The 54,545-nt window shown below is 67.6% G+C and carries 57 protein-coding genes (1 of these 57 cut by a window edge); 30 read left to right on the top strand and 27 right to left on the bottom strand.

Annotated elements, in window-relative coordinates; all coding sequences use genetic code 11:
- Positions 1-26 precede the first annotated feature (26 nt).
- Positions 27-506, top strand: coding sequence for a hypothetical protein (locus EAF64_RS12125; protein ID WP_129069260.1), 480 nt, complete (start codon positions 27-29; stop codon positions 504-506).
- Here EAF64_RS12125 and EAF64_RS12120 read toward each other — a convergent pair.
- Together EAF64_RS12120 and EAF64_RS12115 are read right to left on the bottom strand one after the other, a co-directional pair.
- Positions 499-1,554, bottom strand: coding sequence for an NAD(P)-dependent glycerol-1-phosphate dehydrogenase (locus EAF64_RS12120; RefSeq protein ID WP_129069259.1), 1,056 nt, complete (start codon positions 1,552-1,554; stop codon positions 499-501). The genes EAF64_RS12125 and EAF64_RS12120 overlap by 8 nt on opposite strands.
- A 79-nt stretch (positions 1,555-1,633) precedes the next feature.
- Positions 1,634-2,623 carry an NAD-dependent epimerase/dehydratase family protein gene (locus tag EAF64_RS12115; RefSeq protein ID WP_129069258.1) on the bottom strand — a complete coding sequence of 330 codons (990 nt, stop codon included), beginning with the start codon at positions 2,621-2,623 and terminating at the stop codon, positions 1,634-1,636.
- A 171-nt stretch (positions 2,624-2,794) separates the two neighbouring features.
- Between EAF64_RS12115 and EAF64_RS12110 the strand changes: the two genes are divergently transcribed.
- The 3 genes from EAF64_RS12110 to EAF64_RS12100 are packed head-to-tail and all read left to right on the top strand — an operon-like array spanning position 2,795 to position 5,052.
- The gene (locus EAF64_RS12110) at positions 2,795-4,558 is read left to right on the top strand and encodes a histidine kinase N-terminal 7TM domain-containing protein (protein ID WP_129069257.1); all 1,764 of its coding nucleotides are present in this window, start codon (positions 2,795-2,797) and stop codon (positions 4,556-4,558) included.
- 57 nt (positions 4,559-4,615) lie between these two features.
- Positions 4,616-4,831 carry a zinc ribbon domain-containing protein gene (locus tag EAF64_RS12105; RefSeq protein WP_129069256.1) on the top strand — a complete coding sequence of 72 codons (216 nt, stop codon included), beginning with the start codon at positions 4,616-4,618 and terminating at the stop codon, positions 4,829-4,831.
- Positions 4,831-5,052, top strand: coding sequence for a hypothetical protein (locus EAF64_RS12100; protein ID WP_193767666.1), 222 nt, complete (start codon positions 4,831-4,833; stop codon positions 5,050-5,052). Before EAF64_RS12105 ends, EAF64_RS12100 begins: the two co-directional genes overlap by 1 nt.
- A gap of 308 nt (positions 5,053-5,360) precedes the next feature.
- Here EAF64_RS12100 and gltB read toward each other — a convergent pair whose 3' ends face one another.
- Positions 5,361-9,920 carry a glutamate synthase large subunit gene (gltB, locus tag EAF64_RS12095; RefSeq protein ID WP_129069254.1) on the bottom strand — a complete coding sequence of 1,520 codons (4,560 nt, stop codon included), beginning with the start codon at positions 9,918-9,920 and terminating at the stop codon, positions 5,361-5,363.
- A gap of 265 nt (positions 9,921-10,185) precedes the next feature.
- Positions 10,186-11,637, bottom strand: a complete 1,452-nt coding sequence (gene proS / locus EAF64_RS12090) for a proline--tRNA ligase (protein ID WP_129069253.1) — start codon at positions 11,635-11,637, stop codon at positions 10,186-10,188.
- 131 nt (positions 11,638-11,768) lie between these two features.
- Here proS and EAF64_RS12085 point away from each other — a divergent pair, with 131 nt between their 5' ends.
- Complete coding sequence (locus tag EAF64_RS12085; protein ID WP_129069252.1) at positions 11,769-12,149, top strand: DUF7344 domain-containing protein; 381 nt, start codon at positions 11,769-11,771, stop codon at positions 12,147-12,149.
- On the top strand, positions 12,146-12,868 hold the full coding sequence (locus EAF64_RS12080) for a DICT sensory domain-containing protein (protein WP_129069251.1): 723 nt from the start codon (positions 12,146-12,148) through the stop codon (positions 12,866-12,868). The genes EAF64_RS12085 and EAF64_RS12080 overlap by 4 nt, the downstream gene beginning before the upstream one ends.
- Before the next feature lie 267 nt (positions 12,869-13,135).
- Here the strand turns inward: EAF64_RS12080 and EAF64_RS12075 are convergent, their stop codons facing one another.
- Complete coding sequence (locus EAF64_RS12075) at positions 13,136-13,615, bottom strand: hypothetical protein (RefSeq protein ID WP_129069250.1); 480 nt, start codon at positions 13,613-13,615, stop codon at positions 13,136-13,138.
- Between the two features lie 261 nt (positions 13,616-13,876).
- Between EAF64_RS12075 and EAF64_RS12070 the strand changes: the two genes are divergently transcribed.
- The gene (locus tag EAF64_RS12070; RefSeq protein ID WP_129069249.1) at positions 13,877-15,802 is read left to right on the top strand and encodes a beta-CASP ribonuclease aCPSF1; all 1,926 of its coding nucleotides are present in this window, start codon (positions 13,877-13,879) and stop codon (positions 15,800-15,802) included.
- Here the strand turns inward: EAF64_RS12070 and EAF64_RS12065 are convergent.
- From EAF64_RS12065 to EAF64_RS21015, 5 genes are all read right to left on the bottom strand, one after another.
- Positions 15,799-16,146 (bottom strand): cupin domain-containing protein, encoded by a 348-nt coding sequence (locus EAF64_RS12065; RefSeq protein WP_129069248.1) that lies wholly within the window; start codon positions 16,144-16,146, stop codon positions 15,799-15,801. The two genes, EAF64_RS12070 and EAF64_RS12065, sit on opposite strands and share 4 nt — an antisense overlap.
- 243 nt (positions 16,147-16,389) lie before the next feature.
- Complete coding sequence (locus EAF64_RS12060; RefSeq protein ID WP_129069247.1) at positions 16,390-17,451, bottom strand: phosphotransferase family protein; 1,062 nt, start codon at positions 17,449-17,451, stop codon at positions 16,390-16,392.
- Positions 17,444-18,262 carry an endonuclease III domain-containing protein gene (locus EAF64_RS12055; RefSeq protein WP_129069246.1) on the bottom strand — a complete coding sequence of 273 codons (819 nt, stop codon included), beginning with the start codon at positions 18,260-18,262 and terminating at the stop codon, positions 17,444-17,446. The genes EAF64_RS12060 and EAF64_RS12055 overlap by 8 nt, the downstream gene beginning before the upstream one ends.
- Before the next feature lie 127 nt (positions 18,263-18,389).
- Positions 18,390-18,803, bottom strand: a complete 414-nt coding sequence (locus EAF64_RS12050) for a DUF371 domain-containing protein (protein WP_129069245.1) — start codon at positions 18,801-18,803, stop codon at positions 18,390-18,392.
- A gap of 39 nt (positions 18,804-18,842) precedes the next feature.
- Complete coding sequence (locus EAF64_RS21015; protein WP_193767665.1) at positions 18,843-18,989, bottom strand: hypothetical protein; 147 nt, start codon at positions 18,987-18,989, stop codon at positions 18,843-18,845.
- A 135-nt stretch (positions 18,990-19,124) separates the two neighbouring features.
- On the opposite strand from EAF64_RS21015, the gene EAF64_RS12045 reads away from it, so the two are divergent.
- The 5 genes from EAF64_RS12045 (at position 19,125) to EAF64_RS12025 (ending at position 25,214) form a co-directional block, all read left to right on the top strand.
- Positions 19,125-20,975, top strand: coding sequence for a hydrolase (locus EAF64_RS12045; RefSeq protein WP_129069244.1), 1,851 nt, complete (start codon positions 19,125-19,127; stop codon positions 20,973-20,975).
- 249 nt (positions 20,976-21,224) lie between these two features.
- Positions 21,225-22,115: a coiled-coil protein gene (locus EAF64_RS12040; protein ID WP_129069243.1), complete on the top strand. Its 891-nt coding sequence runs from the start codon at positions 21,225-21,227 to the stop codon at positions 22,113-22,115.
- Between the two features lie 153 nt (positions 22,116-22,268).
- The gene (gene sppA, locus EAF64_RS12035) at positions 22,269-23,270 is read left to right on the top strand and encodes a signal peptide peptidase SppA (protein ID WP_129069242.1); all 1,002 of its coding nucleotides are present in this window, start codon (positions 22,269-22,271) and stop codon (positions 23,268-23,270) included.
- Between the two features lie 45 nt (positions 23,271-23,315).
- Positions 23,316-24,446: a DUF373 family protein gene (locus EAF64_RS12030; protein ID WP_129069241.1), complete on the top strand. Its 1,131-nt coding sequence runs from the start codon at positions 23,316-23,318 to the stop codon at positions 24,444-24,446.
- Between the two features lie 45 nt (positions 24,447-24,491).
- Entirely contained in the window at positions 24,492-25,214 is a 723-nt protein-coding gene (locus EAF64_RS12025; RefSeq protein ID WP_129069240.1) for a diphthine--ammonia ligase, read from the top strand.
- Positions 25,215-25,237: 23 nt separating this feature from the next.
- Here EAF64_RS12025 and EAF64_RS12020 read toward each other — a convergent pair whose 3' ends face one another.
- Positions 25,238-26,203 (bottom strand): sugar phosphate nucleotidyltransferase, encoded by a 966-nt coding sequence (locus EAF64_RS12020; protein ID WP_129069239.1) that lies wholly within the window; start codon positions 26,201-26,203, stop codon positions 25,238-25,240.
- A 121-nt stretch (positions 26,204-26,324) separates the two neighbouring features.
- Here EAF64_RS12020 and EAF64_RS12015 point away from each other — a divergent pair, with 121 nt between their 5' ends.
- Together EAF64_RS12015 and EAF64_RS12010 are read left to right on the top strand one after the other, a co-directional pair.
- Positions 26,325-26,621 (top strand): transcriptional regulator, encoded by a 297-nt coding sequence (locus EAF64_RS12015; protein ID WP_129069238.1) that lies wholly within the window; start codon positions 26,325-26,327, stop codon positions 26,619-26,621.
- 111 nt (positions 26,622-26,732) lie between these two features.
- Positions 26,733-27,230, top strand: coding sequence for a hypothetical protein (locus tag EAF64_RS12010; RefSeq protein WP_129069237.1), 498 nt, complete (start codon positions 26,733-26,735; stop codon positions 27,228-27,230).
- Here the strand turns inward: EAF64_RS12010 and EAF64_RS12005 are convergent.
- On the bottom strand, positions 27,218-27,664 hold the full coding sequence (locus tag EAF64_RS12005; protein ID WP_129069236.1) for a Rieske (2Fe-2S) protein: 447 nt from the start codon (positions 27,662-27,664) through the stop codon (positions 27,218-27,220). The genes EAF64_RS12010 and EAF64_RS12005 overlap by 13 nt on opposite strands.
- Before the next feature lie 92 nt (positions 27,665-27,756).
- Here EAF64_RS12005 and EAF64_RS12000 point away from each other — a divergent pair, with 92 nt between their 5' ends.
- From EAF64_RS12000 to EAF64_RS11990, 3 genes are all read left to right on the top strand, one after another.
- Entirely contained in the window at positions 27,757-28,809 is a 1,053-nt protein-coding gene (locus EAF64_RS12000; protein ID WP_129069235.1) for a saccharopine dehydrogenase family protein, read from the top strand.
- A gap of 1 nt (position 28,810) precedes the next feature.
- On the top strand, positions 28,811-29,008 hold the full coding sequence (locus EAF64_RS11995; RefSeq protein ID WP_129069234.1) for a hypothetical protein: 198 nt from the start codon (positions 28,811-28,813) through the stop codon (positions 29,006-29,008).
- A gap of 107 nt (positions 29,009-29,115) precedes the next feature.
- Positions 29,116-30,492 (top strand): outer membrane protein assembly factor BamB family protein, encoded by a 1,377-nt coding sequence (locus tag EAF64_RS11990; protein WP_129069233.1) that lies wholly within the window; start codon positions 29,116-29,118, stop codon positions 30,490-30,492.
- Between the two features lie 5 nt (positions 30,493-30,497).
- Here the strand turns inward: EAF64_RS11990 and EAF64_RS11985 are convergent, their stop codons facing one another.
- Genes EAF64_RS11985 through EAF64_RS11965 form a run of 5 tightly spaced genes read right to left on the bottom strand, consistent with a single transcriptional unit; the run spans position 30,498 to position 35,050 of the window.
- The gene (locus tag EAF64_RS11985; RefSeq protein WP_129069232.1) at positions 30,498-31,385 is read right to left on the bottom strand and encodes an aminotransferase class IV; all 888 of its coding nucleotides are present in this window, start codon (positions 31,383-31,385) and stop codon (positions 30,498-30,500) included.
- Positions 31,361-32,029, bottom strand: a complete 669-nt coding sequence (locus EAF64_RS11980) for an anthranilate synthase component II (RefSeq protein ID WP_193767664.1) — start codon at positions 32,027-32,029, stop codon at positions 31,361-31,363. The genes EAF64_RS11985 and EAF64_RS11980 overlap by 25 nt, the downstream gene beginning before the upstream one ends.
- Positions 32,026-33,606, bottom strand: a complete 1,581-nt coding sequence (gene pabB / locus EAF64_RS11975; protein ID WP_129069231.1) for an aminodeoxychorismate synthase, component I — start codon at positions 33,604-33,606, stop codon at positions 32,026-32,028. The genes EAF64_RS11980 and pabB overlap by 4 nt, the downstream gene beginning before the upstream one ends.
- Positions 33,607-33,648: 42 nt before the next feature.
- Positions 33,649-34,227 (bottom strand): helix-hairpin-helix domain-containing protein, encoded by a 579-nt coding sequence (locus tag EAF64_RS11970; RefSeq protein ID WP_129069230.1) that lies wholly within the window; start codon positions 34,225-34,227, stop codon positions 33,649-33,651.
- A gap of 25 nt (positions 34,228-34,252) precedes the next feature.
- Positions 34,253-35,050, bottom strand: a complete 798-nt coding sequence (locus tag EAF64_RS11965; RefSeq protein ID WP_129069229.1) for a shikimate dehydrogenase — start codon at positions 35,048-35,050, stop codon at positions 34,253-34,255.
- Between the two features lie 116 nt (positions 35,051-35,166).
- On the opposite strand from EAF64_RS11965, the gene EAF64_RS11960 reads away from it, so the two are divergent.
- From EAF64_RS11960 to EAF64_RS11930, 7 genes are all read left to right on the top strand, one after another.
- A complete protein-coding gene (locus tag EAF64_RS11960; protein ID WP_129069228.1) occupies positions 35,167-35,547 on the top strand; it encodes a hypothetical protein in 381 nt (126 codons plus the stop codon).
- Positions 35,548-35,622: 75 nt separating this feature from the next.
- The gene (locus EAF64_RS11955) at positions 35,623-37,008 is read left to right on the top strand and encodes a sodium:calcium antiporter (RefSeq protein ID WP_129069227.1); all 1,386 of its coding nucleotides are present in this window, start codon (positions 35,623-35,625) and stop codon (positions 37,006-37,008) included.
- Positions 37,008-38,384: a D-aminoacyl-tRNA deacylase gene (locus EAF64_RS11950; protein ID WP_129069226.1), complete on the top strand. Its 1,377-nt coding sequence runs from the start codon at positions 37,008-37,010 to the stop codon at positions 38,382-38,384. Before EAF64_RS11955 ends, EAF64_RS11950 begins: the two co-directional genes overlap by 1 nt.
- 96 nt (positions 38,385-38,480) lie before the next feature.
- Positions 38,481-39,638: a cell division protein FtsZ gene (gene ftsZ, locus EAF64_RS11945; RefSeq protein ID WP_129069225.1), complete on the top strand. Its 1,158-nt coding sequence runs from the start codon at positions 38,481-38,483 to the stop codon at positions 39,636-39,638.
- Between the two features lie 92 nt (positions 39,639-39,730).
- Positions 39,731-39,907: a protein translocase SEC61 complex subunit gamma gene (locus EAF64_RS11940; protein WP_092689343.1), complete on the top strand. Its 177-nt coding sequence runs from the start codon at positions 39,731-39,733 to the stop codon at positions 39,905-39,907.
- Between the two features lies 1 nt (position 39,908).
- The gene (locus EAF64_RS11935) at positions 39,909-40,346 is read left to right on the top strand and encodes a transcription elongation factor Spt5 (RefSeq protein ID WP_092689341.1); all 438 of its coding nucleotides are present in this window, start codon (positions 39,909-39,911) and stop codon (positions 40,344-40,346) included.
- Between the two features lie 145 nt (positions 40,347-40,491).
- The gene (locus EAF64_RS11930; RefSeq protein WP_129069224.1) at positions 40,492-41,253 is read left to right on the top strand and encodes a potassium channel family protein; all 762 of its coding nucleotides are present in this window, start codon (positions 40,492-40,494) and stop codon (positions 41,251-41,253) included.
- Between the two features lie 2 nt (positions 41,254-41,255).
- Here EAF64_RS11930 and EAF64_RS11925 read toward each other — a convergent pair whose 3' ends face one another.
- Together EAF64_RS11925 and EAF64_RS11920 are read right to left on the bottom strand one after the other, a co-directional pair.
- Positions 41,256-41,657: a hypothetical protein gene (locus EAF64_RS11925; protein ID WP_129069223.1), complete on the bottom strand. Its 402-nt coding sequence runs from the start codon at positions 41,655-41,657 to the stop codon at positions 41,256-41,258.
- A gap of 82 nt (positions 41,658-41,739) precedes the next feature.
- The gene (locus EAF64_RS11920) at positions 41,740-42,045 is read right to left on the bottom strand and encodes a DUF7565 family protein (protein ID WP_129069222.1); all 306 of its coding nucleotides are present in this window, start codon (positions 42,043-42,045) and stop codon (positions 41,740-41,742) included.
- A gap of 138 nt (positions 42,046-42,183) precedes the next feature.
- Between EAF64_RS11920 and EAF64_RS11915 the strand changes: the two genes are divergently transcribed.
- Positions 42,184-42,918, top strand: coding sequence for a PHP-associated domain-containing protein (locus EAF64_RS11915; protein ID WP_129069549.1), 735 nt, complete (start codon positions 42,184-42,186; stop codon positions 42,916-42,918).
- Positions 42,919-42,922: 4 nt separating this feature from the next.
- Here EAF64_RS11915 and EAF64_RS11910 read toward each other — a convergent pair whose 3' ends face one another.
- Genes EAF64_RS11910 through EAF64_RS11900 form a run of 3 tightly spaced genes read right to left on the bottom strand, consistent with a single transcriptional unit; the run spans position 42,923 to position 44,460 of the window.
- Positions 42,923-43,417 carry a metal-dependent hydrolase gene (locus EAF64_RS11910; protein WP_129069221.1) on the bottom strand — a complete coding sequence of 165 codons (495 nt, stop codon included), beginning with the start codon at positions 43,415-43,417 and terminating at the stop codon, positions 42,923-42,925.
- Positions 43,418-43,462: 45 nt separating this feature from the next.
- On the bottom strand, positions 43,463-43,981 hold the full coding sequence (locus EAF64_RS11905) for a CinA family protein (RefSeq protein ID WP_129069220.1): 519 nt from the start codon (positions 43,979-43,981) through the stop codon (positions 43,463-43,465).
- Between the two features lie 38 nt (positions 43,982-44,019).
- A complete protein-coding gene (locus EAF64_RS11900) occupies positions 44,020-44,460 on the bottom strand; it encodes a hypothetical protein (protein WP_129069219.1) in 441 nt (146 codons plus the stop codon).
- A gap of 118 nt (positions 44,461-44,578) precedes the next feature.
- Here EAF64_RS11900 and EAF64_RS11895 point away from each other — a divergent pair, with 118 nt between their 5' ends.
- Positions 44,579-45,685 carry a pyridoxal phosphate-dependent aminotransferase gene (locus EAF64_RS11895; RefSeq protein ID WP_129069218.1) on the top strand — a complete coding sequence of 369 codons (1,107 nt, stop codon included), beginning with the start codon at positions 44,579-44,581 and terminating at the stop codon, positions 45,683-45,685.
- A 13-nt stretch (positions 45,686-45,698) separates the two neighbouring features.
- Here the strand turns inward: EAF64_RS11895 and EAF64_RS11890 are convergent, their stop codons facing one another.
- Entirely contained in the window at positions 45,699-46,772 is a 1,074-nt protein-coding gene (locus tag EAF64_RS11890; protein WP_129069217.1) for a hypothetical protein, read from the bottom strand.
- 148 nt (positions 46,773-46,920) lie between these two features.
- On the opposite strand from EAF64_RS11890, the gene EAF64_RS11885 reads away from it, so the two are divergent.
- The 3 genes from EAF64_RS11885 to EAF64_RS11880 all read left to right on the top strand — a co-directional run bounded on the left by EAF64_RS11885 (position 46,921) and on the right by EAF64_RS11880 (position 50,851).
- Entirely contained in the window at positions 46,921-49,434 is a 2,514-nt protein-coding gene (locus tag EAF64_RS11885) for an ATP-dependent DNA helicase (protein WP_129069216.1), read from the top strand.
- 67 nt (positions 49,435-49,501) lie between these two features.
- Positions 49,502-49,657: a DUF7563 family protein gene (locus EAF64_RS21420; protein ID WP_170845305.1), complete on the top strand. Its 156-nt coding sequence runs from the start codon at positions 49,502-49,504 to the stop codon at positions 49,655-49,657.
- Between the two features lie 90 nt (positions 49,658-49,747).
- Entirely contained in the window at positions 49,748-50,851 is a 1,104-nt protein-coding gene (locus EAF64_RS11880; RefSeq protein ID WP_129069215.1) for an ArsA family ATPase, read from the top strand.
- Here EAF64_RS11880 and EAF64_RS21010 read toward each other — a convergent pair.
- From EAF64_RS21010 to EAF64_RS11870, 3 genes are read right to left on the bottom strand one after another with little or no spacing between them, the layout of a single operon-like run.
- Positions 50,848-51,024 carry a hypothetical protein gene (locus EAF64_RS21010; protein ID WP_193767663.1) on the bottom strand — a complete coding sequence of 59 codons (177 nt, stop codon included), beginning with the start codon at positions 51,022-51,024 and terminating at the stop codon, positions 50,848-50,850. The two genes, EAF64_RS11880 and EAF64_RS21010, sit on opposite strands and share 4 nt — an antisense overlap.
- 56 nt (positions 51,025-51,080) lie before the next feature.
- A complete protein-coding gene (locus EAF64_RS11875; protein ID WP_129069214.1) occupies positions 51,081-52,409 on the bottom strand; it encodes a glycerate kinase type-2 family protein in 1,329 nt (442 codons plus the stop codon).
- Positions 52,406-53,233: an SDR family oxidoreductase gene (locus EAF64_RS11870; RefSeq protein WP_129069213.1), complete on the bottom strand. Its 828-nt coding sequence runs from the start codon at positions 53,231-53,233 to the stop codon at positions 52,406-52,408. Before EAF64_RS11870 ends, EAF64_RS11875 begins: the two co-directional genes overlap by 4 nt.
- Before the next feature lie 118 nt (positions 53,234-53,351).
- Between EAF64_RS11870 and EAF64_RS11865 the strand changes: the two genes are divergently transcribed.
- Positions 53,352-54,131 (top strand): creatininase family protein, encoded by a 780-nt coding sequence (locus EAF64_RS11865; protein ID WP_129069212.1) that lies wholly within the window; start codon positions 53,352-53,354, stop codon positions 54,129-54,131.
- An 11-nt stretch (positions 54,132-54,142) separates the two neighbouring features.
- On the opposite strand, the gene EAF64_RS11860 is transcribed toward EAF64_RS11865, so the two are convergent.
- Positions 54,143-54,545: the final stretch of an endonuclease V gene (locus tag EAF64_RS11860; RefSeq protein WP_129069211.1), read on the bottom strand. 407 nt of this gene lie beyond the right edge of the window; the window shows 403 of its 810 coding nt (coding positions 408-810); its start codon lies beyond the right edge, outside the window — the gene reads right to left on this strand; its stop codon occupies positions 54,143-54,145.

The raw sequence follows: 54,545 nt of genomic DNA, 5'->3' as shown, positions 1-54,545 counted from the left end.
ACGTTCGCTGGTCCGTGTCTGGTTGCATGAGTCTTGCCGGTCGGTCCCGGGACCGCGTCGAAGACATGTTGGCCGAACTCGAACAGGGGTACGAGTCGTTCCCGGTGTCCCAGACGACAGTGTCGATTCCGTCGGGCTGTTACGAGGAGACCGTCCAGGAGTGGCGGCAGTCGGTCGCCCGAGCGGACGTGCACGTCCGAAACGAGGCGGGCGAGGTACTCGTCATGTCCGACGGCGACGAGGCGCGACCGCCCGGGTCGGCCGTCGGTCCAGCGGAATCCATCGAGGACCGCGCCCGCCGCGCCGTCACCAACTCGGTCGGTGTCGAGTGCCGGATCGACGGCCTCCAGGCTGTCACCATCGCCGGCGTCCGGAACGAACACGACGCGGACGACGATCCGGTGTACCGCCTGGTCGCGCTGTTCGACGGGACACACGTCGACGGCACCCTGCCGGCGGACTGTCGGTGGCGCGCCGACCCGCCGGAGAGTCAACTCCTCATATGACGCCGGTCGCGCGGGCCGCCTCGCGGGCCGCCGGCTCGCTCACGCCGTCGCCGAGGATCGTGTAGCGGTCCCGGATACGGTGGGCCGTCGTCAGCGCCTCGATCACCGTCTCGTCGTCGATCCCGAGTTCATCGGCCGTCGTCGGCGCGCCGATCCGGGCCAGCGCGTCCCTGATTTTGCGCCACTCGGTCTCGCCGCTGTGGAGGTACTCCGTAATAATGGACCCGACGCCGACCTGATGACCGTGGAGCGCTGCCCCGGGCACGAGCCGGTCGAGTTGGTGGGAGAAGAGGTGTTCGGCGCCGCTGGCCGGCCGGGACGACCCGGCGATGGACATCGCCACGCCCGAGGAGACGAGCGCCTTGACGACGACCCACGCCGACTCTTCGAGCCCTTTCTTGACCGAGTCGGCGTTCTCGACCAACATCTCCGCGGTCATCTGACTGAGTGCGCCCGCGTACTCCGAGTACTCGACGTTTTTCAACCGGTGGGCGAGTTGCCAGTCCTTGACGGCGGTGTAGTTGCTGATGATGTCCGCACACCCGGCAGTCGTGAGCCGCCAGGGGGCCTCTGCGAGGATTTCGGTGTCGGCGACGACCGCCAGCGGCGGTTCCGCGGCCACGCTGTGGCGCGTGTCCTCCTCGGGCACCGAGCCGCGGCCGCTGACGATGCCGTCGTGACTGGCCGCCGTCGGCACCGAGACGAACCCCTTCCCGAGTTCGTCGGCCGCCATCTTCGTGATATCGATGACTTTCCCGCCACCGACGCCGATCAGGAAGCCGACCTCCTCGGCCTGTGCCGTCTCGATGACGCGTTCGACTTCCCCGAAGCTGGCCTCCTGGACCGTCGTCAGCGCCGGATCGGCTCCCTCCTTCCCGAACCCTTCGACGACGCGGTCCCCCGCCACTTCCCGGGGCGTCGGACTCGTCACCACGAGCGGCCGGCCCGTCAGGTGGAGTTCCGCGACGGCGTCGACCGTCTCGTCGAGGACGCCGTGCCCGACCACCACGTTCCGGGGCAGGCGTATCCACGTCGACTTGTCGAACATGTGTTCCCGTCTCGGCCGACGCGTGAAACCCTTTTCTCTCGATAGAGGATGGCCTCCCGGCGGAACGACGGACGGAGACTCACGCCAGCGTGTCCAGCACGCCCAGCACGCGGGCTTCGTCCTCGCGGTCGGGGCCGTACTCGCTCCCGTCGCGGTCGCTCTCGACGTACTGCTCGACCGTCGTCGCCAGTGCGTCCGCGACCGGCGTCGAGTCCCACCCCAATCCCGACAGTTTCGCGGTCGACAGCAGGTGGGGGTAGTCCCGATAGAGCGGAAAGTCGCCGGCATCGATGTCGCCGGCCGCGAGTTCCCGCGGTCCGGCGTGGACGATCTCGACCGACTCGTCGAGTACCCTGGCGATTCCATCGACGAGTTCGTCGAGCGTCGTCGCCCGACGGTCGCCGACGTTGTAGGCCTCGCCCGGCGTCCCCTCCTCGGCGACGATCCGGAGCGCCGCGGCCACGTCCTCGACGTAGGCCCGATGCCAGACGTTCGTGCCGTCACCTGGGACGAGCACACGGTCGTGATTCGCGACCCGGTCGATCCAGTAGTCCACCCGGCCGGTGTAGTCGTATGGGCCGTAGACGTTGCAGGGCCGGACGCTCATCGCGCGCACACCCTTCTCGGCCGCGGTGAACACCGCCCGGTCCCCTTCGGCCTTCCGTGGCCCGTAACTCGCCTTCGAGTCGTCGGTCGCCTGCTCGTCGGAACACGCACAGAGGCCGGTTTCGCCCTCGCGTTTCGGGATGGCCTCCTCGCCGTAGGCCGCGCCGCTGGAGACGACGACGTAGGCGTCGACGTCGTCGAAGACGCGCGTCGCCGTCCGGACCTCGCGGGGGCGGTAGGCGACGCAGTCGATCACCACGTCCGGGGAGACGGCGTGGGCGGCGTCGGCAAGGTCGGCGTCGTCGGTACGGTCGCCCTGGACGTGTTCGACGGCCGTGTCGGCGAACGGGTCGTCGTGTTCGCCGCGGTTGAAGATCGCCACGTCGTAGCCGTGGTCCCGCAACTCAGTGACAGTGTGACGACCGATGAACCGGGTTCCACCGATGACGAGCGCCTGGGTCATGCCTTAGTTCACGACGCCCTGTGTGAAAAGGTTCGGTCCGAACCCGGTGCCGTCCGCAGGTCACGCGGCTTCCCGGACGGTATCGGCTGTCAATACACGGCCAACCTTTTACCTGTGACCTGACGTTCATTTCGGCGGCTACATCTCCAGGATTCCGGTCCCACATCTGTGATGAGGGTTCAGCACACGCCGTACACGGTCCCACTAATCGCGAGTGCGCTACTCGCCGCCCTCAGTGCGTATTACGTCCAGCGACAGAGCGACCGGCTCTCGGCGAGCATGTACGCGTGGGCGATGGTCTCGATGTTCCTGTGGGCCGCCAGTTCGGCGGCCGCGCTGACCGCCGTCGACCCCCTCCTGACACGGGTGCTGTTGGGGTCGGTCCTGGGCTTTGCCGCCCTGACGACGGCGACCTGGTGTCTGTTCTGTCTCAGTTACAGCGGCTACGAGCGGTGGCTGTCCTGGCCGGTGCTCACCGTCTTCGGCGTCGCCGTCGCGTCGATCACCGTGCTCAGCGTCTCGAATCCGCTCCACGACCTCGTGTTCGTCGAGCGGACCGTCGACACGACCGGCGACTGGGCCAGCATCGGACACGAGTGGAGTCCCGGTCTCTGGGTCGCCATCCTCGTCGTCTACATCATCCACGCGATCACCCACGTCGTCCTGTTCAAGAAGTTCCGGCGCTCGCGCAACCTCTACCGGACCTTCTCTTTTCTCCTCTTGTTGGCCAGTCTCACCATCTGGCTGGCCAACATCCTCTCGGTGGCCGGCTACAGCCCGCTGCCCCACATGATGTTCGTCCCGATCGTCTTCCTGTTCTGGGGCGTCTTCGGACTGATCGTGCTGGCCAGCAGGCGATTCGTGCGGTCGCTACCCGTCGACCGGTTCCTCGGACTGCTCAGCCCCCGCTCGGACAACGTCGTCCCGCTGGCCCGGGACTTCGTCGTCGAGGAGATGGACAGCGGCGTCGTCATCCTCGACGCCACCGACTACGTCGTCGACGTGAACAAGAAGGCCAAGGCGATGCTGGACACCCAGGAGCGACTCATCGGCAAGCCGATCCAGGAAGTCGTCGACCTCGAGGAGTACTTCGAGGACGGACTGGTCGGCGCGGAGAGCCGCCAGCAGATCTGGGTGCAGTCCGGAAACGGCGACCGGAACTGCTACGACGTTAGCGTCTCCGCGATCACCGGCGACGAGGGCACTGCCGTCGGCCGCGCCATCGTGATGAACGACATCACGAACCAGAAGGAACGCGAACAGCGCCTGCGCAACCGCGAACAGGAACTCCAGACCCTCAAGCAGGTCCTCTCGCGAATCATCCGGCACAACATCCGCAACGACATCAACGTCGTCCAGGGCAACGCCGAGTGGATCGCCGCCAACGCCACCGGCGACGACGTGACGGCCAAGGCAGAACAGATCGTCGCCACCGCCGAAGACCTCGCGACCACGAGCCGCAAGACCCGCATCGTCGACCGCGTCGTCGGCACCGAGTACGACCTCATCGACATCGACCTCGGGGCCCTGCTCACCGACACGCTGGCCGACATCAGGGTCGACCATCCCGAGGCGACCATCCACACCGACGTACCTTCGGACGTCGCCGTCCGCGGGAACGCGTACCTCTCTGCGGCCATCGAGAACGCCATCGAGAACGCCATCGTCCACGACCACAGCCCGGACCCGACGGTCGAGATCGACGTCCGGGTCGACGACGACACCGTCACTCTCACGATCCGCGACGAGGGCCCCGGCATCCCCGAACAGGAGATGGTGGCCCTCGAGAGCGGCGAGGAGACCGAGTTGATCCACGCCAGCGGGATCGGCCTGTGGCTGATCGACTGGATCGTCCGCAACTCCGGCGGGTCGGTCACCTGGTCGAACACCGACTCCGGGGCGGTGACGCGGCTGGAACTGCTACGGGCCACGTGAGCCGCCGGGCCGCCCCGGCAAAATACTGATACGGATACACGTTCGATGTCTACACGTATGCCCCCTGAAGATCCCTCCGACCGCGGTTGTCCGAAGTGCGGTCACACCGACGCGGAAGTCGACACGATCACGACCACCGGCGGCGGTCTCTCGAAGATGTTCGACATCCAGAACCGTGGCTTCCAGACCGTCTCGTGTACCAACTGCGGCTACACCGAACTGTACAAGTCCGACGCCGGCTCGAGCAACATCGTCGACGTGTTCCTGGGCTGATGGTCGTCAGCGGGTTCTTCGTCGTGTTCCTGCTGCTAGCCATCGGCGCGCCCGTCCTGCTGTGGCTCCTGATCGAGTCCGAGACCGACGACCCGGACGTGATGGACCGTCAGCGCGCCGAGGCGTCGGCTCGTGCGGATTCGCGGACAGCGGCCGAGAATCGGGCGGAGGACCGAAGGGAGTCCGTCGGACGAGTGAACGGCGGACGGCGTGAGCCGTGAACAACGCGCACGGCAGGATACCGACGACGGCCGCCGCGACCGGTTCTAACCCGTCCGGCGTAGTCCAGCAGGCACCGCGAGAAAATGTATAGCGTAGCAGCCGCGAGCGCGTCGAAGACGCGCTCGCGGCAGTTTTTCCCGCCGAAAGACGCTGGGCGTCTTTCGAGCTCCCGTTCGCCTTCGGCTCACGGGAACCAAGTTTTTGCTTCGGGGGGTGCGCGCAGCGCACCCCCGGAGATAAAAAGTGGCGGTTAATCGTCAGCCTTTCAGGCCGATATTGCGGTTCGGACCGAGTCGGTCCTCACCGGTCAATCATCGGCCTGACCCGTCGCGGGCTCGCCGGCTTCCGCGCTGGGGGTCGCGGCCGCGGGCGGTTCGGTCCGCACGTCGGCCTCGTCGTCGTCCGCGATGATCTCGGCGTAGGCGTCGGGCAGGACCTTCACGAAGTTGTCCAGCTCCGCCTCCCAGTTGTCGAGGATGTACTGGGCCCGGTCCGAGTCGGTGTAGGCGACGTGGTTCTCGAGCAGGCGTCGGAGCATCGAGCGGTCCCGCTCGTCGAGCGTGTCGAACGTCGAGACCATCCCACGATTCACCTTCTGCGGGAAGTCCCCCTCGCGGTCGAGGACGTACGCGACGCCGCCGGACATGCCGGCCGCGAAGTTCTTGCCCGTGTCGCCCAGCACGGCGACCGCGCCGCCGGTCATGTACTCACAGCCGTGGTCGCCGACCGACTCGACGACGGCCTTCACGCCGGAGTTACGGACGGCGAAGCGCTCGCCGGCCTGGCCGTTGACGTAGAGTTCGCCCTGGGTCGCGCCGTAGAGGGCGACGTTGCCGATCAGGGTGTTCTCTTCGGGCTCGTAGGGCGCTTCGGCGGGCGTGTTGACGATCATCTTCCCGCCGGAGAGCCCCTTGCCGACGTAGTCGTTGGCGGTGCCGGTGAGCTCGAAGGTGACGCCGTCCTGCAGGAAGGCCCCGAAGCTCTGCCCGGCGACGCCCTCGAAGTCGACGCGGATGGTGTCGCTGGGCAGGCCGGGCGTGCCGTGTTCCCGGGAGATGCGGTTCGAGAGGGTCGCGCCCACCGCGCGGTGAACGTTGTCGATGTCCATCGACAGGCTGACCGGCTCGCCGGTCTCGATGGTGTCACCGATCTCCTCCAGGATGTCCCAGTCGAGTTGCTCGTCGACCTCGTGGGTCTGCTCGCGGGTCTTGTAGCGGTCGTCGTCGCCCGCGGGTTCCGCGAGGATGGCCGAGAGGTCGAGTTTCTTGGCTTTGGGGTGCTCGACGTCGTCGCGCTGCTGGAGCACGTCCACGCGGCCGATCATCTCGTCGACGGTCTCGAAGCCGAGTTCGGCCATGATCTCGCGCAGTTCCTGCGCGACGAAGGTCATGTAGTTGATGACGTTCTCCGGCGTGCCGGGGAAGCGGGCGCGCAGTTTCTCGTTCTGGGTGGCGACGCCGACCGGGCAGGTGTTCTCGTGGCACTGCCGGGCCATCACACAGCCGGAGGTGACCATCGAGGCGGTCCCGAAGGCGTATCCCTCCGCACCGAACAGGGCGGCGACGGCCACGTCGCGGCCGGTCTTCATGCCGCCGTCGGTCGAGACCTTGATCCGGGAGCGCAGGTTCGTCGCCCGGAGCATCTGGTTGGCTTCCGCTACGCCCAGTTCCCAGGGTAGGCCCGCGCTCTTGATCGAGGTCTTGGGTGAGGCACCGGTCCCGCCGTCGTGGCCCGAGATGTGGACCACGTCGGCGTTCGCCTTCGCGACACCGGCGGCGATGGTGCCGATGCCGTCCTCGGCGACCAGTTTGACGTTGATGTCGGCGTCGGGGTTGGCCGCCTTGAGGTCGTGGATCAACTGCTTGAGGTCCTCGATGGAGTAGATGTCGTGCAGCGGCGGCGGGGAGATGAGGCCGACGCCCGGCGTCGCGTACCGGACGTGGGCGATCATCTCGTTGACCTTCTTCCCGGGCAGGTGGCCACCTTCGCCCGGCTTCGATCCCTGGGCCATCTTGATCTGGATCTCTTCGGCGGCCGAGAGGTAATCGGAGGTGACACCGAACCGGCCGGAGGCGACCTGCTTGGTCGTACACGCCTTCTCGGTACCGAACCGTTCGGGCGGTTCCCCGCCCTCGCCGGTGTTGGCGTTGGCACCCAGCCGGTTCATGGCGATGGCGTTGTTCTCGTGCATCTCCGGCGAGAGGCTCCCCAGGGACATCGCGGCCGTCTCGAAGCGCTCGACGATATCCGTGATGGGCTCGACCTCTTCGACCGGGATGGACTCCCGATCCTCGTCGAATTCGAGGAGGCCGCGCAGCGTCTGGAGCTTCTCGGTCTGGACGTTGACCTTCTCGGCGAACTCCTTGTACTTCTCGTAGTCGCCCTGCCGGACGGCCTGCTGGAGCGTGCCGACCGTCTCGGGGTTCCACTGGTGGTGGATGCCGCCTGTGCGGTGCTCGAACTCGCCCTGGCGTTCGATCTCCGGGTCGTCGCTGAAGGCGACGTCGTAGCGCGTCCGGAGGTCGTCTTCGAGGTCCTCGATCTCGATGCCTTCGGTGCGGCAGGTCGTCCCCTCGAAGTACTCGGCGACGAAGTCGGAGTCGAGTCCGACGGCCTCGAAGATCTGGGCACCCTGGTAGCTCTCCACGGTGGAGATGCCCATCTTGGCCATCGTCTTGAGGAGGCCGTCCTCGACGGCTCCGATGTAGGCCTCGATGGCGGTGTCGAGGTTCGCGCCGTCCGGCCCGGCCACCAGATCCTCGATGGTCTGGTAGGCCAGGTAGGGGTTGACCGCACCCGCGCCGTAGCCGATCAGCGTCGCGAAGTGGTGGACGGTGCGCGGGTCGCCCGACTCGACGACGAGCCCGACGTGGTTTCGCAGGCCGCTGCGAACGAGGTGGTGGTGGACGCCACCGACGGCCAGCAGGCTCGGGATCGGAATCGCGTCCTCGCCGGCAGTCCGGTCCGAGAGGACGATGATGTCGTGTTCGGTCGCGGCCGCGTCGGCCTCGGCCCGCACGTCTTCGACGGCCGTCCGGAGGTCGGTCTCCGCGGGGTCGTAGGTGATGTCGACGACCGTCGTCGAGAGTCCGTTCTCGTCGATGTCTTTGATCGCCGCCGTCTCCTCGTCGGTGAGAACGGGTGAGTCGACGACGAGTTGGCGAGCGTGGTCCTGGCTCTCGGCGAGCAGGTTGCGCTGGTGGCCCAGCCGCGATTCGAGCGAGGTGACGAGTTCCTCGCGGATGTAGTCCAGCGGCGGGTTCGTCACCTGGGCGAACAGCTGCTTGAAGTAACTAAAGAGCGGTCGGTTGTGGTCGGTGAGCACCGACAGCGGCGTGTCGTCACCCATCGAGCCGACCGGGTCCTTGCCCTTCTCGGCCATGGGCTGGATGAGGTGGTCGACCTCGTCGTAGGTGTAGCCGTACAGCGCCTGGTAGGACCGCAGGGCGTCGACGCCACCTTTGGGTTCGGTCTCGTGGTCGGCGACGTCGTCGAGGTGAACCTGCTCCTTCTCGACCCACTCGGCGTACTTCTCGTCGGTGAGGCGGTCGAACACCTCCTCGTCGGGGATGACCCGCCCCTCGTTGGGGTCGGCGAGGAAGAGCTGTCCGGGCTGGAGCCGTCCGCGCTCTTGGATCTCCGCCGGGTCGTTGTCGAGCGCGCCGGCCTCGCTGGACATCACGAGGCGGCCGTTCTGGAGGATGTCGTACCGGCAGGGGCGCAGGCCGTTCCGGTCGAGCACTGCGCCGATGCGCTCGCCGTCGGTCGCCGCCACGAGGGCGGGGCCGTCCCAAGGCTCGACCAGCGAGGCGTGGTAGTCGTACCAGTCCCGTCGCTTCTGGGAGATCATGTTGGCCTCGCCGCGCCAGGCCTCCGGGATGAGCATCCGGAGCGCGTGGGGCAGGTCGCGGCCACCTTCCATGAGGAGTTCGAGGCCGTTGTCGACGCTGGCCGTGTCGGACTGCTCGGGGTCGTCGATGATCGGCTTGAGCTTCTCCATCTCCGCGTCGGAGTAGTGATCGGCGAAGCCCCCCGCGGAGAGGTCCGTCTCGCGGGCGCGCATCCAGTTGATGTTGCCCTGGATGGTGTTGAACTCGCCGTTGTGGATGATGTTGCGGTAGGGGTGTGCGAGGTGCCACGCGCCGAGCGTGTTCGTCGAGAACCGCGCGTGGACCATCGCGAACGTCGAAGCCATCCGCTCGTCGGTGAGTTCGGGGTAGTACTCGGGCAGTTGCTCCGCGAGCAGGAGGCCCTTGTAGACGACCGTGTCCTGATCGAGAGAGACGACGTAGAAGCGTTCGTGACCAGCCGGCTGTTCGTCTTCGACCGTGTTCTCGACGACCCGTCGCGCGACGTAGAGGCGCTTGTCGAACTCCTCGTCGGTCACGTCACCGTCGGGGCGGACGAACGCCTGCTCGACGCGGGGTTCGGACTCGACCGCCGTCGCGCCGAGCGTCGAGTTGTCCGTCGGGACGGTCCGCCAGTGAAAGACCTCCAGACCTTCCGACGCCAGTTTCGACTCGAACAGGTCTTTCAGTCCCGAGACGGCCTCGTCGTCGCGGGGGAGAAAGAGCGACCCGACCGCGTACTCGCCCTGCTGTGGAAGGTCGGCGTCGACCTCGGCGTCGAAGAACTCGTGAGGCATCTGGAGCAGGATACCGGCCCCGTCGCCGGTATTCTCCTCCGCGCCCGTCGTTCCGCGGTGTTCGAGGTTCTCGAGTAGTTCCAAACCGTCTGCGACGATGTCGTTGTCTCGACCCCCGTCGAGGTCCATGACGACACCGACGCCACAGTTAGACCGTACGTCAGTGGGATCCGCGAGCCCGGCCTCGCTCGCAGACTCATCAGTAGTCCGTTGCCCAACCATACGTCTTACTTTGACTGGTCCGTTAAGAGACTGTCCCTCAAGGGCTAAGGGTCTGTTAAACGCAAATAAGGGCATATAAACACATTCACTACAGTACTGACAATATTCGACGAAAAACCGAAACACACTTGAGAGATATCCTGGTCCGCCGGAACCTTATTTTCAACGGACGAACCATTTCGGGTCGAACGGGTTCGGCCGCACCGTCGCGAGAGGTCCAGAAGCGCAATCTACCAGCAAAATAGGCCGGTTATTGGCCCGGGATTCAGTAACTCTTCGCGAAGTAGGCGGTCTCGGCGGCGTCCTCGCCACAGATCGCACAGTCGTCGGCGATGGGGTCCTCGTCGGGGTCCATCGGGACCATGACGATCTCCGCGGCGATGGCCTCCTTGATCGGGTCCTCACAGTCCTCGTCGCCACACCACGGCGCTTTGACGTAGCCGCCGTGCTGGCCGATGGTGCCGAGGATGTCCTCGCGGCTGTGGGCTTCCCGGACGTTCGCTTCGAGGTTCTCCTCGGCGTCGGCTTTCAGCTTCGCGAACACCGTGTCGAGGTGGTCGTCGACGGTGTCGCCCAGTCCGGCGCGGTCGACGGTTTCGGTTTCCCCGTCGGGCCGGTGGACGAGGGTGACCTCCTCGTCGTCGACTTCGTTGGGGCCGACCTCGATCCGGAGGGGGACGCCCTTGAGCTCCCACTCGTTGTACTTGAACCCGGGATTGCGTTCGTCACGGTCGTCGAGGTGGACCCGGAACCGGTCGTCCAGATCCAGCGCCAGGTCCTCGGCGTATTCGAGGACCTCGTCTTTCGTGTCCTCCTGCCAGATCGGCACGATGACGACCTGCTCGGGCGCGAGCGCGGGCGGGAGGACGAGTCCCTGATCGTCGGAGTGGGTCATCACCAGTGCGCCCAGCGAGCGCCAGGACAGCCCCCAGGAGGTGGTGTGGGCGGTCTGTTCGTCCTCGTTCTCGTCGACGTAGGTCACGTCGTAAGCCTCGGCGAAGGACTGCCCGAGATAGTGGGAGGTCGCGCCCTGTACGGACTTCCCGTCGGGCATCAGGGCTTCGACGGTCGTCGTGGTGTCCGCGCCGGGGAACTTGTCGTGGTCGGGTTTGCGGCCACGGAGGACCGGAATGGCCAGCACGTCCTCGTAGAGTTTCTCGTACTGGTCCAGCCGTGTCATCGCCTCGTCCCAGGCCTCGTCGCCGTCCTCGTGGGCGGTGTGACCCTCCTGCCAGAGGAACTCCTTGGTACGGAAGAAGGGCTTGGTCTCGGTGGCCTCCCACCGGACGACCGAACACCACTGGTTGACGCGGTGGGGGAGGTCGCGGTGGCTCCGGGTCCACTGCGCGAGGAAGGGCGTGATGATCGACTCACTGGTCGGGCGCACGGCCAGGCGCTCTTCGAGTTCGTCGTAGCCGCCGTGGGTGACCCACGCCACTTCGGGGTCGAACCCTTCCACGATGTCCTTCTCCTTTTCGAGATAGGATTCGGGAATGAACATCGGAAAGTAGGCGTTGGTGACGCCCGTGTCCTTGAACCAGCCGTCGAGGTGGTTCTGGAGTCGCTCCCAGAGCGCGTATCCGCGCGGACGCGTGACGATGAACCCACCCATCGGTGCGTAGTCGGCGAGTTTGGCTTTCTGTATCACTTCCGCGTACCACTCGCCCGTCGCGTGCTCCTTGCTCTCGGTGATACCGAGTTCCTGCGAATCGCTCATACACGGTCATCCGGCACGGGCGTAATAAACCCGCCGTGTCCACTGCAGACGCCGCCGGAGTACAGTATAATTACACCGCAAAAATAAATAAACCAACCTGTGTTACAGTTACACTCGTGGGTCTTGATACCATGTCATCCCCTCCCCGCGCCGTCGACGGTCGACTGGAGGCACTCTCGAACCACAGCCGTCGGTTCGTCCTCTACTATCTCCGGGAACACGGCGACGCCACGGAGCAGGAGCTGACGGACGTGTTGACCGGTTGGCTCGCGACGGACGCCGGGCCCGACGTCGATCCGGCCACCCACGACCGGATGCACATCGCGCTGCAACACGTCCACCTGCCGAAACTCCTGGAATGCGGTCTCGTCGAGTACGACCCGGACACCGGTGTCGTCGCGCTCGGCGACTATCCCGAGTGGGTGAACGACTCTCTCGACGTGACCTTCCGGGTCGAGGCCGCGGCACCCGGTGACCGATCCCAGTCTCTCGGTGATTTGCTCGATCGATGACCGAGACACTACAGACGTTCCTCGACGACCTGACGGCCCAACGGCGAACGGTGACCGTCTACGCCGCCGATCCACCGTCGGAACTCGCCGAACGACTCGCGGACTGGCACGTGGACGTACGGTTCGACCACCTCCCGTCCGACTCCGGGGAGGGGTTCATAACCGTCCGGCAGGGCGACCACTTCCTCGGAACCGTCTCCCTCGAAACCGTCGCGACGTTGTTCGAACCCGCCGCCGGGGTTCTCGACGCCGATTCCACCGAGACCGGCTCGCTCGAACCGCTGTTGAAACTCCTCGACGAAACGCTCTTCCAGTCGGTCGAGCGGCGGCAACTGCTGGCGGCGACCCGCGAGTTCGAGGACCGCGCCTGGCGACACGGCCAGGGTGAACTCCACGTCGGCTTCCAGCGACCGGCGGCACTGGCCGCCCAGCGCCCCGTCTACGAACGGCTCGCCGAGAGTGACCTCGACATCCACCTCTACTTCGACGGCGCGTGGCACGCCCCGCCGATCCCCGGCGTGACGATCCACACCGACGGCGGCGAACTCGGGCAGTTCTGGTTCGTGGCCTTCCAGCCCGACGCGGCTGCACGGTCACAGAGCTGTGGCCTGTTCGCGCGCGAGCGCGATCCGGCTACCTACGGCGGGTTCTGGACCTACGACCCCAACCGCGTCGCGGCCCTGGTCACCTATCTCCGAGCCACGTACGGCGACGCCTGATCCGTGCCCGCAGTGCGCGATGGGGGTCGTAATAAATGCCCCTCTATATCCGGCGAAGGTTACACCCCCGGAGAGTGTGTGCGAACGTGTAGCCCGATGGCTGAGGGGGCCATCGGGGAACGACCCGTGGTACGGACGGTTCCCTCGCGACGGTACCTGGGGGGGTACAGGGGGACCGCTGGGGTGGGGCCCAGAGGGTGGCACCGACACGCGTTCGCCGTTCTCCGGTTTCCGAGCGATCAGGAAGCGCCAGCCACGCGCAGTTACTCACTCGATCCCGAACGGACTCGGCGTCTCGGTCCACTCCCAGCCCGGGAGCCGCGTCTGAAACCCGGCGGCGAGTGCGGCGTCGAGGTCGTCCGCGCCGGCCGTGTCCTCGGGGTTGTGGGTCAGCACGTCCGCGTAGTGGAAGGTTGCTTCCCCGAGCAACCGGAGCGGCTGGTTCCCAGCGAGCATCCCGGCCAGTTCCCGGCCGAGCAGTTCGTCCACGACGAACCCGGGGTAATCCCCGTCCACGTCGAGGTCGCGCAGGAGGCACACGAGGGCGGCGACGTTGACCGCCAAGTCGCCGTCGGAGAACACCTCGTCGACCGTCCGGTGGTACTGGTCGACCGTCACGCTGGCGACCTCCGTGTCGAACTGCTCGCCCAGGGCGGCGCGGACAGTGTCGATCAGTGCGACGACCGTCGGTGCGCGGTCACGGACCCACTCGTGTTCGGCGGCGACGACGGCAGGGGAGACGTGCATGGGTGGTCATCGTCCCGAAATACCTACTGTTTTGCGAAGGCTTTTATAATGGAGGGGCAATAGAGGCGGATACAGGCCGGTTTTCCGGACTCATCCTGCAGCGACGAGTTCGGACCGCATATAGCGGATCACACAAGACACTATGACCCTTACAGGAGACAGCCTGTGTCCCGCCGTGTGGGGGCCGGTGGGGACGACCCCCATCGACCACCGCCGGTGTTCGGCACGGACGCAGGACCGCTTTTTGGCCATTTTCGAGCTATGAGTACGGTAGAAAATCAGTTAGACGAGTTGAAAGCAGAGATCGTCAGCGAAGTTCCCGACGACATTTCCATCTCGGACGTCCAGTACGAAGGACCGGAACTTGTCGTGTACACGCGCGACCCGAAGAAGTTCGCCCAGAACGGCGATCTCATCCGGCAGCTGGCGAGCCAGTTGCGCAAACGCATCACCGTCCGGCCGGACCCGGACGTGCTCTCGGTGCCCGACAAGGCCCGCGAGCAGATCATGAACGTGACGCCGGAGGAGGCCGGTATCACGGATCTGGACTTTCACGCCGACACCGGCGAGGTCGTCATCGAGGCCGAGAAACCAGGCATGGTGATCGGGCGCCACGGATCGACGCTCCGTGAGATCACCCAGAAGGTCGGCTGGACTCCCGAGGTCGTCCGGACGCCGCCCATCGAGTCCTCGACGGTCTCGAACGTGCGGAACTTCCTGAAACAGGAGCGCGACGAGCGCCGGGACATCCTCGAACGGATCGGCCGACAGATCCACCGGGAGGAGATGTCCGACGACGAGTGGGTGCGCATCACGACGCTGGGCTGTTGCCGGGAGGTCGGCCGCGCCTCGTTCATCCTCTCGACGCCCGAGACGCGCGTCCTGATCGACTGCGGCGACAAGCCCGGTGCCGAAGACGAAGTACCCTACCTGCAGGTTCCCGAAGCGCTGGGTTCGGGCGCGAACTCCCTCGACGCGGTCGTGCTGACCCACGCCCACCTCGACCACTCCGCGCTCATCCCGCTGCTGTTCAAGTACGGCTACGACGGCCCGATCTACTGCACGGAGCCCACGCGGGACCTGATGGGGCTGCTCACGCTGGACTATCTCGACGTGGCGGCCAAGGAAGGCCGTGCGCCGCCATACGAGTCCGAGATGGTCCGGGAGGCGATCAAGCACTGCATCCCGCTCGAGTACGGCGACGTGACCGACATCTCGCCGGACATCAAGCTGACCCTCCACAACGCGGGGCACATCCTCGGGTCCTCGATCGCGCACTTCCACGTCGGCGACGGACTGTACAACGTCGCCTTCTCGGGGGACATCCACTACGAGGACACCCGCCTGTTCAACGGCGCGGTCAACGAGTTCCCCCGCGTCGAGACACTCGTCCTCGAGTCCACCTACGGTGGTCGCAACGACTACCAGACCGACCAGGAAGACTCAGAGCGCAAGCTCAAGGACGTCATCAACGAGACCTACGACGAGGGCGGGAAGATCCTGATCCCAGCGTTCGCGGTGGGCCGCTCCCAGGAGATGATGCTCGTCATCGAGGAGGCGATGCGCAGCGGCGACATTCCGGAGATGCCGGTCCACCTCGACGGGATGATCTGGGAGGCGACGGCGATCCACACCACCTATCCGGAGTACCTGCGCGACGACCTGCGCGACCGTATCTTCCACGACGACGAGAACCCGTTCCTGGCCGACCAGTTCAACCACATCGACGGCGGCGAGGAGGAACGCCGGGAGGTCGCCGACGGCGGCCCCGCGATCATCCTCTCGACGTCGGGGATGGTCACCGGCGGGCCGATCATGTCCTGGCTCGAACACCTCGGGCCGGACCCGGACACGACGCTGACGTTCGTCGGCTACCAGGCACAGGGGACGCTGGGCCGCCGCATCCAGAAGGGGCAGGACAAGGTCCCGCTGGGCAACAGTCGCGGCCGCGGGCGCTCGGACTCGCTGACGCTGAATTGTAACGTCGAGACCGTCGACGGCTTCTCCGGCCACGCCGACCGGCAGGGGCTAGAGAACTTCGTGAAGACGATGAACCCACGTCCGGAGAAAGTGCTCTGTGTCCACGGCGACGAGCAGTCCACGCAGGACCTGTCCTCGGCGCTGTACCACGAGTTCAACATGCGGACGTTCGCGCCGAAGAATCTGGAGACCTTCCGGTTCCTCTAGGCCCAGACCGTATCGTCCTCGGCGAGGTCGGCTTTGAATACGAGGATGCGAAACGGTTCGTCGGAGTCGTTGTACACTTCGTGAACGTCGCCCGGTTCGCAGACGACGACCTCGCCGGTCGCCGGCGTCACCTCGGTCCCGTCGATCACGAACCGGCCGCCGGCCTGCTGGACGTAGAACACTTCCCGCGTCTCACGATGAAAGTGGGGCTCGACGTGTTCGCCCGGCGGCACCTCGACGACCTGAAGCAGGTTTCCGTCGGCGCCGATTTCCGCGTCCGTCGCGAGAATCCGTTTCCGGTAGCTGTCCCGCTCGTGCCACTCTGAGGGTGTCGGTCGTTTCACGCTTCATCGCTGGTCGAGGACGCGTTTCAATCTTCGCCACCGACGGGGGACAGCGGCGGGTTCGCTGGGCAGGCCAGCCGTAGGTTTATCTCCCGAACCGCGACCAGCGCTGCCCGTGACCTGACCACGGCCGCGGAGCGCACTGGGCGGGTGTGCGACACGCCGCTCCGCCGGATACCCCCCGTGTCGCCTGCTCGCCCCTGCCTCGGTCCGCTGGAATGACGGTCACGGCGGGGTCACCCGTCAGAGACCCCGTTCCTCTCCCTCGACGATCCGCTGGGCGCGTTCGAGCAGTGCCGGAACTGCATCGGCCATCGCCGCGAACGCCGGCCGGTCGGACTCCCCTCCCAGGTGTCGGAGGTAGTACCCCTCGCAGACGGCGGCCTGTTCGTAGACCGCCAGCGCCCGGTAGAACCGCTCGTCGGTGAACGGTCGCCCAGTCGCGCTCTCGTACCGATCCACGAGTGCCGACCGTGACGGGAATCCCTCGCGCGTCGTGAACCCGGGTACCACAACTGCGGGCAGTCCCGCGCGCTCGCTCTCGTTCTCGAACCAGAACGCCGTCAGCCGGCCGAGGTCCACCAGCGGGTCGCCGGCACCCGCTCGCTCCCAGTCCAGGACCCCGACCAGTTCCGGCGGCGTCGACCGACTGAACGCCACGTTCGCGAGCGTGTAGTCGCCGTGGATCAGCGTCCGCTCGCCCGACGCCGGGACGTTCGCGGCGAGCCAGTCGGCCACCGCGTCCACGCCCGGAACCTCGCGGTCGGTCTCGGCGCGGTAGCGGTCGAACCGCGCGCGCCACGTCTCGATCCGCGCCGAGAGGTCCGGATACCCGAGGTCGGTCAACTCCACCTCGTCGAGGTCGACGGCGTGGATCGCCGAGAGCGTATCGACGAGTTCCTCGGCGACCGTCTCGCGGTAGTCAGGCGTCGCGTACTCGACGGGTTCGCCGTGGCGGAGTACGTCCCCGGACACTCGCTGCTGGACGGCAAACGGCGCGCCGGCGACGGACTCGTCGTCACAGACCAGCACGGGCCGCGGCGTCGGCACGTCCGTCCAGTCCAGCGCCGACAGCACCCGGTACTCCCGGCGCACGTCGTGGCTCGCTCGGGTCGTCTCCGAGAGCGGCGGCCGCCGGAGGACGAACCGTCGCGAGCCCCAGCCGAGAAACAGCGTCTCGTTGCCCAGTCCGGCGTCGTGGTGGCTGAGCGACCACGTCTCGGCCCGGCCCAGCCGTTCCGCGACTCTGCGGTAGACGCCTTCGGTGTCGAGATAGCGACTCGCGCCGCCGGCGGTCTCAGTCATCGGCCACCCCGGCCTCGGCGGGATCGGTCACGTCGCCGGCCGTCGGATCGACGCCGACCTGGTCGCAGACGTCCGCCATCGGACAGGCCTCGGGGTCGTCGAGACAGTCGGGCTTGCGCGCCGAACAGTACTCGCGACCGAACTGGATCATCGCGGTGTGGCCGAACCCGCACTTCCCGCCGGGCACGTCGCGTTCGAGGTGTTCCCGGACGGTCTCGTGGTCGGCCTCGGGTGGTGCGAGCCCGATCCGGCGCGCGATGCGGTGGACGTGCGTGTCGACGGGGAAGACGCCGTCGCGACCGCCGGCGAACAGCAACACGCAGTCCGCGGTCTTGGGACCGACGCCGGTCATGTCGAGCAACGTGTCCCGAACCGTTCCGGGGTCGTCCTCGCGGACGAAGGCGTCGAACGCGTCTTCGCCGCCGTACTCCTCGACGATGCGCTCGGCGATGTCGACGATGCGCTCGGACTTCTGGTTGTAGAGTCCGGCCGAACTGATCGTCTCGGCGAGTTCGGGCTGGTCGGCGCTGGCGAGCGCCTCTGCGAGGTCCGGCCCACCTCCATATCGATCCACGAGGGCGTCGTGGGCGGGCTGGCTGGCCACGTCGCTGGTGTTCTGACTGAGGATCGTGCGGACGAGACACTCGAAGGCGTCCCGGCCGCCGTAGGACTTCTGCCAGTAGAGGTCGCCCAGACGGTCGACCACGGCGTCGGCGCGGGTCGCTGGCGCGTCGGCGTCGAAGGTGTCTGCGTAGCCGCCGCCCGCTGTACCCCCGCTGATGTTCTCGGCCGGTTCGGGGTCGTCGGACATACCCCGTCTAGCGACCCAGACTCAAAAGGAACACCGGTCGATCGGAGCCGGACCCCGACGCGGGGGGAGACTGTTCCGTGTCGAAATGACCTTTCGGGACAGAGGAGAGGGTGAACTCCCGGCAGGCTCACTCGACGGTCAGCGTCATCGTCAGATCCGCGCCATCGGCCAGCGCCGCCACGAGCTCACGGTCCAGACTCTCGGCAGCGGCGTCGGCCTCGACCAGGATCGTTCGGTCGTCGACGTAGTCGCTCGTGCGGCCGACGGCGCTACGGTCGTTCTCGAAGGCGAGGTCGGGGTGGCCGCGGCCGGTGACGGTTTCGGTGTGGCCGCCGGCTTCCAGCGTGACGGTGATCGTCGCGTCGGCCGACTGGCAGGCGGCGACGAACTCGGGGTCGAAGTCGGCGGGGACGCGGTCGGCTTCGATGCCGAGGATGCAGTCGCCGGCCGGGGTGAGGTAGTCGTCGCTCGTGACCTCGAAGGTACTCGCGTGCTCGGCCGAGACGTGTTCGTGGCCGCGTGCGCGAACGACTTCTTCCATACTCCGGCGTTTCCGCCCGGCCCACTTCAGCGGGTCGTTTCAGCGCGCGACGGTGATGGTCACGGTGCCACAGGCACACTCGTACGCGCGGCGCTCGCCGCCGTCGGTCCGGTAGGTAAGTCGGAGCGACTCCTCGCGGAGCTCTCGGTCGCAGCCACTGCAGGTACAGGACAGTTCTTCGATCATGTCAGTAGAGACGAGCGGATCGGGTATCAAAGCGAGCCGTCCGCGGGGTGAAAGTGAAAGTAGTCGGGCCGGGTCCAGTTCGAGGGCCGAATGTCGCGTAAAGGATATGGCACAGGCGGACGCCCGGACACGTATATGCTGGGCGAGTGGACTGGGACGTCGGTCGAGCCGGGGGCGGGCAAACCCGAACCGGACGTGTGGACGCCGGTGGAGATACCGGGTCGGCCACAGGTGTTCGCCGACGCCGACGCCGCCGCGTACCGCTCGGTGTTCGACGACCCCCGGTCGGGCGACGAGGACCGCGCCGTCATCGAACTGCAGGGGCTATTCGCCCACGCGCGCATCTGGCTCAACGGCGATCTCGTCGGCGAACACGACGCCTACTTCCGACCGTTCCGCCACTCCTTCGAACCCGACGACCAGAACGAACTGATCGTCGAGTGCCGCCCGCCCGAGGACCGGTTCGGCGGCGTCCACGACACCGACCTGATCCCGGACCGCGACCGCATCCCCGGTATCTGGTGGGACGCGACGGTCGAGACTCACCCCAGCACGTTCATCTACGAACTGGACGTGCACCCGCGGCTGGTCGAGGGGAACGCACAGATCGACGTTCGAGCGATCGTCGAGACGGACACCGACCTCGACGATCGCGTCACCTTCTCTCTGCGCCCCGAAGGCGAGTTCCAGAGCCGGGGGATGATGGACCGGGCCGCCGTCGAGGCCGACGCCGGCGAACGGGCCGTCGTCGAACACACCATCGACGTGCGCGACCCGTCGCTGTGGTGGCCGCGTGGACTCGGGCCCCAGCACCGGTACACCGTCCGGGCGAAGATCGGCGACGCGACTCGCTCCGTCGTCACCGGCCTCTGTTCCGTGGACCGCGACGCCGACGGCCTGGTCGTCAACGGCGAACGCGTCCCGGGCCGGGGCGTCACGCTCCTCTCGGCCACCCCGGAGGACGTCGAGCGGGCCGTCGACGCCAACGCCACCTTCGTACGCATGCACGCTCACGCGCCTGACCCCGCAGTGTACGAGGCCTGCAACGAGGCCGGCCTGCTGGTCTGGCAGGACCTGCCGCTGACCGGTCCCGGGGGGTTCGACGCCGACCGCGGCCAGGATCTCGCGGCCGCGCTCGACCGGACCTACGGACGGCACCCTTCGCTGTTCGCGTACAGCGTTCACGACGACCCGCTCGATCTCTTTCCGGAGCCGCTCGGGTCCGGAACACTCGACCGGTTGCGCCTGCGCTGGCGGGCCTGGCGAGCCAGCTACGACCGCGGGCCGGCCGAGTCGGTCGCCACGGCGCTTCCCGAAGACCGACTCCTCTTTCCCGTCGTGGGCGCGCTGGGCAGTGGGGCCGACGCGCCGACGCTGTATCCCGGCTGGGACTACGGCGACGTCGACGACGTGAGCTGGGTCCTCGACACGTTCGAGGTCGGCGACGTCGTCGGCGAGTTCGGGGCCGGCGCGTACGGTACGGTCATACCCGACGACGACCCGGCCTTCGACCGGGCGAAACACGATGCCCACGTCGAGGGCGGAACCGACGCCTCACAGGCCTACCAGGCCCGCGTCGTCAAGCGCGTCGCCGAGGAACTCCGGCGGCGCGACAGCTCGCTGTTCGCGGCGCACGCCCTCCGTGACGCCACGCCTGCGGGGATGGGCGTCGTCGAACGCGACGGCGACCCGAAGACTGGATTCGAAGCGCTCCGGGAGGCCTACGAACCCGTCCAGGCCACGCTCGCCGCGCCGGCTCCCGGTGAGACGACGCCGCTGACGGTCCTCAACGACGGGCGGGACGGGATTTCGGGAACCATCGAGTGGTCCGCCGGCGACGAGGGCGGCGAAGTCGAAGTGAGCGTCGAGGCTGGGGACACCGCGACGCCGGACTCGATTGCGATTCCGGACGAGGCCGAGTCGGCCACACTGGCTCTGTCGCTTCCGGATCGGGTCGTGGAAAACACCTACCGCTTCCACCGGTAATTGCCGGTCCATGCGAGACCGTACCGTGGTCCCGTCGGGCGTTTGGTAGCTGTTTTCACGGGGGTTAGCGACCGGAATATTTAAATTGTCTTCCCCAATAGTATGATTCACCAGAACGCCTCCAGCGTTCCGGCAGTATCGTGCGATGCCCGTAGAATGACAGGGAATCCTACTTATCAGGTGCTGGCTGTCGCCACGCAGTCCCAACTGTCGCGTGCTGGAGCGGTAATGGCATAGAGGTGTTAAAATATGGCAGAGTCAATCGACGAATCCGAAAACATCGAAGTAACAGACGACGACATTGAAAACAAATCGAAAGGCGAACTGATCAAACTCGCCGGTCAGCTCCGCGACCGACGAAACGATCTGAACCAGCTCGCATCGGAGCGTGCCTCCAGCCGGGACGACCTGAACGCGAAGACTCGCGAGAAGGTCGACGAGGCCCAGGAACACCGCGAGCAGCGCGACGAGCTCAACTCCCAGGTCCAGGAACACAAGGAGAAACGTAACGAGCTCAACGCCGAAGCAAACGAGCTGTTCGATCAGGTCGAGGAGATGAAATCCGACCTCGAACTCGACGAGGGAAGCTCCATCGACCAGCTCAAAGAGGAGATCGAGGATCTGGAGTTCAAACAGCAGACCGAGGTCCTCAACCCGGAAGAAGAGCGGGAACTGATCGAGAAGATCGAGGACAAACGGGAACAGCTCCAGGAGAAACAGGAGAAACTCGATCAGACCGGTGACGTCGAGGAACTCAAGGCGGAAGCCGAAGAGATCCGCTCGGAAGCCTCCCAGCACCACCAGAAAGTCACGGAACTCGCCGACGAGGCCCAGAAACATCACAACCAGATGATCGAGGCCTACCGCGAGGCCGACGAGATCCGTGACGAAGCCGACGAGATGCACGAGAAGTTCGTGGAGGCCCAGGAGGCAGCCGACCAGCACCACGAGGACTTCGTGCGCGTCCAGAAGCGCCTGCGCGAACTCGACAAGAAAGAAGAGGAGGAGGAACGCAGCAAGCGCGAGGAAGAGCAGGAAGCCGCACGCGAGGAGGCAGAGGAGATCTACCAGAAGTTCAAGGAAGGCGAAACCCTCGACACCGAGGACCTGATGAAGCTCCAGAAGACGGGGCTGCTCTAGACGACGCGGGATTCTCTCTCGTTTTCGCTCGGTCAGTGGCGATGCTCGACTGCTACGGCCAAGTTCGAACCTTCCCACTGGACACGCCGAACCGCCGGTCGGTGTCGGTCGAAGGCTGGTAGTTTTACTGTCGTCGGGCCCCGAGAGCCAGGCATGAGCGGTGGACAAGGACGGTTGCGGGCGCTGGGTCGTGGCGTCCTCGCACTCGTCTGTGTGATCGGAATCGTCGCGCTCGCGTGGCTACTGCTGGTCGTCTACCCCCAGGACCTGACGACGTTGCTCGGGGTCGTGCTGGTCGTGTCACTCCTCCCGCTGGCCGTTCGGGCGGGCGGGTCCGTGGCCAGCGCCGTCCTCCCGGGGTACAACGTCGCGGAGGTCGCCGTCGAGGGACCGATCACGAGGTCCACGGGCGGCAGTCTCGTCTCCAGTCCGACCGGGGCGGACGCCGACGCCATCGTCGAGCAGATCGAACGGGCCGATAGTGGGGCGGCCGAGGCCCTGCTCGTGAAACTCAACACGCCGGGGGGTGAGATCGTCCCGAGCGAGGACATCCGGCTGGCCGCGGAACGGTTCGACGGCCCGACTGTCGCGTACGCGACGGACGTGTGTGCGAGCGGGGGGTACGACATCGCCAGCGGCTGTGACGAACTGTGGGCGCGCCGCGGGAGTATCGTCGGTTCGATCGGCGTCATCGGCTCGCGGGTCAACGTCAACGACCTGGCCGACGAACTCGGCGTGAGCTACGAGCAGTTCACCGCCGGCGAGTACAAGGACGCCGGCGTCCCGCTCAAGGAGCTCTCGGAGGACGAACGCCAGTACCTCCAGGGGATCGTCGACGACTACTACGACGACTTCGTGGACACCGTCGCCGAGGGGCGGGACATGGACCCCCAGCGGGTTCGGGAGACGGAAGCCCGGATCTACCTCGGCGGCGAGGCCCACGACATCGGGCTGGTCGACGAGATCGGAACCCGCGAGGACGTGGAGGACCGGCTGGAACAGCACCTCGGGAAATCGGTCAGCGTTCGGGAGTTCACGCCGTCGCTGGGGCTCCGCGACCGCATCGGTGGCGGAGCGGCTTCCGTCGCGTACGCGTTCGGTGCCGGGGTCGCGAGCGTCTTCGACGACGCCGACGGGTTCGACTTCCGGCTCTGAGTCGGCCTGCAATGTTTTTTATCCGTCGGGCCACGAACGTCGGTCGTGACCACGTTGGTGGCGTGTATCGACCGGACGGGGAACCTCGGTGCGGAGCCGCCGGTCGTGGGGTGGGAGGCCGTCCAGTCGCTCGTGACGGATCTGGGCGTGGCCGATCCCGAAGACAGCCGTGTCAACTGCGTGCTCGAAGCGTTGCGGGTCACGCGTGACCTGCGCGACGACGGCGAAGACGTGGTAGTCGCGGTGCTCTCGGCGGCCGGCGACTCCGTCTCGACCGACAGGGCCGTCGCGCGACAGACCGAACAGCTGGTCGAGGAGTACGACCTCGAATCGGCGGTCGTCGTCGTCGACAGCGCCGAGGACGAACGTCTGGTGCCAATCGTCGAGAGCCGGGTGCGTGTGGACGCGGTCGACCGCGTCGTCGTCCGACAGGCCCGCGACATCGAGTCCACCTACTACCTGCTCAAGCAGTTCCTCGCCGACGAAGAACTCCGGAAGACGGTCCTCGTTCCCGTGGGCGTCGCCTTGCTCGCCTTTCCGGCGCTGATGACGCTCGCGGACAGCCCGGCCGTCGCGGCCGGTGCCATCGCCGCCGTCATCGGCGTCTTCTTCCTCTACAAGGGGCTGGGCATCGACTCCGTGCTGGCCTCGTTGCCCGGGCAGATCCAGAACGCCCTCTATTCGGGGCGGGTGTCGCTTGTCACCTACGTCGTGGCCGTCGGACTGGCGCTGATCGGCGTCTTCGCGGGTGCCATCGGCGTGTCGGCGACCGGCAGCGACGCGCCCTTCATCCTCGCGATGCGTTTTGCCTTCGACGCGATCCCGTGGCTGACTGCGGCGGCCTTCGCCGGCTCGACCGGCCGCCTGCTCGACGAGATCATCCGCGACGACCGGGTGCGCAGCGCCTACGTCAACCTGCCGTTCGGTGCGGTCGCGGTCGGGCTCGTCGTCCGGGGGTTCTCCGCGTTCTTCCTCGAGAGTGCGGGCGTGTTCTCGGCGTTCCGGATGCCGGCGATGGACGTCGGTGCCGTCTCGATACAGGGCATGACGCTGGAACCCCGGATCCGCCTGTTGCTCTTTATTCTCGCGGGCATCTTCGTCTCGCTGGTCGGTGTGCGCTTCTCCTCGTATTTCAACGAGGCCGACCTCGAAGAGGAGCTCGCCGAACAGCAGTGACACGGGACCGGTGTGGATTTACGCGGCCGCCGACAACCCGAAGACATGGCAGACGACGGCGCGTGGGTCAGTCTCTTCTCGGGCGGCAAGGACTCCTCGTGGGCGCTGTACCGCGCGCTCGAAGACGGACTGGCGGTCGAGCGACTGGTCACCGTCCACCCCGATGGCGACTCCTACATGTACCACGTTCCGGCGACCAACCTCACCGCGCTGGCGGCCGAGAGCGTCGGCATCCCGCTGGTCGACGTACACCCCGACGACTTCGAGGCGGCGACGGCGACCGACGCCGGAGCACAGGGCGACGCCGAACTGGAACCCCTCGAAGCCGCCCTCCGGGATCTCGACGGCGACCTCCCCGGCGGGATCGCCGGCCTGACCGCGGGCGCGGTCGAGAGCGAGTACCAGACCAGCCGGATCGAGGCGATGGCCGACAGACTCGGTGCCGATCTGTTCGCCCCGCTCTGGCAGGAAGACCCCCGCGACCTCGCCGACGCGATGCTGGCGGCCGGCTTCGAGATCCGGATCATCCAGGTCGCGGCCTACGGGCTGGACGAGTCCTGGCTCGGCCGGACGCTCGACCGGGACGCCCTGGCGGATCTCGAAGCCCTCAACGATGAGTACGGCGTCCACGTCCTCGGCGAGGGCGGCGAGTTCGAGACGTTGGTGACCGACGGGCCACACATGGACCGCCCGATCCGACTGGACTACGACACCGTGTGGGAGGGATCACGGGGCTACATCGAGATCGAGGACGCCTGGCTGGACTGACCGGAGGAAAAGGCGACAGCCCGTCAGTTCCCGTTCGTGATCTGCGTGTGCGCGCCGATCAGCGCGCCCGCGAGGTCGAGGTTCTCGACGTGGGTCTCCTTGTCGATGATCGAGTCGCGGATCTCACAGTCCTCGATGGTGGCGTCGGAGAAGACGACGGCGGACTCGACGGTCGAGTCGATCACCTCGGCACCGGGGAGGACGTGGACGTTCTCGCCGACGGTCGAGCCCTCGACGGTGGCGCTCTCGGCGACGAGTTGCCCGCCGTCGAGTTCCCAGGCGACGGCCTCGAGGTAGCTCTCGGGGGTACCGATGTCGTACCAGGCGTCGTCGAAAGCGAAGGCGAAGGTGTCCTCGCGAGACTGGAGCCACTGGATGAACCAGCCCGGTTCGTCCGGGTTGTTGTCGCCGTCGAGGTACTCCGCAAAGCGGATGCTCTCGGCCGGGAACGCGTAGCAGGCGATCGAGACGAGCGTGCTGTTGGGATCGTCGGGTTTCTCCTGGAAGTCGACGACCTGTTGACCGTCCAGTTCCACGAGGCCGTAGGACTTGGCCTTCTCGCGGCTCCCCACGTCGTACGCGGCCAGCGTCGGCGCGCCCTTCGTCTCGAAGTAGTCGAGGAAGTCCGAGGTATCGAAACCCATCAGATTGTCGCCGGCGACGACGAGCAGGTCGTCGTCGACGTTTTCGCGCTCGACCAGCTGGGCCAGCGCGCCGACGACGCCGAACTTCTCGTCTTCTTCGGTCGTCTCCTCGATGGAGAGCTGCGGTTTCTCGTAGCCCTCCTGCTCGACGTGGGCCTCGAAGTCGGGCGCGAACCGCTCGTTCGTGCTGACGTAGACGTTCTCGATGCGCTCGTCGGTCTCTAGCTCCGTGAGGATGCGATCGATGACGGTCGTTTCCCCCACCGGGAGGAGCATCTTCGGCCTGTGTTTCGTGACCGGCCACAGCCGCGTCGCGTAGCCCCCGGCGAGAACCACTGCTTCCATGTCCGGAGCGTCACTCTACGGGGCTAAGTTCTTTTTGGACCCCGCACGATTGGGTACCGTCTCCCGCCCACCAGTTTGCGTCGTCCAGAAGAGGTATGGTAATCGGACCCAAACGACCGCCATGCGCGAGGCGAAGACGGACAAGACGACCCGCCAGCGCGTGACCGATCGGCTCCGCGAGGAGGCGTTGCCCGCCGGGGCGATCGCCCGGGAGTTCGAGATCGAGGCGAGCGCGGCGATCAGCCACGTCGAACACATCGCCCAGTCGCTCGAACACACCGACGAGCGACTGCTCGTCGCGCCGCCGACCTGTCGCGACTGCGGGTTCGACGACTTCGACGACCTGCTGAACCGACCCGGCCGCTGTCCGGAGTGTAAAAGCGAGAGCGTCGACGAACCGGCCTTCCGGATCGAGTAGCCACTCGACCCGTCGGAACCGGGAGACCGCGGCCCCCAGATTCGGGTGGCGAAACCGACAGGTCACCTCAAAGTAGCAAACTATAGGGCGTTCAACGGGGATGGGAGGAACGTGCGCGGAACAGTGGGCGCCGTCGTGCGGACGGCACTGGTCGCGGTGGGGATCGCGGTCCTGCTGACCGGCATCGTGACGCTCGCGTTTCCGCAGCTGTTGACCGGGGTTCTGGAGGGCGGCCAGCAGGAACCACGGGTCCCGAGCCAGCGGGGCGGGGCGCCCGGGTGGGACATGGACTCCCTGGTTGCGTCCATCGTGGGAATCGTCGGTGGGATGACGATCACCGCCGCGGGACTGGCGGTCCCCGGGCGCTCGTCTCGGCTGCTCCTTCGCGAGCAGGCGTTCACGCGGACCCAGCGGATATCCGTACTCCTGGGGGCGATTTTCGCCGTCGGCCCGCCGGCATTGCTGGTCACCGGCTTCGACTTCGGGAACTCGCTTTTCGCCCTACTCGGGTCGGTCCTGCTGGCGTTCGTCGGGGCGCTGATGGTCCTCGTGGGGACCACGCGCGGTCTCCAGACGACCCAGCGGCGGCCGCCGAGTCAGAACTCGTAGTTGGACTTCGAGGAGAGGTCGAGATCGTCTTGCTCACCCGGCCCGACACCGACGAACGCGTAGTCGTCGTCGGTCAGGTAGACGGCGTCGTCGGCGACCTCGATCTCGACGGCCTGCAGATAGGCCCCCTCACAGGGGCCGTAGGTGCACACGCCGGTGTCCTTCTCGAAGTACGCGCCGTGGTTGGCACAGATCACTTCGCCGTCCCGCATCGGCGCGCCCGATCCCTTGTCGAGTTTGATGTGCGTGAAGTGCTGGCAGTAGTTGAGCCAGCAGGCCAGCTCGCCGGGGTCGTCCCCGTCGTCCCCGTCTTCCGTGACACGGACGACGATCGCCTCTTTCTCTTCGTCGGTTTCGCGATTTCGGACCCGGAACAGGAAGGTGGAGTCCGTCGGTACCTCGGCGACGGCCGTGATCCGGCTGTCCTCGTCCATGTCGGATTCTGGACCGTCGCGGGTTTCAACGCCTCGGTTCGTGACGAGGCCGACTCGCTAGCTTAACGGGGCCGGCCCTCCGACGGTCGGGTATGTCCGGGCTGCTCGTCTACGGATCGTACGGGTACACGGGGGAACTGATCGTCGAGGAAGCCACGGCGCGGGGCCTCGACCCGATACTGGCCGGCCGCAACGAGCGCAAGCTCTCCGAACAGGCCGCCGAGTCGAACTGCGAGATGGCCGCGTTCGACCTCGACGACGCCGCCGCCGTCACGGACGCCCTCGATTCGGTCGACGTCGTCCTGAACTGCGCCGGCCCGTTCGTCGAGACATACGAACCGATGGTCGAGGCCGCCATCGAGACCGGCACGCACTACCTGGACATCACCGGGGAGATCGACGTGTTCCAGGCCGTCGCGGGCTACGACGAGCGGGCCGCCGACGCTGGCGTCGTGCTGCTGTCCGGCGTCGGCTTCGACGTAGTGCCCACGGACTGTCTGGCCGCTCACCTCGCCGAGCGCCTCCCCGACGCGACCCACCTCGCGCTGGCGTTCAAGGGCCTGGCCGACATCTCGCCGGGGACGATGAAGACCATGCTGAACTACGCGGGCGACGGCGGCTACGTCCGCCGGGATGGCCTGCTGGAATCCGTGCCGGCTGCCTACCGGACCCGGAAGATCGACTTCGGGTCCGGCGAGCGCTCCGCCGTCACCATCCCCTGGGGGGACGTGGTCACCGGCTACCACACGACCGGCATCCCCAACATCGAGGTGTACATGGCCGCGCCGGAACCGGCTATCTGGGCGATGCGCGGGACCCGACCCGTCGCGCCGTTGCTCGATATCGGCCCCGTCAAATCGACGCTCCAGCGCGTCGTCGACACCGCCGTGACCGGTCCCGGCGAGCGCACTCGCGAGCGCGGCCGGGGATACGTCTGGGGCGAAGTGACCGACGAGGACGGTGGCCGCGCCGTCTCCCGGCTGGAGACCCCCGAGACCTACAAGCTGACCGTCGAGTCCGCACTCGAAATCGCCGGCCGCGTCCTCGATGGCGACGCGCCGACCGGCTACCAGACGCCCGCCGGTGCGTACGGCCCGGAGCTGGTCCTCGACCTGCCCGGCGTCGAACGCGAGGACGTGATCTGAGATGGCGGCCGAACTCACCCGTCGAGCGCGGATCGGATTCGCCCTGGTGCTCGGTGGTCTCGCCGCCATCCTGGCCGGCGCGCTGGTCTTCCTACCGCTGGGCATCGACTGGCCGGCGGCGGTGTTCGTCTCTGCGGCGGTCTATCTCATCCTGCTGTTCGAGACGGTGCTAGACGACGCGAGCTTCGGCGGAAAGTGACCCGACGCTCTGGACGTCACCACCTCGTTCCGTGCCGATCGCACAGCCGGAACGTCCGGCCCACAAACATACGGGAATTTAAATAATTACTACGATAAGTGTGGCCGATGTACGATCGGACGACGCGCCGCCGGCAGTTTTTGACAGCGAGCGCCCTCGGAGTGGCTGGACTCGCCGGCTGTTCGTCGGGGCCGGAACGCTCCGACAGCGGCGGATCGGCGACGAGTGGCGCCACGACGGGAGCGGCTGGTGGGGGTGGTGACGGAACGGCCGACGCACCGTCGCCCGACCTGACCGTCAGGCCCGAGAAACGGTGGACGGTCGATCTCTGGGGGTCTCTCTCGCGGTTCGCAGTCGGGCCCCAGTACGCGGTCGCGACGAGCGGTGTCCGGTCGGATGGGGGCGACTCCGGTGGCCGAGCGTACGTTTTCGACCGCGAGACCGGTGAGCGCCGGGCGACGTTCGAGTTGCCCGACCACCCGTGGGGCCTCGGTACTGGCTGGGCGGACGACGTCCTCGTCGTCCCGTGTCACAGTCCTTCGGTATCGACCGGACGCGGCTCCTTCTACCGGATCGACCTCACGTCGATGCGCGGCGACGTGACATTCGGGTTCGACGGTTTTCCCCTCACAGTGCCGTCGACGTTCGACAGTGCGTCGGTCGTCGTCGGGACGGACCTGGCCGAGGCGGGGCGGACGCCGACACTGCTCGCGTACGACGGCGTCGCCCAACGTCGCCGCTGGTCGTTCGACGTCGGCGGGCCGACGTCGCAACTGGCCTACCCCTTCGCCGACGAAGAACGCATCTACACCGCGAACCGCGGTGTCCTCTACGCCGTCGACCGTGCTGACGGAACGGCGCGCTGGTCGACCGCGTTCGACCGCGGGATCTCGCCGGTGCGATCGATCGGTTCCGAGGTCGTGTTCACCGAGCGTCCCGGTCGAACACAGGAGCGGGGCCGGCAGTGGTCGGTCTACAGTTACGACACGGCGGGCACCGAGCAGTGGTCGTCGCCGCTCGACGTCGTGCCGTACCGGGCACCGACCGTCACCGACGGCTATCGGGGGATCCTCGCCCGGCGCTCGCCGTCCCGGGACGCCGAGTCCGTCTTCACCGTCCTCGACGACGCCGGCGCGCGCCTGTGGACCGAACCGTACGGACTCACGCGGGCGGCCCGTCCCGGGGCGCGGCTGATCGGCGAGTACGCACACCTCTACAGTGACCGATCCTACGCGATACACGACCTGCGGACCGGCGAGCGCGTCGAGCGACTCCGCCAGCCACCGGTCGGACACCCTCCGATCGGGGCCGGCGGTGCCGTCGTCTACGCGACCGCAGATAGCGTCCGCGCGATCGATCCCGGCACGTTGGACGAGCTGTGGCGAATCGACACCGGACAGGTCGCGAGGCTCGCCTCGACCGGCCAGGGTATCGCCGTCGACACTGGTGACGGCGTGACCCTCTACACGACGGCGGCCGCCTGATCTCCCTACTGCTCGTAGTACTCGCGCTCGATCCGCTCCTCGAACAGCCGGGAGAGCAGTTTCGTCATCGGCCCGGTCCCGATCTCGATGCCGTCGACGCTGGCGATCGGCCGAATCTCCCACGTCGTGTTCGTCAGGAACGCCTCGTCTGCGTCCCGGACCTCGGAAACCTCGTAGCGGCCGGGTTCGACCGGGAACTCCTCCTCGCGGGCCAGGTCGATCACCACGTCTCGGGTCACGCCGGGGAGGATGTCGCAGTCCTCGCCGGGGGTCTTGAGGACACCCCCGTCGACGAAGAAGACGTTGCTCGTCGCGCCCTCCGCGACGGCGTCGTCGGTGGTTCGGAGCAGGGCCTCGTCGGCGCGAAAGGCGTCGGTCTCGGCCCGCCGGAGTTCGAGCCGTGCCCGGATCCCGTTCAGGTAGTTGTGCGTCTTGGCCGCCGCCGGACTCGCGGCGTCGGGGGTCCGCCGAGTCTTGACCGTCTGGACCACCGCCGGGTCGTCCCACGGCGTCGTCCCCTCGACCCCGCCCCGTGGGAGGTCCTTCACGAGCACGACGACCGTCGGGTCCACGTCGGGATTGGGCGTCAGTTTGCCTGGCTGGACGCCCCGCGTCACGGAGAGCCGGACGTAGGCGTCGTCGAGGTCGTTCGCGTCGAGGGTCGCCCGCACGCGCTCGCGAAGGTCGTCGGGAACCGCCTCGGCGAAGCCCAGCAGGTCGCAGGTGTTCCGGAGTCGGGCCTCGTGGGCGTCCCACGCGAAGACCTCGCCGCCGTAGGCTCGCAGCGTCTCGAAAGCCGCGTCGCCGTACATGAACCCGCGGTCGCGGACGCTGACCGTCGCGTCGTCGGCCGGAACGATCTCGCCGTCTACGTGGTAGCTGTAGTCTGACATCGTGTACAGAAGGCCGCGATCAGTCGCTTGCCGGTGTCGGTCAGGATGCTCTCGGGGTGGAACTGTACGCCGTAGTGGGGTCGGTCGCAGTGGCGCACCCCCATGACGACCCGTGGTTCGCCGGGGTCGACACCATCGTCGGTCTCGTCTTCCGCGCCGACAGTCCAGGCGGTCTCGTCCAGCACGTCGGGCAGGTCGGCGCGCTCGACGGCCAGCGAGTGGTACCGTCCCACCTCGAAGCGCTCGGGGAGGTCGGCGAACAACCCTCGCCCGTCGTGTTCGACCGTCGAGGGCTTGCCGTGGACGACCGCCTCGGCGTGGCCGACCGGCGCGCCGTTTGCCGCACACAGCGCCTGGTGGCCGAGACAGACGCCGAGCGTCGGGTAGTCGAGGGCCGCGAAGATCGGCACCGACACGCCCGCGTCCGCCGGCGTGCCCGGCCCGGGCGAGACGACGATGCCGTCGGGATCGAGGTCGCGGATCTCTGCGGGCGTAACCGCGTCGTTGCGGCGGACGAGCACCTCGCCCGCCCCCGGTTCGTCCACGACGCCCCAGGACGGATCGGTCACGACCTCACCCACGTACTGGACGAGGTTGTAGGCGAACGAATCGTAGTTGTCGACGACGAGGACGGTAATCGTCATCGCGTCTCGCCTCCGTCGGATCGGTCCTCCGACGAGACCCCGTTCGTCCCACTCACGGGGCCTCCGTCGGTCGCGGTCCGGACGGTCAGATCGCCGCGTCGGCCCAGCGCCTCGTCGACCGCCGTCACCAGCGCCCGGGCCTTGTCGAGCGTCTCCTCGTACTCGCGCTCGGGGTCGGAGTCGTGGACGATTCCCGCGCCGACCCGGAGGTGGTACTCCCGGCTGTAGCGCACCAGCGTCCGGATGACGATGTTCAGCGTCGACCGGCCGTCGAACCCGAAGATACCGACGCTCCCGGTGTAGGGGCCGCGACGCGTGGCCTCAACCTCGTCGATGATCTCCATCGTCCGGGGTTTGGGCGCGCCCGTGATCGTCCCGCCGGGGAACACCGCCGCGATGGCGTCCGCCAGGTTCACACCGTCACGCAGACGACTCCGGACCTCCGAGACGAGGTGCATCACCTCGCTGTAGCGGTCGACCCGCCGGTAGTCGGTGACCTCGACGCTGCCGAACTCGCTGACCTTCCCGAGGTCGTTGCGCTCCAGGTCGACCAGCATCGCGTGTTCGGCGCGTTCCTTCTCGTCGGTCCGGAGGTCCTGCTCCAGCCGCTGGTCCTCGGCCTCGGTCCCGCCCCGGGGACGCGTGCCGGCGATGGGCTCGGTTACCAGTTCGTCGCCCGTCCGTTCCAGCAGGAGTTCGGGGCTGGCGCTCACCAGGTCGACGCCGGGGAACTCCACCAGCGCGGAGTAGGGTGCGGGGTTGACCCGCCGGAGCGCGTCGAAGGCTTCGACCGGGTGGACCGCCGCCGGGGCCGTCAGCCGCTGGGAGACGTTCGCCTGGAACGTGTCCCCGTCGCGGACGTACGTCTTGACCCGGCGAACCCGGTCGGCGAAGGCCGCCCGGCCGCAGTCGCTCTCGAAGCGAGCGGTCTCGCTCTCGACCGGTGGCGGGCCGACCGACGCGTCGCCCGTCGTCGCCCGCTCGACCAATTCGGTCGCCCTCGCCAGTCCGTGCTCGTAGGCCGCGGCGACCGGTCGCCCCCGCTCGCCGTCGGGGTCGACCCGCGGACAGGCGGTCACCCGGAGCGTCGTCTCGCCGCCCTCGTCGCGAGGCGTTTCCCACGCGGACAGACGGTCGTACAGTGCCACCTGCACTCGCGGGAGGGCGCGGTCGCGGTCGGCGTCGCTGGGCAGGGTCTCCAGTTCCCGGGCGAGGTCGTAGGAGAGCCAGCCCACCCCCCCGCAGGGGTAGGGCACGTCGCAGTCGCCACGGGCCAGTGACTCCGCACCGAGGCGGTCGCCGAGCGTCCCGAGCGCGTCCCCCGCGTCGGGACCGACGGTCACCCAGTCGACCGGATCGACGCCGAAGTAGCCCCACCCGGACTGGCCGCCCGTGGTTTCGAGGTAGACCCCGTCGGGGGCCTCGTCGCCACCATCGGCCGGGCGGGCACGCCGGTAGGCCGTGAACGGGTCGTCGACCGCCACCCTGACCTCTACGGGAACGCGCGTGCCGGGCGTGACACCGTCGGCGACGCTCTTGAAAGTGGTCCCGTCGGTCACGACCGTCGGCGTCGTCATCTACCGAAAGAGAACGGATACAAGAGTAACCGTTTTGCGGTTCTACTCGTCTTCGCCGCGAGCGCGGGCGATCCAGCGGCCCACGCGTTTCTCCGAGAGATCGGTCCCGTCCGCGATGTCGGCGGCGTCGGCCGCCGCGAGGTCACCGACCGTCTCGACCCCGACGTCGGCCAGCGTCTCCGCGTAGGACGGGCCGATTCCCTTGATGGCGTCCGTCGACGCGTCGGCGTCTTCGACCTCGATCTCGGGTTCGGCCTCGTCGGCCTCGTCGGCCGACTCGGTTCCGGCGTCCCCGGTGTCGGTCTCTGCCTCGGTATCGGCCTCGTCGGCCTCGACCTCGGGTTCCGCGGCGCTCTCGTTCTCGGCGTCCGATTCGTCGGCCTCGACCGCCGGTTCGGTGTCACTCTCGCCGGCCGGTTCGGTGGCCGGGCTCGATGCCGCGTCCGCAGTCGTCTCGTCGCCAGTTCCCTTGACCGCGTCTTCGGACGTGGTGTCCGGTTCGGGTTCGTGTTCGACCGTCACGTCGACGTTGTCGCGCCCGGGCTCGGCTGTTCCGGACGTCGAGCGAGACCCGGAACTGCCGAGTCCGATGACCGACTTCAGTATCTTGAACAGCCCCATGGTCCGGTATAGTCAACCCGCCTACTTAAAGACGCTCCCGCAAAACGCGGTTCATTTTTTCGACAGGTGCGTCCGCGCCGGTCCACCGCTCTAAGGCCTCGACGCCCTGGTACAGCAACATCCATGCGCCGTCGACCGTCGTCGCCCCTGCCTCGGCCGCGTCCCGCAGCAACCGCGTCTCGATGGGGTCGTAGACGGCGTCTAACACCCCCAGGTCGGCGTGCAGTGCGTCGGCTGGAACCGGTGAGCGGTCCTCCTTCATCCCGACGCTTGTGCAGTTGACCAACACGTCCGCGTCGGTGACGAGTTCGCCGAGCGCGTCGAGGCCGTGTCCCGTCGCGTCGGGCACTTCCGCGGCCAAGTCGTGGGCCTTCGACTCGGTACGGTTCGCGATGCCGACACTCATTCCCTCGTCGGCGAGGCCGAACGCGACCGCTCGCCCCGCGCCGCCCGCGCCGACGACGACCGCCGTCCCCTCTAGCGCCACGTCGTGTGAGCGGAGTGCGCGGGTCGCACCGACGGCGTCGGTGTTGTAGCCGGTCGGCGGGTCGGTGCCGAAATCGACGGTGTTGACCGCGCCGATGCGCTCGGCCAGCGGTGCGGGCTCGACAGCCGCCAGCACGTCCTGCTTGAACGGAATCGTGACGTTCAGGCCGCGAACGCCCAGTGTCGCGGCCGATTCGACAGCCGCCGCGCCGCCGTCCGCGGGCGGTTCGAAGGTGACGTAGCGGGCGTCGATGCCCAGTTCCTCGTAGGCCGCCTCGTGCATCGGCGGCGACAGCGAGTGCCCCACCGGATTCCCGATCAGTCCGTACACGTCCATACCGGTGGCCAGTCACGGGGTCGGCATAATCGCATCGCTGCACGAGCGACCCTCGATGCAGCAGGCCTCGCCGACGCTCGAACGGTTCTGTCCGACAGTGCCGAACGATGACACGGATGACGTACGATCCAGTGGCGCTGGAAGGGATCGGACGACGATTCTGGGTGGGACTCGGAGGCACGGTTTCGGCCGCGTTTGCAGCCCTCGTCGGGGGCGTCTGGTGGTTCGACATCGTCGGCGGACTCGGAGTCGTTATGCTGTTGGGGCTGACGCTTCTGTTCTGGGCGATCGCGGCCATCGAACTCGCGCTCGGGAACCATCTCGGGGCGACGGGACAGACGATCACCGGGCTTGGCTGGGTCGTGTGGGGGAGCAGTTCGATCACCGGTTTCTCCACTCCGTCGTTCTGGGGTGGACTCGTGACGATTCTCTGTGGCGCACTCGTGGGGCTGTACGCCGACTTCGGCGCGGCGATCCGGTCGGTGGTCCGTCGGTGACGATCGACGGACGGCCGTCGAGACGGCCCGCTATTTTCGCAAGACATTCCTTCCCTTGCTGTTTCAGCCCGGGTAGTGACTCGACTTCGCCATCCGCTCGTCGCGGTCGCCGTCGCGGCCGCTCTGACGGCACCGTGGGTCGCGACCTTTCTCACCGGGGCTCACGTCGGGATCGTCGCGGAGGTCGCCCTCAGCGGCGTGGCGATCCTCGGCGCGTCGTTTCTGCTCGCGTGGGGGGCCGAAACCGCCGAGAAGGACGTGCCGCGGGCGTTCGCCATCGCGGTGCTGGCGGTGCTGGCGGTCGCCCCGGAGTACGCCGTCGACGCGCTGTACGCCTGGAGCGCCGGGGCCGGCGGCGCGACGGCCGAGGCGTGTTCGGCTCTCAGTTCCGCCCAGATCGAAGCACAGGCGACGCCGGTCGCCGCCGCCTGCCACGACGCCAACCTCGCTATCGCCAACATGACCGGTGCGAACCGCATCCTCATCGGCATCGGCTGGGCCGGCATCGCGGCGTTCACCGTCTGGCGGTCGTTCGACACGCGGGATCCGGCGGTCGTGAACCGTGAGGGGTGGCTCGGCGACGCCGTCCAGCTCAACGAGGACATCGCCACGGAGATTACGTTCCTCTTCCTGGCGACCGCGTGGGCGTTCGCGGTGCCGCTCGGCGGCGGCATCGACGTACTCGATACCCTCTTGCTGGTCGGCCTCTACGTCGCCTACATCGGCCTGGTGCTGAAATCCGACGTGGAAGAGAGCGAGCACACCGTCGGCGTACCGAACTACCTCCAGGGGTGGTCGCTCCCGTGGCGACCGCTGGCCGTCCTCACCCTCTTTGGCTACTCGGGAGCGATGATCTTCATCGCGGTCGAGCCGTTCGCCCACGGCCTCGAAGTCATCGGGCTCCAGAACGGTATCCCCGAGTTCTTCATGATCCAGTGGGTCGCGCCGCTGGCCAGCGAGTCGCCCGAGTTGATCGTCGTCGCCGTCCTCGTCAACAAGGCCCGCTCGACCGCCGGGTTCAACGCCCTGATCTCCTCGAAACTCAACCAGTGGACGCTGCTGATCGGAACCATCGCGGTCGTCTACTCGCTGGCGCTCGGGTCGGTCGGGACGCTCCCGTTCGACGCCCGCCAGTCCGCCGAGATCTGGATCACCGCCGGCCAGTCCTTTTTCGCGCTGGCACTCCTCTGTAACTTCGAGATCACGATCCGGGAAGCGGTGGTCCTGTTCGTCCTGTTTCTCTCGCAGGTCCTGCTCGAGTTCGCCCTCATCAGGAACCTGCTCGAGTTACCCATCACGAGCCACGACCTACTGCTCGCGTACACGGCGGTCTATCTCGTCGGTGGGACGCTGTTGTTCGTCAAGCGCCGGGACTCGCTGCACCGCCTGTTCGGCCTCGCCAGTGATGCGGTCCGGACGGCCGTCGGGCGCGAACCCGTCTACATGGAGCAGGCTGACTGATGCTCGGGATCGTCGTCTCCCACGCGGACCGGGCCTCCGAACACGTGGGTGACCACCTGCGCGAACTCGTGGAGTGGGAACCGCTCGACGCGCCGGACCACCCCGACGCCGCGGGCCCCGCCTACGCCACCGACGGGGCACGGCTCCGCGGGTTCGACGCGTGGCACCTCCACCTGGCCGACGCCGCCGACGCCTTCCCCGTGGAGCCGGACCTGCTCGTGTTCGCGTCCCGGCACAGTGGCGAGACCGGGCCACTCCTCACGGCCCACCACACCGGCAACTTCGGGCCGGCAGAACACGGCGGCGAGGACGACGCACTCGCACGGGCTTGCCCCCACGCTCACAGCCACGTCCTCGACGCCCTCGCCACTCACGCGCCCGCGGACTACGACGTGGGTATGGAGTGTACCCACCACGGCCCGACCGACGTAGGCGTCCCGTCGATGTTCGTCGAGGTTGGGAGCGGCGAACCCCAGTGGGACGATCCGGCGGCCGCCGAGGCGGTCGCACGGGCGATTCTCGACCTCCGCGGGGTCGCCCCGGATGTCGACCCGGAACCGGTCGGCCGCGACGCGAGCCCGGACGGCGATACGGTCCGCCGCCACCTCGTCGGGTTCGGCGGGGGCCACTACGCACCACGGTTCGAGCGGATCGTCCGGGAGACCGACTGGGCCGTCGGCCACCTCGCCGCCGACTGGGGACTGGAGGCGATGGGCGACCCCGCCGCGAACCGGACCCTCGTGGACGCGGCCTTCGAGGAGAGCGCGGCGACCCACGCCGTCGTCGACGGGGATCACCCCGACCTCCGTGACGAAATCGGGGCCCTCGGTTACCGCGTCGTCGGCGAGACGTGGTTGCGCGCGGTCACGGGGGTCCCGCTGGCGCTCGTGGACCGACTGGAAGGTACGCTCGGCCCGGTCGCGGACGGACTGCGGTTCGGCGAATCGGCCACCGCGGCCGCCCCGGACGCGGCGTTCGAGACGATCCCGCTCCCCGGGGACTTGCTCGACAGGGCGCAGGGGATCGACCAGGAACGCACGCGTGAGCTCGTCGTTGCGTCCGCGCTGGCCTTCGAGACCGAAGAGAACGGGAACCGAGTTGCGGGCCGGGTGGCCGTCGCTTCACGTGGAGATTATACGACGGTTATCGACGGTATCGTCGACCTACTCCGGACGGCCTACGATTCGGTCGAGCGACGCGAGGACGCTGTGATCGCCCGGGAGGAAACCTTCGACCCGGAGAAGGCGAAGACCCTCGGCGTCCCCGAAGGCCCCAAGTTCGGCCGACTATCCGCGGGCGAACCTGTCGAAGTCGACGGACGCACCATCCCGCCCGACCGGGTCCGCTCCGAACGGGAAGATCGCTTCTCCCTGTAGTTTAATTCGCCCCTAACGAATCGAACGCAACGTATGACGCGCGGCTGACAGGAGGGGAAAGATAATTAATCCTGCTCTGCAATTTCCCCTTTAAATATGGACTCCATTATTAACGACGCCATGGAAGAGAGCGAGGAGGAGTCGGCACAGGCACCCGAGGAGACCGAGACGGGCGGAACGACGGCGGCCGAGGATGTCTCGACGTCGGGACAGATGACGGACGAGGAACTGGCGAGCGTCGTCAAGGATCTCGAAACGAAAATCACCGTGGTCGGGTGTGGCGGTGCAGGCGGGAACACCGTGACCCGGATGATGGAGGAGGGCATTCACGGCGCGAAACTCGTCGCCGCGAACACGGACGCCCAGCACCTCGCCGACGAGGTGAAAGCGGACACCAAGATTCTGATCGGCAAGAAACGCACCGGCGGTCGCGGGGCGGGGTCGGTCCCCAAGATCGGCGAGGAGGCCGCCCAGGAGAACATCGAGGACATCCAGCAGTCCATCGACGGTTCGGACATGGTGTTCGTGACGGCGGGTCTCGGTGGCGGGACCGGGACGGGCGCGGCTCCGGTCGTCGCCCAGGCCGCACAAGAGGCCGGCGCGCTGACCATCGCCATCGTGACGATCCCGTTCACCGCGGAGGGTGAGCGCCGGCGGGCCAACGCCGACGCCGGCCTCGAACGCCTGCGCGCCGTCTCCGACACCGTGATCGTCGTCCCGAACGACCGCTTGCTCGACTATGCCCCCTCGATGCCCCTGCAGGACGCGTTCAAGATCTGTGACCGCGTGCTGATGCGCTCGGTCAAGGGCATGACCGAACTGATCACCAAGCCCGGCCTCGTCAACGTCGACTTCGCCGACGTTCGGACGATCATGGAGAACGGTGGCGTCGCCATGATCGGGCTCGGGGAGTCCGATTCGGAGAACAAGGCCCAGGATTCGATCCGGTCCGCGCTCAGATCGCCCCTGCTCGACGTGGAGTTCGACGGCGCCAACTCCGCGCTGGTCAACGTCGTCGGTGGCCCGGACATGTCCATCGAAGAGGCCGAGGGCGTCGTCGAGGAGATCTACGACCGGATCGACCCCGACGCCCGGATCATCTGGGGCGCGTCGGTCAACCAGGAGTTCGAGGGGAAGATGGAGACCATGATCGTCGTCACTGGCGTCGAGAGTCCGCAGATCTACGGCAAAAACGAGACCGAGGTCGAACAGGCCGCCGAGAACCTCGGCGACGACATCGACTACGTGGAGTAGTCCCGCGCTCGCCTCCGGGGTCGCCGCATCTCCGGTTTCTGTTTCCGTTTCGCACCAATAGATAGAAAAAGGGGCAGGGGCTACACCCGGGTATGCAAGTACCGTACGACCTCACCTCCTACGTTCGGGTGCTGAAGCTCGCGAGCACGCCGTCGTGGGAAGAGTTCTCCCAGATCGCCAAGATCGCCGGGGCCGGGATCGGTCTGGTCGGTCTGATGGGATTCGTCATCTTCCTGCTGATGAGCTTCATTACGAACCCTCCAGTCTAACATGGGTATCTTCGCTGTCAAAACCACGGCCAGCCAGGAACGCACCGTCGCGGACATGATCATGAACCGCGAGGAGCCGTCGATCCACGCCGCCCTCGCGCCCGACAGCCTCACCAGCTACGTGATGGTCGAGGCCGACGACGACGCCGTCTTCGAGCGCATCTCCGACGAGATTCCGCACATGCGTGGGGTCGTTCAGGGGAAAAGCTCCATCGCCGAAGTCGAACACTTCCTCTCGCCGAAACCCGACGTGGAGGGGATCGCCGAGGGCGACATCGTCGAGCTCATCGCCGGCCCGTTCAAGGGCGAGAAGGCACAGGTCCAGCGTATCGACGAGTCCAAAGATCAGGTCACCGTCGAACTGTACGAAGCGACCGTCCCGATTCCGGTGACCGTGCGGGGCGATCAGATCCGGGTGCTGGACTCGGAGGAACGCTAGCGACTGCGAACGAGCGGCCTTCTTCATCCGCCGTCCCCGAAAATCACGACCACCGGCGACCGCGGCGACAGGCGGTGGGACCGTGCCACCGACGTCCGCTATCAACCCGCGCTCCGCGACCGACTATACATCATGATAATTTATTATGGTCGGGTCCTTAGCGGTGGGCGTGTCCGGGACGGTCGGGTCGGTCCGCGGTCGGATCGGCGCCGCGCTGGTGCCGATCGGACTCTTCGTCGTGACGGGGACCGTCGGTATCGTCGGATTCGTCGTGCTCGCCGGAATATCGCCCGTCGACGCGGCCTTCTGGCTCCTGGATCCGACCAGCATCGAACTCCACTTCCAGCACCACTCCGGACCAGAGCAGGTCACGAAGGGGTTCGCGCTGGTCGTGTTCTCGGGCCTGATCGCGTCGGGGCTGTGGATCGGCGAGTCGGTCCTGGACACGGTTTTCGGCGGGCAGTTTCGGGAGGAACTACGACGCGTGCAAACGGAACAGACTATCGAGGGCCTCTCGGGCCACGTCGTGATCTGTGGCTACGGGATGTTCGGACGGACGGTCGCACAGCGACTCAGGCGGCGCGGCGAGGACGTGGTCGTCGTCGAATCGGACTCGACGGTGGTCGAGGCAGCCAGCGACGAACCGCTCGTCATCGAGGGCGACGCGCGCCGCGAGGACGTCCTCGAACGAGCCGGCGTCTCCCGCGCTCGCGCCGTGGTGGCGGCCATCGACGACTCGAACGTGACGATCCAGATCGCCATCGTGACGAGCCAGCTCGCGCCCGACGCGGCCCTGGTCGTCCGGGTCGGCGACGAGACTTACGAGTCGGTCGCCCGGCGCGCCGGTGCGGACACGGTGGTGATTCCGGAGGTCGTCAGCGGGTCCGACGTGGTCGACGGACTCTGAGGTCAGTCCCCGCGCCCGCACAGCACGAACGGGACCGCGTGGACACCGCCGACGGTCACGAGGAACGCACCGACGCTGGCGGGAACCGGCGAGAGCGCGAGCACTGTCGTTCCGGCCAGGAAGAGGCCAGCGAACGCGGCGGTCGCGACGGTACAGGCGACCAGCACCCACGCGACGGTCTTCCAGGTCCGGTCGTAGACCGGCCAGTTGTCCCTGTAGGCGGTCGGGACGCCGACGGCGAGCGTCATCAACAGGAGGAAGTCGCCGCCGCTGGCGTCGAGGAGTGTGTGAAAACCGTAGGCCGTCGGGACGGCTACGAGGATGGCGGCGTAGATGGCGACGTTGTGCTGGGCGGTCGCGCGGTCCCAGAGCGTACTCCGGGCGTCGTTCGAGTGGGAGGGCACGGTCGACGTGTGGGCCGCGACGCTGATAAAAGCCGACGCGCGACTTCCGGGACGGAAAACCGGGTGCGCGAGCGGCCGGGGATCAAGCGGTGCGGCCGTTGCCTTCGAGCCGGTCGATGACTTCGTTGATGTCGGCGTTCTCCTCGATGGCTTCCTTGACCTTCTCGCGGCGGCGCACCTCGTCGCTGGTGGCGTCGTAGGCGCGGACGTACTCGGCGCGGCTGTGTTCGTCGAAGGCGTGGCGGATGGCGAAGTACCCGTCCGGGAGGACGGTGCCACAGACCTGACACTCGATGCGGTCGTGTTCGGTCGCCTGGTGGATGATGAGGTCCTCGACGCGGTCGAACCGATCCGTATCGCCCTCGATCGCACACTCCCAATGTGGCATCGACCTGATGCAGTCGGGCAACGGATAAAAACGTTCGCCAGTCTCGACCGCGTGAAACCAGAATCCATATGACCCGACCGGCGATATCCTCGGACGAGTATGGCCGGTAGGGCGACCGACGACGGGTTCCGGGTCGACATGCACGTGAAGATCCTCGACGACGAGGTAGTCCGCCGGGCGAAGGCTCGCGGACTGGACGCACTCGTGTACGCGCCTCACTTCGAGCGTCTTCCGGACATCGAGGAACGGGCACGAGCGTACTCCGACGACGAGTTGCTCGTGATCCCGGCCCGTGAACTCTTCACCGGGGACTGGCGGTCGCGCCGGCACGTCCTCGCCGTCGGCCTCACCGATCCGATCCCTGACTTTCTGACCCTCGAAGGCACTATGGCCGAACTCGACCGACAGAACGCTGCCGTCCTCGTGCCCCACCCGGAGTTCCTGACGGTGAGTCTCGACATCGACCGGATCCGGGAGTACCGCGACCAGATCGACGCCGTCGAGGTGTACAACCCGAAACACCTGGACCGGGACAACCGACGCGCCCGCGAGATCGCCCGCGAGACTGATCTGCCGGCCTTCGCCTCTTCGTACGCCCACCTCCCGAAGACCATCGGCGAGGTCTGGACGAGGTTCGATACGCCCATCGAGAGCACTGCGGACCTCGTGACCGCGTTGCAGGCGGGTGCAGGTCGACGGGTCTTCCACCGCGACGGCCTCTCACACACGTTGCGCTGCAAGACGGAACTGTCCCACCTGCTCTGGGAGAACACGTACAAGAAGTTCGACCGGATCTACCTGCAGGGGACCGAGCCGACCCATCCAGGCCACATCGCGTACAGCGACGAGTTCGACGACGTGCGACTGTACTGAAATCTCAGGCGCCCAGCGCCGTCGTGCCGTGCTCGATGAGTTCCTGCGGGACGTACGCGGGAGCGTAGAACACCAGCAGTCCCGCGATCAGCAACTCGACGCCGGTGATGATCAGCGTCGCCAGGTTGGCGTACTTACTGGAGGTGGCGACGCCGACGGGGAGTCCGAACTCCTCGTCCCAGGGATAGAAGAGTGCGAGTCCCCGCTTGCTGCCGGTCAGATCCAGAATGTAGTGGGTCAACACGCCCAGCCAGACGAACTGGAGGTTGTCGAACACGAACGGATAGGCCAGGAAAATACCCAGCACGAGGAAGTTGTGGAGCGTCTTCCGGTGGCGACCGAAGGCCGTGTCCACGTCGGGAAAGAGCGCACCCAGCGTGATCGGAATCGTCACTTCGGCGATGGTTCGGAACGTCGAGAAGTCACCGGCCGGTTCGAGGATGTACCCCAGGCCGATGCTCAAGAGTACGGCGTTCAGGACGTGGCCCTCTTTGTTCATCCGTCCGGGGGCAGGTCCGGCCGCTTCAAAGGTTTTCCCGTCCCGTCATACGCGGTCGGCGACGTGACTGTCCAGGTCCGACAGCGCCAGCCGTGCGACCCGCTCCCGGACCGCTCGGCGGTCGCCGTCGATCTCGTAGCGCTCGACGCTGGCTGTCGAGGTCCCGGTCCCCCACTCGCCGGCGTAGGCGACGGCGACGAACGCGGTGCCGACGGGTTTCTCGGGCGTGCCTCCCTCCGGGCCGGCGACGCCGGCAGTTGCGAGTCCCCAGGTCGTTCCCGCGGTATCGCGGACGGCCCGGGCGAGGTCGCGTGTGACTGGCTCGCTGACGACGCCGTGTTCGTCGAGCAGTTCGCGGTCGAGCGCCAGCAACTCGCGCAGGGAGTCGTAGGAGTAGGGGACCAGCGCTCTGTCGAGGTAGTCGCTCGCGCCCGGCGCAGCCGTCAACAGCGTCGCCACGAGCCCGCCGGTACAGCCCTCGGCGACGGCGACGGTGTGGTCGGCCTCGCGGAGCCGGTCGCCCACCGTCGCTTCGATCGGTGGGTCGGAGGCGAAGTCGCGCATGCAGGGAGCGACGGCCGCGCCGACAAAGAACTCCGCGGTCACTTCGTCAGGTCGCGCGTATCGAGGTGCAGGTTGTCCCCGTCGCCGACGGCCGCGATGTACAGTTCCGGCCCCTCGTGACAGAGTTCGGCCACGTCGACGATCCGCTCGGTCGACCAGCCCTGCACGCGCATGATCCCCTCCTCGTCGATCTCGACGAAGGTTCGCGGTGACTCGCTGGTCCGGATGTCCCAGGTCTCGCCGTCGACCTCGAAGGTGTCTCCCTCCCCCGAGCCGGTGGCGAACACGCACTGGTACTGGGTCCGGGACTCCTCGGCCCGGTCGTGGTCGGCCCGCGAGTACGTCTCGAACTCGTAGCCGTAGTGGCGACACCACTTCCGGAAGTGGTCGCCGTCGAACCGTTTGATCCCGTTTGCTTCGTCGCTCGTCCAGAGGACGTGGGTCTTCGAGGGTTTCCGGCTGATCGACGGCTCCTTCATAGCTATCGATGGAGTCGATCATCGGTGATAAATCAATTTGCCGAGAGGTGACATCACGGACTGACAGGTCGTCGTCGGAGTTGGAAAGACACAGGGTTCGGGGCCACACAGTGATCCTATGGACTACGAGCGGCCGCAATTCTTCCGCGTCATGCAGTACGCGGACGCCGCGGCGGGGGACGTCATCGACATGGTGAGCGGGAATCCCGATTGGGAGCCGCCGGGGGCGCTCCGCGAGGGGCTGATCGAGTACGCCGAGGGCGATCCCGAGCAGTTCCAGTATCCCGCCAGCGAGGGCCTGCTGGCGTTGCGCGAGGAGATCGCCGCCCGCCGGAACGTCGACCGCGAACAGGTGCTGGTCACCAACGGCGCGGGCGAGGCCAACCACCTCGCGATGGCCGAGGGGCTGACCCGCGACGCCGGCGACGAGGTGCTCCTGACCGACCCGGTCTACCCGTACTACGCCGGGCGGACGAACCTACTGGGCGGACGGGCCCGGTACGTCACGGTCGACGACGACGGCCGGCTCGACCCCGACGCGGTTCGGGCGGTGGCGAGCGAGGACACCGCGGTGATCGTCGTCAACAGCCCGAACAACCCGACCGGGGCGGTGTACCCCGAAGAGACGATCCGGGAACTGGTCGACATCGCCGAGACCTGCGACGCCCTGCTGGTGAGCGACGAGGTGTACGACCACTTCGACTACAGCAGGCAGTTCACCAGCGCGCTCGCGGTCGACTCCGAGCACCGGATCGTCACCAACGCCTTCTCGAAGTCGCTGGCGATTACGGGGTTCCGGGTTGGGTACGCTATCGTCCCGGAGTGGCTGGTCGGCCGGTTCCGGACTCGACACATGCTGACCAACGTCACCAGCAGTCGGCCGGCCCAGTACGCCGTCTATCGGGCGCTCCGGGAGACGCCGCCGGACTACTACGCCGAGAGTCGCGCGATGCTCCGCTCGCGGATCGACGCGTTCACCGATGCCCTCGACGCCGCCGGTGCAGAATACACCACGCCCGACGGGAGTTTCTACGTCATGGCGCGGTTCGAGGACTTCCCGGGCACCATGGAGAACGTCGAGCGCCTGATAGACGAGGCGGGTGTCGCGGGGATGCCCGGGGCGGCCTTCGGCGAGTCCCGGACCGACTGGTTCCGCTTCGCCCTCGTGACACCGCGAGCCGAAGAAGCCGCCAAGCGCCTGGCCGACTACTTCTCGGACGGGTAGCGATCTCCGTCGGTCACGGGGAGACGCGCTCCCGGTGAACTTCCTCGCTCCCGCCGTCTTCCGTCAGGGTCACGACCAGCTCGTCACCCTCGGCGTCGATCTGTACGACGACGTAGTTCGCCGCCCCCGCTGGCTCGATGGTGTTTTCGCCGCCGGAACGCGTTGCCTCGGCCCGTAGCGACCCGTCACTCTCGAAGTCGGCCAGCACCACCCGCGCGGTCGTTCCCCACGGGTTGTTCTCGTCGTCGGGAACCCGGACGCGAATCTCGTCGACGATACGCATCGTGCCAGTCCGTTGCCGGTAGACCGGACGCCGTTCCCCGTCGACGGTCGCGGTTACGGCCACCTCGTCGCCGTCTGGGTCGAGGTCGACGGCCAGTGATCCAGTTTCGGCCGGCGACTCGGCCGACACCTCGTCGCCCGCGACCGTCGACCTGACCGTCACGAGACCCTCCGGAGCCGATCCGGCGAACCGGACCTCGGCACTGCGCCCGTCGTCCGCGAACGTCACTTCGTCGACGATTCGGGGGTGGAGCGCCGGCGGGTCGGACGCCGATCCGGTCTCGATGCCCTGCCAGAGGATCCGCCACGCCCCGTCGTCGGTCGCGACGAGCGAGCGGTACGCCGGCGACCCACTGGCCGGCCGGGCCGAGACGATCACCGCGTCGCGCCCGTCGAGGAGCGTGGCCAGTTCGCCATCCTCGAAGACCCAGTCGGTCCCGGTGATCGAGCTGGCGTCCTCGGCCGTCGCCGCCTGTGTCTCGACATCCGTCCTGACCCGCTCGACGCTCCCGATATCGGTGTCGAGCCGAAACTCCGTGTCGTTCTCGACGTTGTCCGGATGCATCGGGTGGTCCGAGTGCAGGAGTTCGATGGCCCGCTCCCGATCGCCTGCGGCGGCCGCAGTGAGAAACGTCTCGACGACACTCGCGGGGTCGCCGGTCGGCTCCGTCCCGGTCCCGGTCGCCACGTCGGTCGACGTGTCGATTTCGGTCGGTTCGTCGCTGCCGTCGGTGCCCTGAGTACAGCCCGCGAGGACGACGGCACCCCCGGCTCCCAGCGCTGTCACGAATCGTCGTCGATTCATACCCGACGGTACGCCCGTTGGCTGAATAAAAGCCGAACCACGGTTGCTGGCTCGGAAATAGCCCCGAACCGATCGCGACTATCGTCGGTGATCGATTCCGAGCGGGAATCCGGGGGTTCATACCCGAGGCCGCCCCCACCTTTTGGCAATGAGCGACCGCGAGGGAACCGGGACCGAAACCGGCCCGGCGTCCGCGACCACCGACAGCGGCGGGGACGGGGACGACGCCGACGAGCCATCCTGGCGGACGTACTTCGGGTACGACGAGCCCTACGCGAACCAGCCCGACGCCGTCGAGGCGGCTATCGAGGTCGGCCGGAAGAACGGCTACCTGGCGATGGAAGGGCCCTGCGGGACGGGCAAGACGATGGCCGCACTGACCGCCGCGACCACCCTCGTCCGCGAGGACGACTACGAGAGCGTCGTCGTCGTCACGCCGGTCAAACAGCAACTCGATCAGTTCGTCGAGGACCTGCGGGTCGTCAACTCGGGGCTGGACGATCCGCTGGACGGCATCGCCCTCGTGGGCAAACGTGACCTCTGTCCCTACGGCCGGGAGGACCTGTTCCCCCGGGACGCCACCGTCCACGACCGGTGTGAAGACCTGCGTGAGGACACCGCCCACCTCGTCGAGGCCGACGGCGGCACCGACACGCACAGCGGGGCCGCGACCGACGCCGCCGTCGGCGGGGACGCGGACGAAGAGGACCAGTGGTGGGACCCGAAACGCGGGGCCGACCTCGCGAAAGCCGCCCGGCGGGACCCGGAACAGTTCAATACGATGGCCGACGACCGCCTGGAGACGGCCGGCGAGGAGTCACCGTACCGTCGCGAACAGCCACGCGCGCCCGAAGAGATGGTCGACGGCGACGACCCGCCGCTGTACTGTCCCTTCGAGGCCGACTGGTACGCCCGCAACAAGGGCTCGCCCGTCGACTTCACCGACGGCGAGGACAACGTCCTCACCTCGACGGAGTTCCTGCCCGAGTCCGTCGCCCACGGCACCTGCCCACACCGCGCGATGGGCGTCCTGCTGGGCGAAGCCGACGTGGTGGTCGGCAACTACAACCACCTGTTCGACCCCGATTCGCGCCCCCTCCTGTCGCAGGTCCTCGACGAGAGTACCTTCGTCATCGTCGACGAGGCCCACAGGCTGGAGGGTCGTGTCCGGGACCTGCTCTCGGACCGCGTGGGGCGGCACACGCTGGTCCGGGCGCGCAACGACTGCGCCCAGTTGCTCCAGCTGGCCAACCAGAGCCGCGAGCACGAGCGCGAGGTCGACGACCGGCTGGCCAGCCACGACGTGCCCCGCGAGGCCGTCGCCACGGCCCGACAGTTCTACGACGACGTGGTGGGCTGGCTCGACGACCGCGTGACCGCCCACCTCGATTCGGAGTTCGGCCGCGGCTGGGAGCAGGACCTCCGCTCGCTCCCCGAAGAGGACACGGAAGTCCCGCTTCGGGACCCCGAGACAGAGGAGATCGACGACCTGACCGAGTGGGCAGAACGCGAGGGCTACGGCGGCGACCTGTGGCGCTCGCTGGCGGCGGTGGGGACCGCCGTCGAGACGACGCTGGACGAGCTCGGGGAGAGTCGTCAGTGCGTCGCGGCCGCCGTGGGCGCGGTGATGGGCAACTGGTACGAGCGCGATCACGCCACCGCGTTTCGGGAGATCGAACTCGAACACTCTCCCTCGGAGACCGGGGCGACCGCCACCCCCTGGCAGGAAGTCTACACCGCGGGGCTCCTGCTGTTCGACTGCATGCCCGCCCAGGCGCTCAGGACCATCTTCGACGAACTCGGCGGTGGCGTCCTGATGAGCGCGACACTGGAGCCGCTGGACGTGTTCACCCGCGTCTCGGGACTCGACGCCATCGAAGCGACCGGGACGGGTGGGCTGGCGGCCTCCGAGGACGACCCCGGCCGCCCCGTCGAGACGCGATCCTACGGGCTCACCTTCCCCGAGGAAAACCGGGCGAGCTGGCTCGTCGATGCGACGGCTTACACCGCCCGCAACCGCGGTGATCCCGTCCGCGACCACGACAACCGCACCCGCGACGAGTACGAGCAGGTCCTCCGCACCGTGGCCCGCAGTCCCGGCAACGTGATGATCGCGATGCCGAACTACCGTGAGGCCGCCTGGGCCGGCAGCTACCTCCGGGACGTGGTCGAGAAGCCGGTCCTCGTGGACGAGAGTTCGAGCAACGAGGCCACGGACGAACTCAAAGGGCAGTTCTTCGCCGGCCCCGGGAAGGTGCTGGTCACCAGCACGCGCGGCACCCTCACGGAGGGCGTCGACTACGACGGCGACAAACTCCACGCCTGCGCGGTGGTCGGTGTCCCGCTGGTCAACATCGGGTCACCACGGGTCCGCGCGGTCCAGGCGGCGTACGGCCGCGCGTTCGGCGACGACGTGGCCTTCGAGTACGCGCTGACGGTGCCCGCGGTCCGGCGCGCGCGACAGGCCATCGGCCGCGTCATCCGGGGGAGCGACGAAGTGGGCGTCCGCATGCTGGTCGGCAAACGCTACACCGACGACGCCGTCCACTCCGTCCACGAGTACCTCTCGCCCGCCGAGCGCCGCGAATTCGTCCGGATGACGCCCGATTTCCTCTCCCACCAGTTCGACTCGTTCTGGGGTGACCACGACCTGCCGGAGTGAGCGAACCGTCCACGACACGACTTCGTTTCAGAAAGCATATGTGGCGTGATTCCCCGCTTTCAGTCGGATGCCTGAGTGTCAGAACTGCGGTTCTTTCGTGACTGAGGCGTACGTCCGGGTGTTCACGCCCGAGACTCTCGACGCACCGCGTGTCTGTCCCAACTGCGAGGACAAGATCAGGGACGGCAACGACGTCCGCGAGGCGCGCTCCTCGCGGTCCTGACTCCCTTTCTCGCTTTTCGTCGCCCGTCGGCTCCCGCCAGTCGCCACGCCGGACCGACGGGTACACAAGTCCCCCGACGAACCGGTAGATATGGATCTCGAGGTCGAGGCCGTCGAGGAGATCGACGAGACGGCCGTCCCGACAGGCGTCGACGCGGCCGACTACGTCCTCTACGGCGGGAAAGGGGGCGTCGGGAAGACGACCATGGCAGCCGCGACCGCGCTGGCAAGCGCCCGCGACGGTACCGCCACGCTCGTCGTCTCGACCGACCCCGCACACTCGCTCTCCGATACCCTGGAGACGACGATTCCAGCCGATCCCGAACGCATCCGCGAGGACGTTCCCCTCTACGCCGCCGAGATCGACCCCGAGGAGGCCGTCGGCGACGGCCCCTTCGACGCCGAGGGCGGCCTCGGTGGGATGGGTGGCCTGGGCCAACTGCTCGGCGGCGGCGGGCCGATGGGCGGCATGAGTGGACAGGGCGAGCAGGCGGGCAGTGCCGGTCCCGGTGCCGAGGACGACGCCACGGCCGCCGACCCCCTCGCCGGCCCGATGCCTGGGATGGACGAGGCGGCGGCGATGCGACTCCTGCTGGAGTACATGGACGACGAACGGTTCGACCGGGTCATCGTCGACACCGCGCCGACGGGCCACACCCTTCGCCTGCTCGAACTGCCGGAACTGCTCGACTCGATGATGGGCCGCCTGCTGAAACTGCGCCAGCGACTCAGCGGGCTGTTCGACTCCCTGCCCTTCGGCGGCGGTGACGACGACCAGGGCGCTGACATGGAGGATCTGGAGGTACTGCGCGAGCGTATCGAGCGGCTCCGGGCTGTCCTGCGGGACCCGGCGAAGACGGACTTCCGGATCGTGATGGTCCCCGAGGAACTGAGCGTGATGGAGTCCCAGCGGTTGCTCGACCGACTGGACTCGTTCGGGGTGCCCGTCGAGACCGTCGTCGTCAACCGCGTCATGCAGGACCTGGCCGACGTGGCCGACGTGGAGGGCGACTGGTTCGTCTCGCCGGACCTGGACGACTGCGAGTTCTGCCAGCGCCGGTGGCAGGTCCAGCAGAACGCGCTCACGGAGGCGCAGGATCTGTTCCGGGGCCACGACGTGAAACGCGTCCCGCTGTTCGCCGACGAGGTGCGCGGGGAGAACCTGTTGCGGGTCGTCGCGGCCTGTCTCGACTAGTCGACCAGCCGCGAGACGCCGACGCCCATGCCGATGATGAGCAGGCCGAGCAGACCGTTCAAGACGAGGCCGATCTGCCGGCCGCTGACGAAGTTCTGGACTCCCAGCCCCACGAACACCATCCCGACGAGTACGTGCAGTCCCAGCACCGCTTTCTGCAGATCGAAGTCCATGCCCTCCATTGTCCCCGGCGGATCAAAAGTCGCCCGAAACCCAGTCGGTCGCCGTCCTACTCGTCGTCGTTGACGACCAGCACCTGCAGGTCGTTGATGTTCGTCCCCGTCGGCCCCGTCCGGAGCAGGGCGTCCCGGTCGTCCAGATACGTCGCCGCGTCGTTGTTCGCGAGCGCCCGGCTCGCGGCCCCGTCGTCGTCGACCGTCCCTGCGTCGACGAGTGCGCCGGCCGCGCCGCTCGCTCCGTCCCGGCCGTCCGTGTCGACCGCGGCGAGGACGGCCCCCGCGGGGATCGACCGGGCCGCGCTCAGCGCGAACTCGCAGTTGGGGCCGCCGCGACCGTCGCCGTCGACCGTGACCGTCGTCTCCCCGCCCGAGAGGACGACTGCGGGCGGCGAGACGGGGTCACCGCACTCGCGGATCTCCCGGGCCACCGCCGCGTGAGTTCGGGCCACCTCGCGGGCTTCGCCCTCGATCCCCGCGGCGAGAACCAGCGGCGTGAATCCGGCGTCGGCCGCCACGCCACGGGCCGCCTCGATGGCCGTCCGCCCGTTCGTGAGCACGTGCGTCCGACCCCGCTCGAAGACCGGCTCGCCGGCGTCGGGCGTCTCCGCGATCTCACCGGCCACGCCGCGTTCGATCCGCTCGCGGACGGCTTCGGGCGCGTCCACGTCGTAGTCGTCGAGGACCTGCTGGGCACCCCGGAACGTCGTCGGGTCCGGGACGGTCGGTCCGCTGGCGATGACCGATGGGTCGTCGCCGACCACGTCCGAGAACAGCAGGGTGACCACTGTGGCGGGGGCGACCGCGCGGGCCAACTGGCCCCCTTTGATTACCGAGCAGTGCTTCCGGACGGCGTTGACCGCCGCGATGGGTGCACCCGCCGAGAGCAGCGATTCGGTCACGTCCTGGAGGTCCGAGAGCGTGAGGCCGTCGGCCGGCGCGGGCAGGAGCGCGCTCCCGCCGCCGGTCAGGACCGCCAGGACGAGCGTGTCCGCGTCCGCGTCGGCGGCGGCCTCGTGGACCGCTCGCGCGCTCTCGACGCCGCGCTCGCTCGGGACCGGGTGGTCGCCCTCGCGGACGGTGACCCGCTCTGTCTCGACGGGGTCGTCGGTGACGACCACGCCGCCGTCGAGGCGGGTGCCCAGGACGGCTTCCAGCGCGGCCGCGACCTGTGCAGCGGCCTTCCCGCCGCCGAGGACGATCACGCGCTCGAACGCGCCGAGGTCGAGCAGGTCCCCCGCGACCCGAAGCTGGTCGCCCTCGACCGTGAGCGAATCCCGGACCACCCGCTCGGGACGGGCGGCCTCGATGCCCGCCTCGACGCAGGACAGCGCCAGGTCGTGCGTGGGGGTCCGTGCGAGGCCGTCGCGGTCGTCGATCACGCGAGTTTCTTGGCCAGTCGGTACACCCCGTCGCGCAGGCGATCCGGGACGAACCGCAGCAGCGAGGAGTACTTCGCGAGCGGTCCGACCGGGTAGCGCGGATCGGGGTCCGGCGAACAGGTCGCTTCCAGAATCGTCTCGGCCACGTCCGTCGGCGGGACCGCCAGCGCGCTCGTGCCGCCGAAGGTCTGCCCCTCCTCGTAGAACGCGTAGATGGAGTCGTACGCGCCCGAGCGCTCGGTGCCGTCCTCCAGTTCCTCGTCGGCGCGCTCGTCGAAGTTCGTGTCGACGGGCCCAGGTTCGATCAGCACCGCGTCGAGGCCGTACTCGTCGATCTCGCCCCGGAGCGCGTCGGTCAGCCCTTCGAGGGCGAACTTCGACCCGTTGTAGACGCCCATCCCCGGCGTGGCGATCCGGCCGGCGACCGAGGAGACGTTGACGATGGTCCCCTCACTCTGGTCGCGCATGTGGGGCAGGGCCTCGCGGATCAGCCGGTGTGGGCCGTAGACGTTCACGTCGAACTGGTCGTGGACGCGGTCGGTCGGCACGTCCTCCAGCGGCCCGAACTGCGCGTAGCCGGCGTTGTTGACGAGACAGTCGAGTCGGCCCTCGTCCTCGACGACGCGCTCGATGGCTGCCTCGACGTGTTCGGGCTCGGTCACGTCGAGTTCCTGTGTCTCACACCCTGCCTCGGCCAGGTCTTCGATGTCGTCCGTGTCACGCGCCGTGGCGTAGACCGTCCACCCCTCCTCGTCGAACGTCTGTGCCGTCGCGCGGCCGATCCCGGACGACGCCCCCGTGATCAGCACCGTCTTGTCTTCCATACCGGTCGCCTCGCCCGGGTCGCTGTTAAATTGTGAGTATTTTCTCCGACCGTCGGAGCCGCCCGCTCGCCGCTCGAATGGGCAGGCTATTGGGGTCGGGGTCCCTGCAATCGACAGGATGTACCTCGCAGACGAGACGTGGCCCGATCTGGGCACGTACTTCGAAGCGGAGTCGCTGGCCATCGTCCCGCTGGGCTCGACCGAACAGCACGGCCCCCACCTCCCCGAGGGGACCGACCACCTGATCGCTCAGGCGCTGGCCCGTGAGGCCGCCGAGCGGACCGGCTACCTCTGCACCCCCACGATCAACGTCGGCGTCTCGCCCCACCACCGCCAGTTCCACGGCACGATGTGGGTCGACGCCCCAGTCTTCCGGGACTACGTCGAGAGTTTCTCCCGGAACCTCACCTACCACGGCATCGACCGTATCGTCTACGTCAACGCCCACGGCGGCAACGTCGAACACCTCCGGGAGGTCGGTCGCCGCCTCCACGAGACAGAGACCGCCTACGCCATCGAGTGGATGTGGGACGAGTCCATCCCCGACCTCGTGGACGACCTCTTCACCCACAACGGGCCCCACGGCGGCCCCAAGGAGACGGCGATGATCATGCACATCGCGAACGAACTCGTCCACGACGACCGCCTCGAAGCCGCCCGCGACGGCGGCCTCGTCGAGTGGGACGACATGGCCGTCCACGGCGCGACCACCTTCTACGACGCGGCGGACAACACCGAAAACGGCGTGCTGGGCGACCAGACCGACGCCACGCCGGAGAAGGGGAGCGAACTGTTCGCGGCCGCCAGCGACCAGCTGGTGCAACTCTGTGACTGGCTCGACGACCAACCGTTCGAGCAGTTGATGCCGGAACCGCACGTCCGGGAACGGGAGCAGTAGCGCGCCCCCGCTCAGTCCCCGACCTCGGCCTTGAGATCGTCGGCGTACTGATCGGCCAGTCGCGTCGGTTCGGGGAGTTTGTAGCCCGCAGAACACGAGAGCACGAGGTCGGCGGCCGTCTCGGCCCCGACGCGGTGGCCCGGGCTGACGATCAGGGGGTTGACGTATCGGTTCGGCGAATCGTACTGCCGGGACTGGACCGCGTAACCGATGACCGTCCCGTCGGGTGCGGTCACGTCCCCGTCGGCTTCGATGGCGACTCGGTCGCCCTCGGCCAATCCGTCCGTCGATGCCACTGGCCGCCCACAGAGCAGGTTCTTCGCGACGCCGACGCTGGGCACGTCCAGCGTCACCCCGACGTGGGTCGCCAGCCCGGCCTCCCGGAAGTGGATGCGACCGCTCCCGTCGAAGACG

Source organism: Halorientalis pallida, from assembly GCF_004118325.1.
In the GTDB taxonomy this organism is placed as follows: domain Archaea; phylum Halobacteriota; class Halobacteria; order Halobacteriales; family Haloarculaceae; genus Halorientalis; species Halorientalis pallida.
The sequence above is the reverse complement of the archived record's forward strand: the minus strand, read 5'-3'. Positions and strand labels throughout refer to the sequence as shown.

What these genes read in the sequence shown, in the direction of transcription:
- EAF64_RS12045 (WP_129069244.1), top strand. Translation starts at nt 19,125, where the DNA reads ATGCTGGGCGAGTGGACTGGGACGTCGGTCGAGCCGGGGGCGGGCAAA.
- EAF64_RS21015 (WP_193767665.1), bottom strand. Translation starts at nt 18,989, where the DNA reads ATGATCGAAGAACTGTCCTGTACCTGCAGTGGCTGCGACCGAGAGCTC.
- EAF64_RS12070 (WP_129069249.1), top strand. Translation starts at nt 13,877, where the DNA reads ATGAGTACGGTAGAAAATCAGTTAGACGAGTTGAAAGCAGAGATCGTC.
- EAF64_RS21420 (WP_170845305.1), top strand. Translation starts at nt 49,502, where the DNA reads ATGCCTGAGTGTCAGAACTGCGGTTCTTTCGTGACTGAGGCGTACGTC.
- EAF64_RS11960 (WP_129069228.1), top strand. Translation starts at nt 35,167, where the DNA reads ATGACGTACGATCCAGTGGCGCTGGAAGGGATCGGACGACGATTCTGG.
- EAF64_RS11935 (WP_092689341.1), top strand. Translation starts at nt 39,909, where the DNA reads ATGGGTATCTTCGCTGTCAAAACCACGGCCAGCCAGGAACGCACCGTC.
- EAF64_RS11930 (WP_129069224.1), top strand. Translation starts at nt 40,492, where the DNA reads ATGGTCGGGTCCTTAGCGGTGGGCGTGTCCGGGACGGTCGGGTCGGTC.
- EAF64_RS11950 (WP_129069226.1), top strand. Translation starts at nt 37,008, where the DNA reads ATGCTCGGGATCGTCGTCTCCCACGCGGACCGGGCCTCCGAACACGTG.
- EAF64_RS12055 (WP_129069246.1), bottom strand. Translation starts at nt 18,262, where the DNA reads ATGTCCGACGACCCCGAACCGGCCGAGAACATCAGCGGGGGTACAGCG.
- EAF64_RS11905 (WP_129069220.1), bottom strand. Translation starts at nt 43,981, where the DNA reads ATGCGCGACTTCGCCTCCGACCCACCGATCGAAGCGACGGTGGGCGAC.
- EAF64_RS12015 (WP_129069238.1), top strand. Translation starts at nt 26,325, where the DNA reads ATGCGCGAGGCGAAGACGGACAAGACGACCCGCCAGCGCGTGACCGAT.
- EAF64_RS11915 (WP_129069549.1), top strand. Translation starts at nt 42,184, where the DNA reads ATGCACGTGAAGATCCTCGACGACGAGGTAGTCCGCCGGGCGAAGGCT.
- EAF64_RS12005 (WP_129069236.1), bottom strand. Translation starts at nt 27,664, where the DNA reads ATGGACGAGGACAGCCGGATCACGGCCGTCGCCGAGGTACCGACGGAC.
- EAF64_RS11900 (WP_129069219.1), bottom strand. Translation starts at nt 44,460, where the DNA reads ATGAAGGAGCCGTCGATCAGCCGGAAACCCTCGAAGACCCACGTCCTC.
- EAF64_RS12050 (WP_129069245.1), bottom strand. Translation starts at nt 18,803, where the DNA reads ATGGAAGAAGTCGTTCGCGCACGCGGCCACGAACACGTCTCGGCCGAG.
- EAF64_RS12125 (WP_129069260.1), top strand. Translation starts at nt 27, where the DNA reads ATGAGTCTTGCCGGTCGGTCCCGGGACCGCGTCGAAGACATGTTGGCC.
- EAF64_RS11985 (WP_129069232.1), bottom strand. Translation starts at nt 31,385, where the DNA reads ATGTCAGACTACAGCTACCACGTAGACGGCGAGATCGTTCCGGCCGAC.
- EAF64_RS11885 (WP_129069216.1), top strand. Translation starts at nt 46,921, where the DNA reads ATGAGCGACCGCGAGGGAACCGGGACCGAAACCGGCCCGGCGTCCGCG.
- EAF64_RS12040 (WP_129069243.1), top strand. Translation starts at nt 21,225, where the DNA reads ATGGCAGAGTCAATCGACGAATCCGAAAACATCGAAGTAACAGACGAC.
- EAF64_RS12025 (WP_129069240.1), top strand. Translation starts at nt 24,492, where the DNA reads ATGGCAGACGACGGCGCGTGGGTCAGTCTCTTCTCGGGCGGCAAGGAC.
- ftsZ (WP_129069225.1), top strand. Translation starts at nt 38,481, where the DNA reads ATGGACTCCATTATTAACGACGCCATGGAAGAGAGCGAGGAGGAGTCG.
- EAF64_RS11965 (WP_129069229.1), bottom strand. Translation starts at nt 35,050, where the DNA reads ATGGACGTGTACGGACTGATCGGGAATCCGGTGGGGCACTCGCTGTCG.
- EAF64_RS11990 (WP_129069233.1), top strand. Translation starts at nt 29,116, where the DNA reads ATGTACGATCGGACGACGCGCCGCCGGCAGTTTTTGACAGCGAGCGCC.
- EAF64_RS12080 (WP_129069251.1), top strand. Translation starts at nt 12,146, where the DNA reads ATGACCGAGACACTACAGACGTTCCTCGACGACCTGACGGCCCAACGG.
- proS (WP_129069253.1), bottom strand. Translation starts at nt 11,637, where the DNA reads ATGAGCGATTCGCAGGAACTCGGTATCACCGAGAGCAAGGAGCACGCG.
- EAF64_RS12000 (WP_129069235.1), top strand. Translation starts at nt 27,757, where the DNA reads ATGTCCGGGCTGCTCGTCTACGGATCGTACGGGTACACGGGGGAACTG.
- EAF64_RS11940 (WP_092689343.1), top strand. Translation starts at nt 39,731, where the DNA reads ATGCAAGTACCGTACGACCTCACCTCCTACGTTCGGGTGCTGAAGCTC.
- EAF64_RS12075 (WP_129069250.1), bottom strand. Translation starts at nt 13,615, where the DNA reads ATGCACGTCTCCCCTGCCGTCGTCGCCGCCGAACACGAGTGGGTCCGT.
- pabB (WP_129069231.1), bottom strand. Translation starts at nt 33,606, where the DNA reads ATGACGACGCCGACGGTCGTGACCGACGGGACCACTTTCAAGAGCGTC.
- EAF64_RS12020 (WP_129069239.1), bottom strand. Translation starts at nt 26,203, where the DNA reads ATGGAAGCAGTGGTTCTCGCCGGGGGCTACGCGACGCGGCTGTGGCCG.
- EAF64_RS11895 (WP_129069218.1), top strand. Translation starts at nt 44,579, where the DNA reads ATGGACTACGAGCGGCCGCAATTCTTCCGCGTCATGCAGTACGCGGAC.
- EAF64_RS12120 (WP_129069259.1), bottom strand. Translation starts at nt 1,554, where the DNA reads ATGTTCGACAAGTCGACGTGGATACGCCTGCCCCGGAACGTGGTGGTC.
- EAF64_RS11865 (WP_129069212.1), top strand. Translation starts at nt 53,352, where the DNA reads ATGTACCTCGCAGACGAGACGTGGCCCGATCTGGGCACGTACTTCGAA.
- EAF64_RS11910 (WP_129069221.1), bottom strand. Translation starts at nt 43,417, where the DNA reads ATGAACAAAGAGGGCCACGTCCTGAACGCCGTACTCTTGAGCATCGGC.
- EAF64_RS12105 (WP_129069256.1), top strand. Translation starts at nt 4,616, where the DNA reads ATGCCCCCTGAAGATCCCTCCGACCGCGGTTGTCCGAAGTGCGGTCAC.
- EAF64_RS11980 (WP_193767664.1), bottom strand. Translation starts at nt 32,029, where the DNA reads ATGACGATTACCGTCCTCGTCGTCGACAACTACGATTCGTTCGCCTAC.
- sppA (WP_129069242.1), top strand. Translation starts at nt 22,269, where the DNA reads ATGAGCGGTGGACAAGGACGGTTGCGGGCGCTGGGTCGTGGCGTCCTC.
- EAF64_RS11880 (WP_129069215.1), top strand. Translation starts at nt 49,748, where the DNA reads ATGGATCTCGAGGTCGAGGCCGTCGAGGAGATCGACGAGACGGCCGTC.
- EAF64_RS12060 (WP_129069247.1), bottom strand. Translation starts at nt 17,451, where the DNA reads ATGACTGAGACCGCCGGCGGCGCGAGTCGCTATCTCGACACCGAAGGC.
- EAF64_RS11970 (WP_129069230.1), bottom strand. Translation starts at nt 34,227, where the DNA reads ATGGGGCTGTTCAAGATACTGAAGTCGGTCATCGGACTCGGCAGTTCC.
- EAF64_RS11920 (WP_129069222.1), bottom strand. Translation starts at nt 42,045, where the DNA reads ATGCCACATTGGGAGTGTGCGATCGAGGGCGATACGGATCGGTTCGAC.
- gltB (WP_129069254.1), bottom strand. Translation starts at nt 9,920, where the DNA reads ATGGTTGGGCAACGGACTACTGATGAGTCTGCGAGCGAGGCCGGGCTC.
- EAF64_RS11870 (WP_129069213.1), bottom strand. Translation starts at nt 53,233, where the DNA reads ATGGAAGACAAGACGGTGCTGATCACGGGGGCGTCGTCCGGGATCGGC.
- EAF64_RS11890 (WP_129069217.1), bottom strand. Translation starts at nt 46,772, where the DNA reads ATGAATCGACGACGATTCGTGACAGCGCTGGGAGCCGGGGGTGCCGTC.
- EAF64_RS12110 (WP_129069257.1), top strand. Translation starts at nt 2,795, where the DNA reads ATGAGGGTTCAGCACACGCCGTACACGGTCCCACTAATCGCGAGTGCG.
- EAF64_RS12100 (WP_193767666.1), top strand. Translation starts at nt 4,831, where the DNA reads ATGGTCGTCAGCGGGTTCTTCGTCGTGTTCCTGCTGCTAGCCATCGGC.
- EAF64_RS11995 (WP_129069234.1), top strand. Translation starts at nt 28,811, where the DNA reads ATGGCGGCCGAACTCACCCGTCGAGCGCGGATCGGATTCGCCCTGGTG.
- EAF64_RS21010 (WP_193767663.1), bottom strand. Translation starts at nt 51,024, where the DNA reads ATGGACTTCGATCTGCAGAAAGCGGTGCTGGGACTGCACGTACTCGTC.
- EAF64_RS12115 (WP_129069258.1), bottom strand. Translation starts at nt 2,623, where the DNA reads ATGACCCAGGCGCTCGTCATCGGTGGAACCCGGTTCATCGGTCGTCAC.
- EAF64_RS12085 (WP_129069252.1), top strand. Translation starts at nt 11,769, where the DNA reads ATGTCATCCCCTCCCCGCGCCGTCGACGGTCGACTGGAGGCACTCTCG.